Origin of the sequence: Vibrio sp. 10N.247.311.47, from assembly GCF_041467535.1 — a bacterium.
GTDB lineage: Bacteria > Pseudomonadota > Gammaproteobacteria > Enterobacterales > Vibrionaceae > Vibrio > Vibrio crassostreae_C.
Genome location: NZ_JBFSUR010000028.1, coordinates 1 through 57,339, shown reverse-complemented (window position 1 = coordinate 57,339; position 57,339 = coordinate 1). Strand labels below are relative to the sequence as shown.

At 44.7% G+C, this 57,339-nt stretch carries 55 protein-coding genes, 1 pseudogene and 1 riboswitch (1 of these 57 only partly in view); of the genes and pseudogenes, 28 read left to right on the top strand and 28 right to left on the bottom strand.

The genetic code is table 11. The annotated features are described in order from the left end of the window. The 3 genes from AB6E51_RS17775 to AB6E51_RS17765 form a co-directional block, all read right to left on the bottom strand. Window positions 1–394: the 5' portion of a PTS sugar transporter subunit IIA gene (locus AB6E51_RS17775; protein ID WP_054541497.1), read on the bottom strand. 47 nt of this gene lie to the left of the window's left edge; the window shows 394 of its 441 coding nt (coding positions 1–394); its start codon is at window positions 392–394; the stop codon falls past the left edge of the window. Between the two features lie 258 nt (window positions 395–652). Beyond that, entirely contained in the window at window positions 653–1,870 is a 1,218-nt protein-coding gene (gene manA / locus AB6E51_RS17770; protein WP_102482195.1) for a mannose-6-phosphate isomerase, class I, read from the bottom strand. Between the two features lie 148 nt (window positions 1,871–2,018). After that, window positions 2,019–3,923 (bottom strand): fructose-specific PTS transporter subunit EIIC, encoded by a 1,905-nt coding sequence (locus tag AB6E51_RS17765; protein WP_102482193.1) that lies wholly within the window; start codon window positions 3,921–3,923, stop codon window positions 2,019–2,021. 378 nt (window positions 3,924–4,301) lie between these two features. Between AB6E51_RS17765 and AB6E51_RS17760 the strand changes: the two genes are divergently transcribed. Both AB6E51_RS17760 and AB6E51_RS17755 read left to right on the top strand, forming a co-directional pair. Further along, entirely contained in the window at window positions 4,302–5,141 is an 840-nt protein-coding gene (locus AB6E51_RS17760) for a helix-turn-helix transcriptional regulator (protein ID WP_102482194.1), read from the top strand. Between the two features lie 565 nt (window positions 5,142–5,706). Beyond that, window positions 5,707–7,485: a sodium:solute symporter family protein gene (locus AB6E51_RS17755; protein ID WP_372059073.1), complete on the top strand. Its 1,779-nt coding sequence runs from the start codon at window positions 5,707–5,709 to the stop codon at window positions 7,483–7,485. A 149-nt stretch (window positions 7,486–7,634) separates the two neighbouring features. On the opposite strand, the gene AB6E51_RS17750 is transcribed toward AB6E51_RS17755, so the two are convergent. After that, a complete protein-coding gene (locus tag AB6E51_RS17750) occupies window positions 7,635–8,408 on the bottom strand; it encodes a PTS sugar transporter subunit IIA (protein WP_102332223.1) in 774 nt (257 codons plus the stop codon). Window positions 8,409–8,415: 7 nt separating this feature from the next. Next, on the bottom strand, window positions 8,416–8,718 hold the full coding sequence (locus AB6E51_RS17745) for a PTS fructose transporter subunit IIB (RefSeq protein WP_017069788.1): 303 nt from the start codon (window positions 8,716–8,718) through the stop codon (window positions 8,416–8,418). A gap of 339 nt (window positions 8,719–9,057) precedes the next feature. Here AB6E51_RS17745 and AB6E51_RS17740 point away from each other — a divergent pair, with 339 nt between their 5' ends. Beyond that, window positions 9,058–10,923 (top strand): fructose-specific PTS transporter subunit EIIC, encoded by a 1,866-nt coding sequence (locus tag AB6E51_RS17740; protein WP_372059075.1) that lies wholly within the window; start codon window positions 9,058–9,060, stop codon window positions 10,921–10,923. Window positions 10,924–11,047: 124 nt separating this feature from the next. On the opposite strand, the gene AB6E51_RS17735 is transcribed toward AB6E51_RS17740, so the two are convergent. Together AB6E51_RS17735 and AB6E51_RS17730 are read right to left on the bottom strand one after the other, a co-directional pair. After that, the gene (locus AB6E51_RS17735) at window positions 11,048–11,632 is read right to left on the bottom strand and encodes a TetR/AcrR family transcriptional regulator (protein WP_017076914.1); all 585 of its coding nucleotides are present in this window, start codon (window positions 11,630–11,632) and stop codon (window positions 11,048–11,050) included. Window positions 11,633–11,771: 139 nt separating this feature from the next. Beyond that, window positions 11,772–11,945, bottom strand: a complete 174-nt coding sequence (locus AB6E51_RS17730) for a hypothetical protein (RefSeq protein WP_017061661.1) — start codon at window positions 11,943–11,945, stop codon at window positions 11,772–11,774. A gap of 495 nt (window positions 11,946–12,440) precedes the next feature. Between AB6E51_RS17730 and AB6E51_RS17725 the strand changes: the two genes are divergently transcribed. Continuing rightward, complete coding sequence (locus tag AB6E51_RS17725) at window positions 12,441–14,420, top strand: methyl-accepting chemotaxis protein (protein ID WP_229648208.1); 1,980 nt, start codon at window positions 12,441–12,443, stop codon at window positions 14,418–14,420. A gap of 121 nt (window positions 14,421–14,541) precedes the next feature. On the opposite strand, the gene AB6E51_RS17720 is transcribed toward AB6E51_RS17725, so the two are convergent. Then, window positions 14,542–15,705: an amino acid permease gene (locus AB6E51_RS17720; protein ID WP_372059094.1), complete on the bottom strand. Its 1,164-nt coding sequence runs from the start codon at window positions 15,703–15,705 to the stop codon at window positions 14,542–14,544. A gap of 490 nt (window positions 15,706–16,195) precedes the next feature. On the opposite strand from AB6E51_RS17720, the gene AB6E51_RS17715 reads away from it, so the two are divergent. The 3 genes from AB6E51_RS17715 (at window position 16,196) to AB6E51_RS17705 (ending at window position 18,787) form a co-directional block, all read left to right on the top strand. After that, entirely contained in the window at window positions 16,196–17,431 is a 1,236-nt protein-coding gene (locus AB6E51_RS17715; RefSeq protein WP_029235781.1) for a MerR family transcriptional regulator, read from the top strand. Continuing rightward, entirely contained in the window at window positions 17,432–18,001 is a 570-nt protein-coding gene (locus tag AB6E51_RS17710) for a GNAT family N-acetyltransferase (RefSeq protein ID WP_017064937.1), read from the top strand. It abuts the gene before it with no gap. 237 nt (window positions 18,002–18,238) lie between these two features. Then, window positions 18,239–18,787, top strand: a complete 549-nt coding sequence (locus AB6E51_RS17705; protein ID WP_017061666.1) for a carboxymuconolactone decarboxylase family protein — start codon at window positions 18,239–18,241, stop codon at window positions 18,785–18,787. 114 nt (window positions 18,788–18,901) lie between these two features. Here AB6E51_RS17705 and AB6E51_RS17700 read toward each other — a convergent pair whose 3' ends face one another. Then, entirely contained in the window at window positions 18,902–20,329 is a 1,428-nt protein-coding gene (locus AB6E51_RS17700) for a PLP-dependent aminotransferase family protein (protein ID WP_372059078.1), read from the bottom strand. Window positions 20,330–20,453: 124 nt separating this feature from the next. On the opposite strand from AB6E51_RS17700, the gene AB6E51_RS17695 reads away from it, so the two are divergent. Then, window positions 20,454–21,353 carry a DMT family transporter gene (locus AB6E51_RS17695; protein ID WP_102429238.1) on the top strand — a complete coding sequence of 300 codons (900 nt, stop codon included), beginning with the start codon at window positions 20,454–20,456 and terminating at the stop codon, window positions 21,351–21,353. 103 nt (window positions 21,354–21,456) lie between these two features. On the opposite strand, the gene AB6E51_RS17690 is transcribed toward AB6E51_RS17695, so the two are convergent. Further along, window positions 21,457–21,882 (bottom strand): DUF3010 family protein, encoded by a 426-nt coding sequence (locus tag AB6E51_RS17690; RefSeq protein WP_123285367.1) that lies wholly within the window; start codon window positions 21,880–21,882, stop codon window positions 21,457–21,459. Window positions 21,883–22,141: 259 nt separating this feature from the next. On the opposite strand from AB6E51_RS17690, the gene AB6E51_RS17685 reads away from it, so the two are divergent. Next, entirely contained in the window at window positions 22,142–23,779 is a 1,638-nt protein-coding gene (locus AB6E51_RS17685; RefSeq protein WP_372059080.1) for a methyl-accepting chemotaxis protein, read from the top strand. A 155-nt stretch (window positions 23,780–23,934) separates the two neighbouring features. On the opposite strand, the gene AB6E51_RS17680 is transcribed toward AB6E51_RS17685, so the two are convergent. Beyond that, on the bottom strand, window positions 23,935–24,282 hold the full coding sequence (locus AB6E51_RS17680) for a DUF3316 domain-containing protein (RefSeq protein WP_017076504.1): 348 nt from the start codon (window positions 24,280–24,282) through the stop codon (window positions 23,935–23,937). 209 nt (window positions 24,283–24,491) lie between these two features. Here AB6E51_RS17680 and AB6E51_RS17675 point away from each other — a divergent pair, with 209 nt between their 5' ends. After that, window positions 24,492–25,361, top strand: a complete 870-nt coding sequence (locus AB6E51_RS17675) for a LysR family transcriptional regulator (protein ID WP_372059081.1) — start codon at window positions 24,492–24,494, stop codon at window positions 25,359–25,361. Between the two features lie 114 nt (window positions 25,362–25,475). On the opposite strand, the gene AB6E51_RS17670 is transcribed toward AB6E51_RS17675, so the two are convergent. Then, window positions 25,476–27,137 carry a methyl-accepting chemotaxis protein gene (locus tag AB6E51_RS17670; protein ID WP_102429235.1) on the bottom strand — a complete coding sequence of 554 codons (1,662 nt, stop codon included), beginning with the start codon at window positions 27,135–27,137 and terminating at the stop codon, window positions 25,476–25,478. A 275-nt stretch (window positions 27,138–27,412) separates the two neighbouring features. On the opposite strand from AB6E51_RS17670, the gene AB6E51_RS17665 reads away from it, so the two are divergent. From AB6E51_RS17665 to dgcA, 5 genes are all read left to right on the top strand, one after another. Beyond that, on the top strand, window positions 27,413–27,925 hold the full coding sequence (locus AB6E51_RS17665) for an RNA methyltransferase (RefSeq protein ID WP_017061674.1): 513 nt from the start codon (window positions 27,413–27,415) through the stop codon (window positions 27,923–27,925). Window positions 27,926–28,035: 110 nt separating this feature from the next. Continuing rightward, window positions 28,036–28,872 (top strand): SGNH/GDSL hydrolase family protein, encoded by an 837-nt coding sequence (locus AB6E51_RS17660; RefSeq protein WP_017061675.1) that lies wholly within the window; start codon window positions 28,036–28,038, stop codon window positions 28,870–28,872. Between the two features lie 95 nt (window positions 28,873–28,967). Beyond that, on the top strand, window positions 28,968–29,858 hold the full coding sequence (locus tag AB6E51_RS17655) for a LysR family transcriptional regulator (RefSeq protein WP_017066887.1): 891 nt from the start codon (window positions 28,968–28,970) through the stop codon (window positions 29,856–29,858). A gap of 91 nt (window positions 29,859–29,949) precedes the next feature. Then, window positions 29,950–30,957 (top strand): N-acetyltransferase DgcN, encoded by a 1,008-nt coding sequence (gene dgcN / locus AB6E51_RS17650; RefSeq protein ID WP_017061677.1) that lies wholly within the window; start codon window positions 29,950–29,952, stop codon window positions 30,955–30,957. 57 nt (window positions 30,958–31,014) lie between these two features. Continuing rightward, window positions 31,015–32,001: an N-acetyl-D-Glu racemase DgcA gene (gene dgcA / locus AB6E51_RS17645; protein WP_372059082.1), complete on the top strand. Its 987-nt coding sequence runs from the start codon at window positions 31,015–31,017 to the stop codon at window positions 31,999–32,001. A 162-nt stretch (window positions 32,002–32,163) separates the two neighbouring features. On the opposite strand, the gene AB6E51_RS17640 is transcribed toward dgcA, so the two are convergent. The 3 genes from AB6E51_RS17640 to AB6E51_RS17630 all read right to left on the bottom strand — a co-directional run bounded on the left by AB6E51_RS17640 (window position 32,164) and on the right by AB6E51_RS17630 (window position 33,511). After that, complete coding sequence (locus tag AB6E51_RS17640; RefSeq protein WP_017061679.1) at window positions 32,164–32,319, bottom strand: DUF3012 domain-containing protein; 156 nt, start codon at window positions 32,317–32,319, stop codon at window positions 32,164–32,166. A gap of 240 nt (window positions 32,320–32,559) precedes the next feature. Continuing rightward, window positions 32,560–32,916: a ribosome hibernation-promoting factor, HPF/YfiA family gene (gene hpf / locus AB6E51_RS17635; protein ID WP_017061680.1), complete on the bottom strand. Its 357-nt coding sequence runs from the start codon at window positions 32,914–32,916 to the stop codon at window positions 32,560–32,562. Window positions 32,917–33,253: 337 nt separating this feature from the next. Beyond that, on the bottom strand, window positions 33,254–33,511 hold the full coding sequence (locus AB6E51_RS17630) for a hypothetical protein (RefSeq protein ID WP_229648214.1): 258 nt from the start codon (window positions 33,509–33,511) through the stop codon (window positions 33,254–33,256). A 57-nt stretch (window positions 33,512–33,568) separates the two neighbouring features. On the opposite strand from AB6E51_RS17630, the pseudogene AB6E51_RS17625 reads away from it, so the two are divergent. Then, window positions 33,569–33,796 (top strand): annotated as a pseudogene (locus AB6E51_RS17625) (hypothetical protein); the annotation flags it as partial. Between the two features lie 409 nt (window positions 33,797–34,205). Next, on the top strand, window positions 34,206–35,636 hold the full coding sequence (locus tag AB6E51_RS17620) for a YfcC family protein (protein ID WP_372059083.1): 1,431 nt from the start codon (window positions 34,206–34,208) through the stop codon (window positions 35,634–35,636). Between the two features lie 121 nt (window positions 35,637–35,757). Here AB6E51_RS17620 and glgC read toward each other — a convergent pair whose 3' ends face one another. Then, window positions 35,758–36,978 (bottom strand): glucose-1-phosphate adenylyltransferase, encoded by a 1,221-nt coding sequence (gene glgC / locus AB6E51_RS17615; RefSeq protein ID WP_372059084.1) that lies wholly within the window; start codon window positions 36,976–36,978, stop codon window positions 35,758–35,760. Window positions 36,979–37,378: 400 nt separating this feature from the next. On the opposite strand from glgC, the gene ompW reads away from it, so the two are divergent. Together ompW and AB6E51_RS17605 are read left to right on the top strand one after the other, a co-directional pair. Then, window positions 37,379–38,008 (top strand): outer membrane protein OmpW, encoded by a 630-nt coding sequence (gene ompW / locus AB6E51_RS17610; RefSeq protein WP_372059085.1) that lies wholly within the window; start codon window positions 37,379–37,381, stop codon window positions 38,006–38,008. Between the two features lie 202 nt (window positions 38,009–38,210). Then, window positions 38,211–40,019, top strand: coding sequence for a choice-of-anchor I family protein (locus AB6E51_RS17605; protein WP_372059086.1), 1,809 nt, complete (start codon window positions 38,211–38,213; stop codon window positions 40,017–40,019). 107 nt (window positions 40,020–40,126) lie between these two features. Here AB6E51_RS17605 and AB6E51_RS17600 read toward each other — a convergent pair whose 3' ends face one another. Beyond that, window positions 40,127–40,846, bottom strand: a complete 720-nt coding sequence (locus AB6E51_RS17600; protein WP_372059087.1) for an SDR family oxidoreductase — start codon at window positions 40,844–40,846, stop codon at window positions 40,127–40,129. 209 nt (window positions 40,847–41,055) lie between these two features. Here AB6E51_RS17600 and AB6E51_RS17595 point away from each other — a divergent pair, with 209 nt between their 5' ends. Next, window positions 41,056–41,961 carry a LysR family transcriptional regulator gene (locus AB6E51_RS17595; protein ID WP_102429229.1) on the top strand — a complete coding sequence of 302 codons (906 nt, stop codon included), beginning with the start codon at window positions 41,056–41,058 and terminating at the stop codon, window positions 41,959–41,961. A 47-nt stretch (window positions 41,962–42,008) separates the two neighbouring features. Here the strand turns inward: AB6E51_RS17595 and AB6E51_RS17590 are convergent, their stop codons facing one another. After that, a complete protein-coding gene (locus tag AB6E51_RS17590; protein WP_004741127.1) occupies window positions 42,009–42,347 on the bottom strand; it encodes a helix-turn-helix domain-containing protein in 339 nt (112 codons plus the stop codon). A 105-nt stretch (window positions 42,348–42,452) separates the two neighbouring features. On the opposite strand from AB6E51_RS17590, the gene AB6E51_RS17585 reads away from it, so the two are divergent. Together AB6E51_RS17585 and AB6E51_RS17580 are read left to right on the top strand one after the other, a co-directional pair. Beyond that, a complete protein-coding gene (locus AB6E51_RS17585; protein WP_280532545.1) occupies window positions 42,453–43,220 on the top strand; it encodes an SDR family oxidoreductase in 768 nt (255 codons plus the stop codon). A gap of 134 nt (window positions 43,221–43,354) precedes the next feature. Further along, window positions 43,355–44,008 (top strand): cupin domain-containing protein, encoded by a 654-nt coding sequence (locus AB6E51_RS17580; protein WP_102449299.1) that lies wholly within the window; start codon window positions 43,355–43,357, stop codon window positions 44,006–44,008. 77 nt (window positions 44,009–44,085) lie between these two features. On the opposite strand, the gene AB6E51_RS17575 is transcribed toward AB6E51_RS17580, so the two are convergent. Further along, complete coding sequence (locus AB6E51_RS17575; protein ID WP_372059088.1) at window positions 44,086–44,724, bottom strand: NAD(P)-dependent oxidoreductase; 639 nt, start codon at window positions 44,722–44,724, stop codon at window positions 44,086–44,088. A 154-nt stretch (window positions 44,725–44,878) separates the two neighbouring features. Between AB6E51_RS17575 and AB6E51_RS17570 the strand changes: the two genes are divergently transcribed. Beyond that, a complete protein-coding gene (locus AB6E51_RS17570) occupies window positions 44,879–45,775 on the top strand; it encodes a LysR substrate-binding domain-containing protein (RefSeq protein ID WP_372059089.1) in 897 nt (298 codons plus the stop codon). 131 nt (window positions 45,776–45,906) lie between these two features. Here the strand turns inward: AB6E51_RS17570 and AB6E51_RS17565 are convergent, their stop codons facing one another. Then, window positions 45,907–46,755, bottom strand: coding sequence for a hypothetical protein (locus tag AB6E51_RS17565; protein ID WP_372059090.1), 849 nt, complete (start codon window positions 46,753–46,755; stop codon window positions 45,907–45,909). Window positions 46,756–47,136: 381 nt separating this feature from the next. Further along, window positions 47,137–47,793 (bottom strand): 3,4-dihydroxy-2-butanone-4-phosphate synthase, encoded by a 657-nt coding sequence (gene ribB / locus AB6E51_RS17560; RefSeq protein WP_004733029.1) that lies wholly within the window; start codon window positions 47,791–47,793, stop codon window positions 47,137–47,139. A 188-nt stretch (window positions 47,794–47,981) separates the two neighbouring features. Continuing rightward, window positions 47,982–48,132, bottom strand: a riboswitch (FMN riboswitch). 386 nt (window positions 48,133–48,518) lie between these two features. Here ribB and AB6E51_RS17555 point away from each other — a divergent pair. After that, a complete protein-coding gene (locus tag AB6E51_RS17555; RefSeq protein ID WP_017064917.1) occupies window positions 48,519–49,265 on the top strand; it encodes a phosphatase PAP2 family protein in 747 nt (248 codons plus the stop codon). Between the two features lie 53 nt (window positions 49,266–49,318). Here AB6E51_RS17555 and AB6E51_RS17550 read toward each other — a convergent pair whose 3' ends face one another. The 3 genes from AB6E51_RS17550 to AB6E51_RS17540 all read right to left on the bottom strand — a co-directional run bounded on the left by AB6E51_RS17550 (window position 49,319) and on the right by AB6E51_RS17540 (window position 51,918). Continuing rightward, the gene (locus tag AB6E51_RS17550; protein WP_017065872.1) at window positions 49,319–49,681 is read right to left on the bottom strand and encodes an MmcQ/YjbR family DNA-binding protein; all 363 of its coding nucleotides are present in this window, start codon (window positions 49,679–49,681) and stop codon (window positions 49,319–49,321) included. Window positions 49,682–49,759: 78 nt separating this feature from the next. Next, window positions 49,760–50,485, bottom strand: a complete 726-nt coding sequence (locus AB6E51_RS17545; RefSeq protein ID WP_170962367.1) for a sulfite exporter TauE/SafE family protein — start codon at window positions 50,483–50,485, stop codon at window positions 49,760–49,762. Window positions 50,486–50,706: 221 nt separating this feature from the next. Next, window positions 50,707–51,918: an MFS transporter gene (locus tag AB6E51_RS17540; RefSeq protein ID WP_372059091.1), complete on the bottom strand. Its 1,212-nt coding sequence runs from the start codon at window positions 51,916–51,918 to the stop codon at window positions 50,707–50,709. Window positions 51,919–51,947: 29 nt separating this feature from the next. On the opposite strand from AB6E51_RS17540, the gene AB6E51_RS17535 reads away from it, so the two are divergent. Both AB6E51_RS17535 and AB6E51_RS17530 read left to right on the top strand, forming a co-directional pair. Continuing rightward, window positions 51,948–52,097 (top strand): hypothetical protein, encoded by a 150-nt coding sequence (locus AB6E51_RS17535; RefSeq protein ID WP_017061698.1) that lies wholly within the window; start codon window positions 51,948–51,950, stop codon window positions 52,095–52,097. Window positions 52,098–52,557: 460 nt separating this feature from the next. Continuing rightward, a complete protein-coding gene (locus tag AB6E51_RS17530; RefSeq protein WP_017065874.1) occupies window positions 52,558–53,172 on the top strand; it encodes a YitT family protein in 615 nt (204 codons plus the stop codon). 136 nt (window positions 53,173–53,308) lie between these two features. Here AB6E51_RS17530 and sigZ read toward each other — a convergent pair whose 3' ends face one another. Then, on the bottom strand, window positions 53,309–53,893 hold the full coding sequence (sigZ, locus tag AB6E51_RS17525; protein WP_372059092.1) for an RNA polymerase sigma factor SigZ: 585 nt from the start codon (window positions 53,891–53,893) through the stop codon (window positions 53,309–53,311). Further along, window positions 53,877–54,173: a helix-turn-helix transcriptional regulator gene (locus AB6E51_RS17520; protein ID WP_004733042.1), complete on the bottom strand. Its 297-nt coding sequence runs from the start codon at window positions 54,171–54,173 to the stop codon at window positions 53,877–53,879. The genes sigZ and AB6E51_RS17520 overlap by 17 nt, the downstream gene beginning before the upstream one ends. Before the next feature lie 233 nt (window positions 54,174–54,406). Here AB6E51_RS17520 and AB6E51_RS17515 point away from each other — a divergent pair, with 233 nt between their 5' ends. Then, on the top strand, window positions 54,407–55,507 hold the full coding sequence (locus tag AB6E51_RS17515; protein WP_372059093.1) for a permease: 1,101 nt from the start codon (window positions 54,407–54,409) through the stop codon (window positions 55,505–55,507). Between the two features lie 102 nt (window positions 55,508–55,609). Here the strand turns inward: AB6E51_RS17515 and trmY are convergent, their stop codons facing one another. Then, a complete protein-coding gene (gene trmY / locus AB6E51_RS17510; protein ID WP_004733046.1) occupies window positions 55,610–56,209 on the bottom strand; it encodes a tRNA (pseudouridine(54)-N(1))-methyltransferase TrmY in 600 nt (199 codons plus the stop codon). Between the two features lie 256 nt (window positions 56,210–56,465). Here trmY and AB6E51_RS17505 point away from each other — a divergent pair, with 256 nt between their 5' ends. After that, complete coding sequence (locus AB6E51_RS17505) at window positions 56,466–56,990, top strand: DUF3087 family protein (protein WP_017070390.1); 525 nt, start codon at window positions 56,466–56,468, stop codon at window positions 56,988–56,990. Window positions 56,991–57,125: 135 nt separating this feature from the next. On the opposite strand, the gene AB6E51_RS17500 is transcribed toward AB6E51_RS17505, so the two are convergent. After that, a partial coding sequence (locus AB6E51_RS17500) for a hypothetical protein (protein WP_372140022.1) occupies window positions 57,126–57,339 on the bottom strand: 214 nt, incomplete at its 5' end.

The following is a 57,339-nucleotide window of genomic DNA, read 5'->3' as shown; positions in this document are numbered from 1 at the left end:
TATGGATATCTTGAATAAATTCATCGCTGAATTTTCCAAATAGTTCTTGTAGTACATAAATATGATGATCTGCACCGTTATCGGGTGAGGCAATCATAAAAAACACGGTTGGGTTAATGCCGTCTTCATCGCCATACTCAATGCCTTCACGCTTAACACCGACTGCAATCGCTGGCTCAGTTACAGCCTTGCTTTTTGAGTGTGGGTAAGCGATGCCGTCCATTGAAGTGATGCTTTGAGATTCACGAATTTCGATGTCCGCCAAGAAGGCTTCTTTATTACTGATTCGGTTGTTCTCAAATAACATGCCTGCCAATTCTTCAAACAGTTCTTTTTTATTATTCGCTTGAAGGTTGTTATTAATTAAGTTGACGTTAGTTAGTTGTGTGATCATTTATTAACTCATTCACTATTGAAGTTCTTGAATTAAAATTAATGGATTAACCTGATTCGCGAAATAGCAAATAAAAGCCCTTCACTGTACATTTGTATCCAGCAAAATTAAGTGTGATTGGCATCATTAATGCGGTGTGATTTGGGTCATGTTTGATGGTGTTTTGGGTTAGGTTTTTGACCGCTAATAGCCTTCGTCAAAAACAAAAATGCCCCGCATGAGCAGGGCATTAAGACTTTGTACTGATTTGTGAGGGAACTAGCTGTAAGCGCGCGCTACGCGTCCAACGCAATCCAGTTTGTAACTCTCAGCATAAGCCGGAATGAATACCGACTGGCCTTTCTCTATTACGCAGGTTTCACCACATTGGTGAGTGAGCACCATAGACTCGTCGAGCGGAAGCAGGATCTCTGCCCCCTCAGTGGTGATCTTTCTCTGATGTGAATTCTGCACGATAGAGAACTTAAAATCCTCGACTGGAATTTGGTATTCCATCACATCACCTGGCTCTATCGGGCTTAGCAGCAATCTATCGGCAGGCTTTTCATTGAATTGAGTACAAGAGACTAATTCATGGATATCCATGTACTTAGGCGTCAACCCTGCGCGGAGTACATTGTCTGAATTCGCCATCACTTCTAAGCCCGTGCCTTTGATGTAAGCGTGAGGGGTTTCTGCATCCAGATACATGGCTTGCCCCGGCTTTAGCGTAATCACGTTCAATAGCAGCGGAGCAAACAGGCCGACATCACCTGGATACTGTTGCTCCAACTCTGAAATCAACTGGAACACGGGTGCATCAGAAAGCTTTGCCTTCATCAGTAACATGGTCAGCGCCATGCCTTTTTGTTCTCCTTGCAAAGACAATAAGCTCGCGAAGAAGCTGGCTAACCCATTGGGAGTTTGGTCGCCTGTTAGGTCATTGACCATCGATTGCAGCTCTGGAATATCCAGGTAGTGGAAGTGCTCAAGGATCTCGTTGATCGACCTAAAACCATTCATCGCCGTGTAGTCGGTTAGGGCATACACCAGTTCTGGTTTGTGGTTGGGATCCTTGTAGTTACGGTTGCCCGCTGTCATCGGAATGCCTTGCTGCTCTTCAAGAGCATAGCCAGATTCGGCTTGCTGCTTGTTCGGGTGTACTTGAACAGACAGTGCTTTCTCGGCAGCTAACACCTTAAACAGATACGGAAGTTCACCAAAACGGCTCGCGACTTTCTCGCTTAGAAACAGGTTTAGGTTCTTGGAAATAAGGTTCGACAACGTGGTCTGCTGCCCGTTGTCGTTCACCATTGAGCAGCCATTCGGGTGAGCGCCCATCCATATCTCCGCTTGCGGCTCACCTGATTGGTTATCAATACCAAACAGTTGGCTAAACGAAGAAGGGCTACCCCATGCGTAGTTTTGAATCACGTTAGTCATAGGGTAGAAAAAGCGTTGTACGAACGAGTCGTTCGCTAAAGAAAAATCAGACATCGAAATCACCATGAAGGGAAACATGGCTTGAGCTCTATTCGACTTACTCATTAGTAAAAAACTAGCAACTAAAAGTACTCGTTGCTAAAAGTATTAGCTACTAAAAAAAATAGGGTCGAAGGGCTCAAGCCATTGGAGTTGAAATGGCTTAAGCCGCTGCTGCTGTTAGCTTGGCTTTGCGTAGATTTTTAAGCGCGATACAAGTCACCGCAGTCACGCCCGCACCTGATGCCATGCATAGTAGTGCCAGCATTGGGTAGTTCATTGCACCGAGCAGAGCTACAACTGGGCCACCATGGGCAACGCTGTTGGTGATACCAAATGAGAACGCCATAACCGCTGCAGTCATTGAGCCAAGCACGTTGGCAGGGATAACCGACATTGGATCTTGAGCCGCGAAAGGAATCGCACCTTCAGAGATACCCACCAAGCCCATCGCACCAGCGGCTTTACCCGCTTCAATTTCAGAAGATTCGAACAGGTCGAACTTACGACCAAGTCTGGTTGCGATAGCCATGCCCAGTGGAGCCACAGGAATTGCACACGCCATTGCACCCATGAACTGAGTTTGACCGCTGGCAATCATGCCGACTGAGAATAGGAACGCCACCTTGTTGAATGGGCCTCCCATATCGAAACCAGCCATACCACCCAATACGATGCCAAGCAAAACCACGTTGCCTGTACTCATGCTCGTTAGCAGTGCAGTAAGCGCATCCATCAGCCCAGCGATAGGTGCACCGATAACAAAGATGAACAGACCCGCGATGAACAAAGAGCCAGTGATCGGAGCGATCATGATAGGCACAAGTGGTTGAACGAATTTGTGGTAGTTAAACGAAGTAATCCATTTAACGAAGTAACCCACTAATAGACCTGCGATGATTGCACCAATGAAGCCTGTACCTGCGTCAGCGCCATAGAAAGAACCGTTGTTAGCAATCCAGCCACCAATCAAGCCAGGGGTTAGGGCAGGGCGGTCGGCAATCGCGTAAGCAATGTAGCCAGCCAAGATTGGGATCATCAGCGTGAACGCAACCACACCGACTTCTAGAATTTGGTTCCACATGCTGCCAGCAGGAATCGCCATGCCAGACTCGCTTGGCTCGCCGCCAATAGCCAGTGCAAGCGCAATCAAAAGGCCGCCCGTCACCACGAATGGGATCATGTGTGATACGCCATTCATCAAGTAACGGTAAAGGTCAGAACGCGCTTGTGATGCTTTTTCGGCAACGGATTGGTTGGTCGGCGCTTGTTCAGCTTGATAACTTGGCGCGTTGAGAGCTTGTTTGATCAAGCTTTGTGCGTCTTTGATTGGCGCTTTTACGTTGGTGCTGATAACGCGTTTTCCGGCAAAGCGAGCCATGTCGACCTGTTTATCACAAGCCACCACAATCGCATCTGCGCGTTCGATCTCTTCTTGAGTCGGGCTGTTTTTAACGCCGATAGAGCCGTTAGTTTCGACCTTGATGTCGTAGCCAAGAGCCGCCGCGCCTTTCTCTAGCGCTTCGGCGGCTAAATACGTGTGTGCAACGCCAGCTGGGCAGCCAGTTACACCAATGATGAAGCCTTGTTTCTCAACGTTGGTTTCAATCTCTGACGGCTCAGGCTTGGCAAGCAGTAGCTCCAAAGCTTCTTGTTCAGATTGAGCATTCATGAAGCTTTCGATAAAGCCTTCTTCAATCAGTTTTGAAGAAAGCTCTGCCAGTACTTCGATGTGGTGATTATCGCCGCCATCAGGAGAGGCAATCATGAAAAATAGTTTTGATGGCTGACCGTCATCGGCGCCGTACTCGATACCCTGTTGATGGACACCGATAACAACCGCGGGTTTGATCACCGCGCTGCTTTTCGCGTGTGGCAGAGCAATACCTTCTTCAAATCCGGTATTGCCTTGTTCTTCTCTCGCCTTAATGTCGGCAAGAAACTGTGCTTTGTCTGAAATTCGGCCTTGTGCGTAAAGCACGTCTATTAGCTCTTTAAATACGTCTTCTTTTGAATTAGCGCTAAGCGAAAGCTTAATCAAATCTTGATTGATCAATGTCGTGATCATAATGAACCCCTACTCTGTTTTTATTTTGTTAGGGGTATTCTGGAATCTACGGCTTGCCTTCTGTAGTGAAGAAAAAATGCATTTACTGGATGATTGTTGCGTTATAAGTGGAGTGTGATTTTGATCGGTCGAACGGGCGTTTTTAGCCCTGTGTTGACAAGGTTTGTCGTGCTCTTAAGCTTTTATTTATAAGGGGTTCGGCGTGATTTGTTATCTGGGAAGTAACGTGACTTATCGGTTTCTCTACTGGAGATTTATTTCTACAACTGGATTTTTGTAACCTAGATCTCAAATTGTGATTTTGCTCAATAGCGCTATGTTTCAGTTACAGGTATATCTATTCCGGTAGCCTTATTGCTGCTTATAAGAGTTCGAATAATGATATTTCATGACTTAATCTCGTCGGTGTTAAATGAGCGAGAACCGTTTCATAACATCTGGTTTGCTGGAGATTTTCATACACCTTCAGCGTGCAGTTATCAGGTGAACTTTCCGCGCTTAGAGCTGGTGCTAGACGGAGAGTATATTAATGAAATGGAGAGTCATGATCGCAAGATCACTAACGTTATTGCCAAAGCCGGAGACGCTATTTTCATCCCACCCAACTGCTGGAATAAACCTAACTGGGATACTGACTGCTCGGTGTTGAGTATGTTGTTTGGTCGTCGTCAGCTGGGTTTAAGTTTGGTGAGTAAGCGCAAAGGGGAAGAGAGCTTTTATGATATTCAAAAGCACAGTATTCAGACTCGCTCTGGGTTTGCGATTGATAACATCTTGGAGGCGCTTAGCTCGTTAGCGAGAGAGAGCAACAAGCAGCCGATGGATGAGTTATTGCTGCAAGCTCTACTGCAATACAGTAAAATCATGCTGGAAGCGCCCGTAGAAAAATCTCATAGCCGAGTACAGGATGTGTATCAGGGGATTTGTATCTACATTCAAGAGAACTTCCACCGCCAAATCACCCGAGACAGCATTGCCTCACGCTTTAGCATTTCATCCAATCACTTGTCGCGAATGTTCCGTCAGCAAGGCCACATGACGCTAGCAGAGTACATTACCCGCGTGCGGGTCGATCGCGCTAAGTTCATGCTCAAAAAGTACAACTTCAAGCTCAATGAAGTGGCAGTGCGTTGTGGCTTTAAGGATGTGAACTACTTCTGTCGAGTGTTTAAGAATCGCACCGGAAGAACGCCGACCGAATATCGTGGCTCTATCTAATATCCCTTCAAATGACCTTTTCTGACCAGAGCGTATACGACCGAAATTTGTATGACTAGATCACCACAGTGAGCTCTGTGTTGTGGTGATCAATTTGCTTTGTGTTCTCCTCTGCCGTTTATTTCTACACCTTATTTCCCAACCTTATCTTTAGGCACGATTTCTATTTATCCCGTTTCACCAAATAACCCCAATTAATAACATTACGGGTTCGCTTTGCGAGTTGCTTATTATTTTTCGTTGCCTATTTATTGCATTAAACGTGTGAGAGTTGATGTATTAATGCGATGCATTTAATGAATGCTAAGTAAATTAAAAACCACTTATCGAGACGATAAAATCTTGTTATTGTTGTCCAGATTACTGATTGAAATGTTTTTAAGTTATTGATTTTAAATGTTTACTTTTCGTTAGATTGTTCTTTATTTACTAACGTGTAATTCATGCCTCGAAATCAAATATTCAGGTTTATACGCCCCATCACAACCTTGACTTATAATACTACAAATTAAAAATTCAATAGATAATATGCTCTTCAGATATTCATCATAAAGAAGACTTATACATGGAACTCAATACTCTGATCGTAGGAATTTATTTCCTTTTCCTTATCGCAATAGGTTGGATGTTTAGAACGTTCACCAGTACAACCAGTGACTATTTCCGCGGGGGCGGTAACATGCTTTGGTGGATGGTTGGCGCAACTGCGTTTATGACTCAGTTCAGTGCTTGGACCTTCACTGGCGCAGCGGGTAAAGCGTATGCCGATGGTATGGCTGTCGCGGTTATCTTCCTAGCGAACGCATTTGGTTACCTGATGAACTACCTGTACTTCGCTCCGAAATTCCGTCAACTACGCGTGGTAACGCCAATTGACGCGATTCGTATGCGTTTTGGTAGCTTCAACGAGCAAGTGTTTACTTGGTCTGGCATGCCGAACAGCATTGTTTCTGCGGGTATTTGGCTAAATGGCTTGGCGATTATCGCATCGGGCATCTTCGGCTTCGATATGACAACCACCATCGTTCTAACCGGTCTTGTCGTACTAGTGATGTCGGTAACGGGCGGTTCATGGGCGGTTATCGCGTCTGACTTCATGCAGATGGTTATCATCATGGCAGTAACCATAACGTGTGCAGCCGTGGCTATCGTGCAAGGTGGCGGCGTTACTGAAATCATCAACGATTTCCCTGTAGCAGAAGGCGCATCATTCGTTTCTGGTAACAACCTGAACTACGTAAGTATCTTCGGAATCTGGGCATTCTTCATCTTCTTCAAACAGTTCAGTATCACCAACAATATGTTGAACTCATATCGTTACCTAGCGGCAAAAGATTCAAAGAATGCGAAAAAAGCGGCTCTGTTAGCGTGTATTCTGATGACCATCGGTCCAATCATTTGGTTCATGCCACCTTGGTTTGTAGCTGGGCAAGGCATTGACCTTGCGGCGCACTATCCAGATGCAGGTTCTAAAGCAGGCGACTTCGCTTACCTTTACTTCGTAGAGCAATACATGCCAGCGGGTATGGTGGGGCTTCTAATCGCAGCAATGTTCGCAGCAACCATGTCTTCTATGGACTCAGGCTTAAACCGTAACTCAGGTATCTTTGTAATCAACTTCTACCAACCGATTCTTCGTCCAAACGCGACAGAGAAAGAATTGATGGTTGTATCTAAGTTGATGTCTTCGGTTTTCGGTGTCGCTATCATCCTTATCGCACTGTTTATCAATTCATTGAAAGGCTTGAGCTTGTTCGACACCATGATGTACGTAGGTGCATTAATCGGTTTCCCAATGACGATTCCAGCATTCTGTGGCTTCTTCATTAAGAAGACTCCGGACTGGGCAGGTTGGGGCACGTTAGTGGTTGGCGCGATTGTGTCTTACATCGTAGGCTTCGTGATTACCGCTGAAATGCTACAAAATTGGTTCAACCTAGAGCCGCTAACAGGTCGTGAATGGTCTGATTTGAAAGTAGCGGTAGGTCTGATTGCTCACTTAACGTTTACAGGCGGCTTCTTTATTCTTTCGACTTTGTTCTATAAACCACTGGAAGCGTCTCGTCAGAAAGATGTTGATACCTTCTTCACTAACCTATCGACGCCTTTGGTTTCTGAATCAACCGCGCAGAAGAAACTGGATAACAAACAACGTCACATGCTGGGTTCATTGATCGCAGTGTCTGGTGTAGCTGTGATGGCGATGTTTGCTCTACCAAACCCATTCTGGGGAAGAATGATGTTCGTACTGTGTGGCGGTATTGTGTTTATCGTTGGTCTACTGTTAGTGAAAGCTGTAGACGACTCGGTTGAGGATGCGAAACAAGCGAAAAAAACAGCTTAAGTAACTAAACCTACAAGATAAGCCATTTAGAATAGAACGGCTGAGCGTAATTGCTCAGCCGTTTTTTATTGTGTGAGCAATTGGGATTATAACCAATGGAATGAGTAACTTAGCTGACTAATAAATTGAACTTAAAAGGGTGAAATGAATTAAATCAGACGTGAAGAAATATACATTAGAAGAGCTTGTAGGTCGACACTGCTTCGAGTCTTTTGCAGACGTTCATTGACCTGATCGTGAAGGAGGTTTCGAGTTAGGTTGGTCGCCGCCACAATATGCTCTCGTTGTGGCTTGGTTGGTAAAACAAGAGCAATGGCTACATGCACTTCGCCAATACGTGATGCCCAGTCAATCGGGTCGTCACTGACAATAACGGCAATTGAGAGATCTTGAGTCGATTCAAACATCACATGCGGCAAGGCGATACCCGGTGACACACACGTAGACGAGCGTTCTTCTCGCTTAATGAATGCCAGAATTAGTTCATCTGGGTCTTCTGGATAAACAAGGTGAGCGAGCCCTTTTAAGCACTCAAATTTGGTCAGTTGGGTTTGCGCCTTAGCGTGGTGCCATTTGATGTCACAAGGCGGGCATATTTGTGGCATTCGCTGGATTAAATCTTTAGAGAATTCATGGTTCACTTGTGACCCAACCATGTCGTAATGCTCAGCAATTACATCTTTGAGAACGAAACAGACCAGCTCCGCATCAATCCCAACCGCGGTTATCTGACACAAGTCACCACGAAGTAAACCTACTTGCAGCATCGCGACGGATTTGGATAGATCAGCGGTTCGATTTTGAGTGATGTTGATAATGCGGATGTTGCTTTTGAACTTCTTCGCTAAGCGAGTCAGCGGCTGCGCGACATGTGAGTTTGCGGCAGGATCGTTAACGAAGAAGGTAATCTGATATTCGTTCATGAAAAGTTTAAGTTCGACAATGCTTAATAAAGACTTTATCGACACTCAACAACACCTCTTCCATGGGAATGAATAAGGTTTTAGCTGGGTCGAACCGGCTTGGTTGTTCAATATCGATATCAGATACGATTAATACTTTGTCTGCGAGAGTAATATCTTGGGCGGTCAGTAAGTTTTCAATACCCATAGCGCCTTGCGTCTCAACCTTGATTGAAACGTTGAACTTAGGGGCTGTTTTATTTAGAGCATCAGCTGCCATGTAGGTGTGCGCAATGCCTGTAGGGCACGCAGTTACCGCTACAATTCTCATTATTATTCTCGGCTTAATCTCGTCCCTGTTACGTTACATAAGCTACCTTTCAGAAGTTACCTTGGAAAAGCTATCTTGCATGGGAACTCCAGTATGGAAAGCTCGCATGGCGGAGGGACGATATTGTTATGGGTTCTGTGGATTTTATGGATTGGCGTTTTTTATTCCAAGGTGAAAGTCACACTCTGAGTTCTTGGTTACAATAATCCAGTTAATGCACCTTTCGTCCTATATATTGAGTGCCTTCACACCGTTAATCTTTTCATCTTATTAACCTTATCACTTTGGTTAACAGACACTAATTACTTCAGTCTGAAATCAGGCGAGGCAGAGCAGCATATGGATATCACCAACATTATCGAGCCCGAGATCATCTGCTTAGATTTACAAGCAGACTCAAAACAGGCGGTATTTGAAGAGCTTGTTGAACTGCTCGACCGTGCCGGTAAGCTCTCCAATAAACGTGAATTCCTTGATGATATCTGGAAGCGTGAAGCCATCGGTAATACAGGTTTTGACGATGGTATTGCGATTCCACACGCGAAAAGTACTGCCGTAGCTAAACCTGCTGTGGCGGTAGGTATCAGCCGTTCTGGCATCGATTATGGCGCAGACGGCGGCGAGCTGTCGGATGTGTTCTTTATGCTCGCTTCTCCCGATAACCACGACGACCACCATATCGAGGTACTAGCTCAGATTTCGACCAGACTTATCGAAGATGGCTTTGTTACAAAATTAAAGGCGGTGGAGTCGGTCGAGGAAGCTCAAGAGCTATTTCTCGAAGCCAATTTAGAATCGTTCGATAGTTACGCCTCTAGCCATCATGAAGTGTATGTCGAGCCACTCAGCCCTTGGGCACAATCTCTTAATCGCCTTAAAGAACACTTGTTATACGGCACCTCACACATGATTCCATTCGTGGTCGCGGGTGGTGTGCTTTTGTCTTTGTCGGTAATGATGTCGGGTCATGGCGCTGTGCCTGAGAGCGGCGTTCTGGCTGACATCGCGCAAATGGGCATCGCGGGGCTAACCCTGTTTACTGCGGTACTCGGTGGTTACATCGCGTATTCGATGGCTGACAAACCGGGTTTAGCGCCCGGAATGATCGGCTCTTGGGTCGCGGTCAATCAATACAACACCGGATTCCTCGGTGCGATAGTGGTCGGTTTCTTCGCGGGCTTTGTGGTTAATCTACTTAAGAAGATCAAGCTGCCAGACAGCATGATCTCGCTGAGCTCGATCTTCATCTATCCACTAGTCGGCACCTTTGTTACCTGTGGTGCGGTGATGTGGGTGATTGGTTCTCCTATTGCCCAAGTGATGCTAGAGATGAACCAAATGCTGACTGGCATGGCAGGCTCAGGAAAAGTGGTGTTGGGTAGCATTTTGGGTGCGATGACGGCCTTTGATATGGGTGGCCCGATCAATAAGGTCGCAACGCTTTTTGCTCAAACGCAGGTGAATACCCAGCCATGGTTGATGGGCGGCGTCGGGATAGCAATTTGTACACCGCCATTAGGCATGGCTCTTGCCACTTTTATATCACCTAAGAAGTTCAAACGAGACGAACGAGAAGCCGGAAAAGCCGCAGGCATCATGGGAATGATTGGCATCAGTGAAGGCGCGATTCCTTTTGCCGCCGCCGATCCTGCGCGCGTTCTGCCTGCTGTTGTTGCTGGTGGCGTAGTTGGTAACGTGGTCGGCTTTATGTTCCATGTGGTCAACCACGCGCCATGGGGTGGCTGGATTGTGTTGCCTGTGGTGGATGGCAAGATTGGCTATATCGTCGGCACGCTCGCAGGGGCTCTTACCACGGCTTTAATTGTGATATTGCTGAAAAAGAACGTGGTCGAAGGCGAAGCGAATTCTAATCAGTTCACGGGTGGCTCGGTAACGGAAGAGGGGCAAGCGGATGTACTCGCGATCACTTCTTGTCCGTCTGGTGTTGCCCACACTTTCCTAGCGGCTAAGTCTTTGGAAAAGGCGGCGCATCATCTTGGGGTTCGGATTAAAGTCGAAACACAAGGTGCCAATGGAATAGGTAATCGCATCACACCGAAAGACATTGAAAGGGCGAGGCTGGTGATCTTTGCTCACGACGTGGCGATTAAAGAAGTAGAACGCTTTGCGAACGTGAAAACCTTAGATGTCAGTACTAAGGAAGCGATGCTTAATGCGCAAGCGTTGATCATGAGAAAGGTGTAATCCTTAAACCGCAAAGTTTATCATCTATAAAGTTAACTAGATCAAAACTAAAAAGACTCCGCTCAGACCTGTTAAGGCGAAAGTGGAGTCTTTTTGTATTGTGCCCAATCTATAAGGTCAGACGCTAAAAAGGGTGGTACTTAAATACGTCTTCGACCATTGAGTTGAGCAAATCGATATCGTCACAGGTTTTGGCGTAAGTACGCAGGCCTGCGATCTGAACCTGAACATGACGAGCAAGTTGAGTAGGCTCGCGCTCTTTGCTGATCTCACCCAGTTCTTGTGATTCTGCAATCAGCTTGGCGAACTCACCTTCCATTATCTTAAGTGACTTCTTCGCTTCTGCTAACAATTCTGCGTGTTCATCAGTCAGTTCTGCGACCGTTTTAGCCAGCATACACATGCCATTTGGCGAACTTTGTTTCGATTCGACAACGGCGCGTTTTACGAAATTTTCGAGCGCTTTGATCGGCGATTCGGTTTCACTGCGAAAGCGGTTTAGATTGAGGATGCCAAGTTCGGTATAGCGAGCCAATGTCTCTTTAAACAAGCCTTCTTTGCTGCCGAACGTCGCGTAGATGCTGCCCGGACGCATATCAATCACGTCTTGCAGGTTACGCATAGAAGTCGCATGAAAGCCCTTTTCCCAATACAGGTTCGTTGCTTTATCTACTACATCTTGTCTATCGAACTTCGCAGTCTTGGCCATAACATCTACTTCATTAATCTGAACATATGTTCAATATTTTATGCTGAACGCCCGTTCTAGTAAAGGTGTGTTTAGCTGCTTTGCGCAGGCTTAGAACATCAAAGAGTTAATAAAACATCCAGATCATCAGGAAATAATCTTAATCATCAATAACTTCTACGGTCTTGTGCTGAGCGCCGTAGTAGGTTCCTTCATCGATGGTGTACATCAATGTTGCTTCGCACTCTGGACAATCGAATTCCTCATTGGGTTCAATAGCCGCTTCTTCTACCCATTCCCAACCGATATGTTCTTCGCAAGCGGGACAGTCCATAAAATATCTCTCAGTTATTGTCGCATATTTATTGCGAATCTCTACTTTAATAATTCGGCATTATACATATTTAGTTAACGAGGAATAGACAGTTAATCAGCGCAGAATAGGGAGTTGATTAGTTGTGAATCAATCGCTGGTGAGCGTTGAATCTATAGTTAGTTCTGAATAGATTGTTTTCTCTGAGCACATAATTGGTGCAGGCCTACCCCTTTTGGGTAGTTAAAGTGTGTCAGATTTCAGTCGCTTACGTCAATAAAATGTTGTCGCATGTGTTTTGGGTATCGTTAGGTCGCTTAGCTAACAGTTTTATCGGCAAATCAATGAATTTTGTAAGGTTAAATGTTACCTTCATCGCATCGCGATCTGTGTGGCACGGTAATTGATGCACATTGATCAAGTTGAATAATTATACAGTCACAATTGAGGCGCATCTTATTAAGGGTGTGCGAGTTAGATGACTGAAAAGATATGTTAGCTGCTAGGGAAATGATAATGAAATTAACCGATATGTCTTTTAAGCAAAAAATCATCGCTTTGCTTATTTTACCGATCTTGGGATTTCTATGGCTTAGCGTTTCTGCGATTTCAAAAGGCGTAGAAACCACCAGTGAATTGTCTTCATTAAACCAACTTACCCGTTTGTCGGTTGTGTACAGTGAACTTGTGCATGAGTTACAAAAAGAGCGTGGAATGACGGCTGGGTTTATCGGCTCACAGGGCACTAAGTTTGTCAGTGAACTACGTGCACAAAGAGCCAGTGCAGATAATAGACGTAATCTGAAAACCGAATACTGGCAATCTGCTGAAATCGATTTACCGCAGATCACTCGGCTGAACACTGAAATAAGCCAAAGCCTAAATCAAATCACTTCTATTCGTAATCGAGTGGATTCTCAATCGATTCCTCTGTCTGAAGCTTTGGGTTACTACACCCAACTTAATGCAAAGCTGCTGAGCGTATCGGCGTTAATTGCTGAGCTTAGCTCTGATGCTGCCATCACCACTGAAACCATCGCTTACTACAACTTTTTACAAGGTAAAGAGCGAGCGGGTATCGAGCGTGCTGTCCTAAATAATACCTTCTCTAAAAATGAATTTGGCCCAGGCATGTTGGTTAAATTCATCTCTTTGGTGACTGAGCAAAATACCTATTTCTCAAACTTTGAGGTATTGAGTAACCCAGCTAACGTTCGTTTCTTTGAACAGCAATTGAATGATCGTTCGGTGGCAGAAGTAGAAAAGCTTCGTGGTTTGGCTGAATCTAAGATGAGCGGTTTTGATGTTGATCCTGTGTACTGGTTCTCGCAATCTACCGCTCGTATTGTTCAGCTAAAGAAAACAGAAAACCACCTAGCAGAGTCGCTTATCGCACTGACAGAGAAAAAAATGTCAGAGGCGCAGTCTGCGATGATGATGAGTATTGGTCTGTTTGCTTTGATAACCTTGTTCGCGACCTTCGTGAGCTATAAGGCGATCAGCGACCTGACGATGAGAGTAAAAGATCTTACAGTGATGTTGTCTAAGGTTCGTAATGACAACGACTTAACAGTTCGCGCTAAGTTCGTTGGCAACAGCGAGCTTGGACAGATCTCTTCGGCACTCAACGAAACGCTAGAGAAGTTTTCAAACGTTATCGACAACCTGTCTCAGTCGAGTCTGACCTTAGCTTCAGCCGCTGAAGAAACCTCACAAACCTGTCACTACAATTCGAACACGCTAGTGCAACAACAAGACCAAATTGGCTTGGTTGCGACGGCGACAGAAGAGTTATCAGCAACGGTAAATGAGGTGGCGGCTAAAACTCAGCAGACAGCAAGTTCCGCTAAACTGGTCGATGAGCAGTCTCAAGAAGGTTTGAGTACGGTTCAAAACTCTTACCACTCTATCGAAAAACTGGCATCTGAAATTAATGATCTAGCGGAAAAGATCACGCACTTACACGAGAGCAGTAATAACATCAACAGTGTGATTGATGTGATTAAGTCCGTCGCTGAACAGACTAACTTGTTAGCATTGAACGCGGCAATTGAAGCGGCAAGAGCGGGTGAGCAAGGTCGTGGATTTGCGGTAGTGGCTGATGAAGTTCGCACGTTAGCACAGCGTACTCAGCAGTCGACAGCTGAAATTGAAGGTTTCATCAGCTCGTTACAGTCTGATGTGCAAACCGCGTTTAATGTAATTGATAACAGTCAGAAGATGTCGTCTAAAGCGGTTGAGGATTCAAAAGAGGTGGAACACACCTTACAAGGTATCTCAGCATCGGTGAGCGAGATCTTTAGCATGACTGAGCAGATCGCAACCGCTACCGAAGAGCAAGCGGTAGTGACTCAAGATATTGCTCAAAACGTCATGGCAGTAGAGCAGAAGTCGACAGAATCTACGACAGGTGCAACGCAAATAGCTGCAACAGCCAAAGAACAAGCTCAGTTAGCAGCTTCATTGAAAGATATTGCGAGTACGTTTAAGAGCTAACTAGCAAGCACTCCAATAAGAAGTAAAATGCCCGTTAGTCTCTACTTTTAATAGCAGGACTAACGGGCTATTTGTATCTGCTGTCTTCTAAATGGCAACAGATAGTCCATTCAATGGGGATCTACCCCATAAACCAAGACACGAAAATCAACGCACCAAAACCAAATGTCGCCATTAATGCCGTGTCGCCACCGGCTGCTGTGTAGCTGCCTTCGGTTTGTAGGTGAGGGAAGTCAGGTCTGCGAACCTTAACTACCATTGCGAGTGGGCCCCAGATAGCTAGGAACACCAGGACCATGCCTGCATAGTCCAGCATGCTTACAAACTGGCTAGCGAACAGCTCAGCTAATACCAAAGGTAAGATGAAGGTTAGCGCATAAGCCAACGCTTTGTTGTTGGTCACCGCATCTTTGTTTTGGTCGTAAAGCGCCATCGACACGCCGAGGAAAGAAGTCACCAAGGCCAGAGCAGAGAACAGAGCGATCACCACTTTCAACCAAGCAGATTGGCCGCTGAACGCAGAGATCAACTCAGAGATATTGTGGAACTGGCTTATCGCGTCTGTGCCAAGGTTGCCGATAATCGCGAATAACCAAGTTAGGTAGCAAATTAATGGAATCACTGAGCCTAGCAGAATCATATTGCGGATCTGCTTTTGAGTTGCTTCACGGTTGTAGATAACCAGTGACGGGATCACCACCATAGAGGCAAAGCTAGTAAAGATAACTGCGCTGTATTGCACCACGTCGTTGGCCGTGTATTGGCTGGTTTGAGTTAGGTAATCAAGGCGAATGTTGCTAAATAATGACGCGATAACGATAAACAGCATCACGACCATCAAGATGAATAGCCCGCGATTCAGTTTGTCGATATAAGACTTGCCCGAGACGACGATAGCACCCATCAATAGGCTGAAAATGGTATACGCAACGGATGCTGATACATCGACACCAACGTCGAGCAGTAGCTTATGAATGATGTCACCGACACCCAAGATATAAGCGATCAATATGCATACTAGCAACAGGTAAAAGAGTGCATTGATAAAGTGTTTACCTTTGCTGCCCAGAGTGAGGTAAGCAACACTGCTCATGCCACTGTTGTCTTTAGTTTTAGTGCATGCTTCTGCCAGGAGGAGTGCAGAGTATGTGGTGCCGATAAAGATAAGTAGCATCAGCACTGAGCTGATCATGAAGCCAAATTGGGCCAACACCATGGGAATAGCGAGCATGCCAGCCCCTAATGCAGTTCCTGACAGAATCAAAGAACTGCCGAATAATTTCATATTCAAGAAAAACAACCTCAAGCGATCCAATTAAATTTTGTTTGGATTGTAAATAATTGTTTCCAAGACTAACAAAATACTCAGTAAAGTTAGGGGTTAATTTCTAATAAATTTTGAATTTTTCTAAAAAATTTAAGCAGGAATTTCTGGTGTATATGTGTGGTTGATTTAAGTATTCACTCGGTGAGTTTATTTATCGTTTAGTTAACGTTCGTCCATTATTGAATGATTTAGAAATTGGCAAAATTCAGTTAAAAAGAAGTATGTTTATGAGCTAATTGTTTTCAATTCATCAAGTTTAATACTTCTCCTTTCCTGAATCCCGTTCAGGCAATGTCGATGACTAACCGTTCTATGGGTAAAAGACACGCTCAGATCGCTTTATCAATTTGAAGGTAAATAGGTAAAGAACGAGAAAAGTGTCGAAAATTCTGTTGACCTGATTACAACTTCATAGTTTATCTTTACTACTGAAATGAGGGAGAAGTGGATGTATCGCATATCTGAATTAGCGGAGCTCGTTGGCCTGAGCCGTTCAACGCTTTTGTACTATGGAAAGTTGGGTTTGATAGAAGCTCAACGCACCAATAATGGTTATCGAAGTTATTCCGAACGCGACTTGCAGCGTGTGAAATTGTTGCAGCAGTTACAAGCGGGTGGACTGACGTTGAAAGAGTGTCAGGCGTGTTTGGATGCCAAGGTTGACCGCTCCTTGTTACAAAACCGACTCGAACAATTGGACGAAGAGATCGCTCAGAAACAGCGTTCGAGAGATCTTTTATCGGCCTTGTTAGGCGAGAGTGGTTTGCAAGATTGGCATGAATCGATGGACAAGGTGGCGCCTGATGCGCATCTCGATTGGCTCATTAAGCAAGGCTTTGATGAGAAGCAAGCACTGCGACTGAAATGGCTTTCAAAAGACATGAACGATCATGACCAGTACATGGCGGATTTTGAGGTGATCTTTGAGGGTTTACAGCGTTTAGGGCCAGGAACAGCGGAAGATACTTTAGCGGCGTTGGTACACGTTTCGGTTTCTCCTAAACGTGTGCTTGAGATCGGTTGTGGTAAAGGTATTGCCACCTCTGTGTTAGCGAAAGCCTTAGTAGAACATCAAGTGGATGTGCAAATAACGGCGGTAGATAATGATCAACCGAGTTTAGATGTTCTGACTCAGCAAGCACAGGTTCTTGGCTTAGAAAGCAACGTCAAAACCGTATGCGCGAGCATGATGGATCTGCCGTTTGAAGCTAAGTCGTTTGACCTAATTTGGTCGGAAGGCAGCGCTTACATCATGGGTGTTGAAAAGGCGCTAAAGCAGTGGCGAAATTTACTCAGTGATGACGGCATATTGGTCGTTAATGATTTGGTGTGGAATACCGAACAACCTAACGAATCGAGCAAAGCGTTCTGGCAGAAAGAGTACCCGGACATGACGACGGTTTCCGAGCGTATTAAACAGGCAAAAGCAGCGGGTTATGAAGTTTTGGATCACTTTGCAATGAGTGACGCTGGTTGGCTTGCGTATTACCAGCCCTTTCAAAAGCGAATAGAAGCGCTTAAAGCAACGATGCCGAACTCAAAAGCGCTCGTCGATTGCGACAATGAAGTTAAACAATTTTTCGATAGCAGCACATCAAAGAACGGTTGGGGTCAAGAGCCTTCGAAAGGTTCTGAACAACGTGATTTTGATTATCAGTTCTTTGTGCTCAAGAAATTAAAGTAAATGAGTAACACCATGAAATTTAGGCAATATAATTCAAATGAAATCGAAACGATCACTCAAGTTTTCACTCAAACCTTTACGGATTCAGAAGGTGAGAACGAAGGTAAAACTTTGGGTGAGCTTGCCAACGATCTTTTAACGACCACAGCTCCGACAGAGCTATTTTGCTTTGTTGTTGAAGATGATTCTAGTGAGTCGGATGCGGATAGTACGATTGTAGGCTCGATTATCTTTACGTCGCTTTCATTTGACGATGAAACCAAGGCATATTTGCTTTCGCCAGTCGCGGTGAGCACTCAGGTGCAAAAGCGTGGTATTGGTCAGCGCCTGATTAACTCCGGTTTGCAGCTCCTAAAAGAGCAGGGTATTGAGCTTGCAGTGACGTACGGTGATCCTAACTACTATTCAAAAGTGGGCTTTGAGCAAATTACCGTTGAGCAAGTCCCTGCGCCCTTTGAATTGAGTTTCTCTCACGGTTGGTTGGCTCAATCGTTGACTGGTGGTGAAATTAAAGTAACAAGTGGCAAGTCGAGCTGTGTTAAAGGCTTGGCCCACGCAGAATATTGGTAGCCGCTTGCAAAAAAATTGAGAAAAAGAGAAAGCCCATCAGGTGTTTGCCTGTTGGGCTTTCTTGTTATGAACGAAGACATTCTTCTGGCTTCAATGTATAAATTGAACAACTGTTCAAAATAACACTTGAACGATCGTTCTTGTTTGATCTATATTGTTTTTACACCAACGGAGAACATTCATTAATTGCTCCGTGATTGAATAACTTTAGAACCGAAAATTGATAGGGATAGAGCAATGAGCAACTTCAAAATTCACTCAGTAGAATCCGCGCCAGAGCAAAGCCAACCTATTCTTGAGGGCGCTAAAAAGCAGATGGGCAGAGTGCCGGGCTTGTTTGGTGTGTTGGCTGAATCTCCAAACACACTTAAGGCTTACACTCAGCTTCATCAGGCGTTTAGTGACTCATCTTTCGATGCTGAAGAGCTAACGGTTGTTTGGCAAACCATCAACGTTGAACACGAGTGTCATTACTGTGTTCCTGCTCATACTGGCATTGCACATTCAATGAAGGTTGATCCTGCAATCACCGAAGCACTGCGTAATCGCACAGCTTTACCCACTGAAAAGCTGCAAGCCCTGCATGATTTTACGCTGAGCATGGTACGTAACCGCGGCAATGTGCCTGAAAGTGAAATGGCAGCATTTTTCGAAGCGGGCTACGGTCAGCAACAAGTGCTAGAAGTGATTCTTGGCCTGTCTCAGAAAGTGATCAGTAATTACGTAAACCACGTTGCTAAAACGCCAGTCGACAAAGTTTTTGAACAGTTCGCTTGGCAAGGGTAATCGTATTTAACTAACCATCGTATTTAAGCAACTCAAGATATGATAATGATGAAAGCCCCACTCAGTTGAATGGGGCTTTGTTGTTTTGGTCTAAATGGTAATTAGAAAGGTAACCTAACGCACGTGCTTAGCGATTATTTTCGCTAGTGTCACAACCCCTTCTTTCCACTCTTTGCTCTCTTCAATGTTGGCAACAGTAAAGCGCAAGCAGTGTTTATATTGGTCGTTGGTGCCAAATACTGTTCCGGGTAAAATCCCCAACTTATGCTTTAAACAGTCTTGATAGACCGCGTAGCTATCGACCGATTCAGGCAGTGTTATCCAGTTTAAAAAAGAGCCTTCCGGTTTTGATAGGTGGTATTGCCCGACAAGGTGTGGGTGGCTATCTAGTGCTTGTATTAACAGGCTTTGGAATTGCTTTTGGTTGGTTTGGTAGAGCCGTTTCATTTTGGATAAGTGGCTGCGATATTTACCGGTAGTGAGGAATTGCCCCACCGCGGATTGCATCAGGTTTGAGCTGCCCATGTTGTCGCATAAAAGGTACTTTTCGACTAAAGGCTGGTAGCGACCCGATAGTAACCAGCCGATTCGCAAGCGTGAGTCTAAGGTTTTAGACAGTGAGTTGACGTAGATGACTCTATCTTGATCATCAAGCCCTTTGAGGCTAGCGATTGGTGTATCGAATGCCAAGCTACCGAACACATCGTCTTCGATAATTGGCAAAGATCCGGTGATCTCCAGTAATGCTTTTCGATTCGCCAATGGCATCCGTGAACCGGTTGGATTAGTAAAGTTTGGCGTTAGCAGTAAGGTTTTCACTTCCCATTTGTCCAACGCACTCTGTAGGGATGGTATATCAATACCGTGGCTAACGCTGCTTGGGATTTCAAGGGCTTGCAATCCAAGTGATTCAAGTAAAAGTAGATTACCGAAATAACAGGGCGACTCGACCGCCACGATGTCGCCGGGCTTGGTGAGCGCACGCAAAGCTAGACTGATCGCCTGTTGAGCACCATGAGTAATTGCAATCTCTTTCGAGCCCGCAGGCACACCAAGATCATGAGTGATCTTTAACAATTGCTTTACTAATTGCTCGTCGCCGGGGGGTAGTTGGTAATAACCGGGAAGCTGAGTTTGTAATCGACTGTGACGGCCAATCTCGGCATACAAGCTACGAATCGCAGGATTGTTGATGTTCGGGTGCGCGGAGCCTGCCAACAGTTTCAGGCGACCTTTTGGACGAGAGAGTACCGATTTGGTGACAGACAACAGATCGACTTTTTGAGGTTGGCTTGATGCATCCCAGCTGGTGGTGTTCGGTGCTTTCACGCGATAGCCAGATTTAGGTACTGAATAAACCCAGCCTGTGGCTTCCAGTTCTTGATAGGCGCGAATTACGGTATTTTTGCTTACGCCAAGCTGTTCGCTTAACTGGCGGATCGAGGGAAGGCGATCGTCTGGATGAAAGAGCCCCTTATCGATCTGAGCCTTAATATGTTGTTCGGTAGCAAGGTATTTATTGCCGCTGAGTTCTGCTTCCACGTGTTTCTCCCTCGTTGCACACTCTCAATCTGTAACCATTTAAAGTGTTATATCTGTATCTTTATTAGTTATCTGTACCCAACTAAGGTAACAGCATTGATGAAGAGTTGACCAGAGGTTTGTAATGCTGATTAAAATGATTCCGTTTGTGTTTGTAATATTGTGGTCGTCAGGTTTTGTCGGCGCACGTCTTGGTGTTGAATATGCCGAACCCGCAACATTACTTTCATTGAGGATGGTAGCCAACGTGGCGCTGTTCTTGGTTTTGATTGCAATCCTTAAGCGTCGTATTCCTCGTGGTCGAGCATTCTTCCACGCAAGTGTGGTTGGCATCTTGATTCATGGTTTCTACCTTGGTGGCACCTATCTGGCGATTGATATAGGTATGCCCGCCGGGTTGAGTTCTCTACTTGTTGGCTTACAACCGATTCTTACCGCATTGATTATGATCAGCTGTACTTCGCAGCGTTTTAATTTTGCACAGTGGTTGGGGTTAGCGCTTGGTTTTGCGGGTATTAGTTTGGTGTTGATGGGCAATATTGAATGGCAGTCAGACGACCAAAAAGGCTTGGCAACGTTATTGTGTTTGGTTTCTTTGGTGGGTATTACCTGCGGCACTTTGTATCAGAAGCGCTTCTGTCAGGGGACAGATATGGTCGGCGGTGCGATGGTGCAATATTTGGCTTCTGCCGCGTTGTTTCTGCCGTTCGCAATGCGTTACGAAACTATGCAAGTAAACTGGACGATAGAATTCACGTTGACTCTAATTTGGCTGGTGGTCGTTCTGTCTTGTGTTGCCATCCTATTGTTGCTTTACATGGTAGAGCACGGTGCATCTTCAAGTGTGGCTTCGGTCTTTTACTTGGTGCCACCGACGACAGCAATCCAAGCGTGGCTTATTTTCGGTGAGTCGTTCGACATGTATGGCGCGATGGGCTTTGCCTTGTCTGCTGCGGCGGTTTATTTGGTGGTGAAAAAGCCTGAGTTAATTAAGGCTCGTAGGCGAACAGTGTTAGAGCGGTAGTTTGTATACCAAACTCATCCTACTAAAAATCGATGACTAGAAACAAAAAAGAGCCTGAATATTCAGGCTCTTTCTATATAAAATATTGGCTAGCGACTTTTGATTAGCGTTTCATCAAACAAGCGTAAGCCGTTGTAAACGGTGCTTCTTGGTATTGCTTAAGGCCGGTCTCTTTGAACTTCATCATAAGAGGGTTGCGCTTAAGGCTTTCTTTGATTTCAGCTGGAGACACAACGGTTACATCTAGGCCGTCGATTAGCTGAATTGCTGCTTCAAGTTTGAAGCCGAAACCACCGCCAGCAAATTTGCCTTTAGTCTGACGTTGGCGAATTACAACTTTTTCTACTTGGTAATCTTCCATTAACTTTGCAAAAGAGAATTGAAAGTCTTTCATATTCTGTGTGTCGTTTGCGTCGCTAATTGAAACTTTAGAAACTCGGCAATCAGGAATGTTAAATACACCATCTGATAGAGAAAGAAGACAGATGACTGCATCGTTACCTTTGATTTCAACACCACAAATTTTCATGTTCTTACCTACTTATTTTAGAGCCCTACATTATGGTGTTATTTCTAACACTTCTCCAGTATTTGCGCGTATCAGCGGCAAATAAGTCTAAATCAGAGAGTATTTTAGCCGTCGAAAGTTAACCTTTGATTGAAAAAACATCACACGAATTTACGGTATCGTTTGCTATGAGATGAAGCTCACAAAAGCTTAGCGGGATTTCATATGTGTGCTGTATATTGCGCGCGCATCCCTATTTGAAGTGTGGATATTAATCCCAATGAATATCAATAATCTTTCGATTAAGAGTAAAATCGCGATCCCGCTGTTGGTGATTGTGATTGTTTTTTCTACCGTTACTGTGCTCAACGTTATCAGATCAAATGCTCAAGCTGCGATTAATAATGAGCTCAATAATGTGGTTCAGCCAGTGCTAGATAACCTAGAAGATGGCTACCGCGATATCTACCAAATCATCGCTTCGGCACAAGGTCTCTTGCTTGCAAAAGATCAGGCAGCGATCGAGTACCAAAAGTTTGAATTTAAAGACAACGCTTACAAAGCGGTTCCTCGTTTCCAAAGTGTGGAAAACTTGTATCAAGCGGGCGTGTTGGATCCATCTTCACGTGGCGAGTTATCAAAGCTTGTTAACGCGATGAGCAAGTGGGTGGCACTGCACGAGCCAATGTTCGCTGATCCAGCAAACGCAGACCAATACAATATTGATTATTCGCCAGCGCTTGACGCAGAGTTTGCGATCATTCGTACTCAACTGCGCGATATCCGAACTCTGATCGAATTAAAGCAGAAAGAGCTTCGCCAGCAAGCTGATGACTCTATTGAATCGAGTAAGTTGATCATTGAAGTAGGTATGGCCGTTGCTGTTTTCGCTGCATTTTTCGCTATGTGGTTATCAAATCGCTTTATCGTTCAGCCAATCCAGAACGTAGAGAAAGCAATGAATGAGATTGCATCGGGTGACGGTAACTTATCTCAACGTATGAAGGTCGAAGGTAATGATGAGATCGCTCGTTTGAGTTCTGCTTTCAACCAGTTTGTTGGCAAGCTCCATGTCGCCGTGGAGCAAGTTATTCTCACATCGAACGCAGTACGTGGCGAGATGGAAAACATCAAATCACTCACGCAAAGTGTTGCTGAGTTTTCATCGAACCAACAGCGAGAAAGTGAAGTGGTAGCTGCGGCAGTCCATGAAATGCAAGCAACCAGTGAAGTGGTGAGTGGTAATGCATTAGACGCTGCAACCGCGAGTAACGTTGCAAACCATGAAGTGGAATCGGCTGATACTACGCTTGGCTTAACTGTTACTTCGATTGAACGCCTTGCGCAAGATATCGAGAACGCGGGTGGTGTGGTTCAAGAACTGGACACAGACGTGAAGAACATAGCCTCAATCCTTGGCGTGATCAAAGGTATTGCAGAACAAACCAACCTACTTGCTTTGAATGCGGCTATTGAAGCGGCACGAGCGGGTGAACAAGGCCGTGGCTTTGCGGTTGTGGCTGATGAAGTTCGAGCGCTTGCGAGTAAAACTCAAGACAGCACTGGCGAAATCCAATCAATGATTGAACGCTTAGAAGTGGGTGCTAAACACGCGGTTGGTGTGATGACTGAAAGCAAAGTGAGTGGCGAGAAAACCATTGTTCAAGCAGGAACTGCAGCATCTTCATTGAGTGAGATTCGTAACTCAATTGGCAAGATGAATGACATGAACACACAAATTGCTACGGCGGCTTCGCAACAGTCTCAAGTGTCTGAAGAAGTGAATAAGAATGTTCAACGCATCGCTGAAAGCACCATGCAAATGGTTGAGATGGCAAGCAGCGCAGAAAATGCATGTATGGCATTGGCTGAACAGTGTGAAGCGCTAGATAGCCTTGTGTCTCAGTTTGAAGTGTAATTTTCAAAATTAGACAGACGAATATGAGCTGATAATGGTTGCTCGTATTGAGTCCCATTAATCAGCGGTGAACGACAAAAAAGCCCGCACTCTATGAGTGCGGGCTTTCTTTTTGACTAGGTGATCAGTTTTTAGACCTGATCAATCATTCGGTGTTAGCTGCTGCGACCGTCTTTGTATGTGTAACGGTAGTCAACTTTTACGTTCGCTTGGTAATGAATGTCACCGCTCATGTTAGTGATTTTCTTCACTTCCATATTCGCGTCATCAATCTTGAACGAATCGTATTTGGTTGTCTGTTGGAACTGTGGCAGTTCTCTTGAAAGCTCAAAAGGTGTTTTTGCGCTTAACTCATCCATAAGGTTGGTGCCTGCATCGTATGCTTCCGCTTCAGTAACAAATGTATCAGATTTTAGCGTTGTTTCTTGAATTGTTGTTTTAGTTGCTGCAAACGCAGTGGTGCTGAGTACAAGAGTTGATGCAAGTATGATTAACTTCTTCAAAGGGATACCTTACTTTGTTGTACCAGTGTTTTAGAGATTCTCACCCTAGCAATAGGGGATGAGGTTAATGTTAGGACAAAAATATGGTTCTGTAAGGGAATGACTATAGGTGCCGAAGATTAATGCACAGCGCATATCAAGCAAGGTGACACTGATATCTAACTTCAATACACTGTATGGGTAACCAAAGTTCAGCATAAGGTAAAGGCATGGCCAATTGGGAAGGGGTAAGTGAGTTTGTTGCAGTGGCAGAGCGTGAAAGCTTTACTGGTGCGGCGCAGAAGCTCGCTACGTCGGTGGCTCAAATCAGTCGTAGAGTAGCAAACCTCGAAGAACGACTCGCAGTGAAACTGCTCAATCGAACGACTCGAAAGGTGTCTCTTACAGAGGCTGGGCAACTCTATTACCAACAATGTAAGTTGTTGGTCGAAGGTTTAGAAATTGCTGAGCTTGCGGTCACGCAGATGCAATCCACACCCAAAGGCTTACTGAAAGTCACCGCGCCTGTGACTTATGGTGAGCGCCAACTCGCCCCAATACTGCATCAATTCTTAAAGCTTCACCCGCAAGTAGAGCTTGAGCTGATGCTGACCAATCAAAAGCTCGATCTTATCGATTCGGGTGTTGATGTTGCGATTCGTCTTGGCCGCTTAGAAGATTCAAGCTTGGTCGCAAAGAAGTTATCGCAGCGACAGCTTTATGTATGTGCAAGCCCTGAATACATTGAACGCTATGGTGAGCCGCATACGCTCTCTGAATTGAGTCACCATCAATGTTTGGTCGGTGGCTTTGAACATTGGCGTTTCAAAGAAAATAGACGCCCTCGCTCAGTTCGTGTTAACGGACGCATTAAGTGCAACAGTGGTTTAGCCTTGTTAGACGCAGCTAAGCAGAGCATTGGCTTGGTGCAGTTGCCTGAATACTATGTGAGTGAAGACCTTGATTCTGGTGAGTTGGTTGAGGTGCTGTCCGATTATCGAGACGACAAAGAAGGGATCTGGGCGCTTTATCCTCAGAACCGCAACTTATCTTCAAAGGTTCGCCTGCTGGTGGACTTCCTTTCTGAGCAATTGGATTAGTGTATGGCTTAAAACCTCCACCGATAAAAACGGGCTTCAGAATAGAGATTCTGAAGCCCGGCGTGTTTTAGGATTAATTATCGTTTGATTACGGCTTACTAGACCGAAAATGTATTAGACGGTGAAGCGATCCACCAAGTGATACAGCTCATTTGCACGACTGTTGAGGTTTTGGCTACCTGTACGGTTTTGATTCGCGAGTTCTGCCGATTGTGAGCTTTGGTCAGAAATCACCACGATGCGTTGAGATATTTCTTGTCCTACAATATTTTGCTGTTCAGTGGCTGTCGCAATAAGCGAGTTCATGTCCATGATGGTATCAATCGACGCTTGGATCTTCGCCAGTGCTTTGGCTGCGGCATTCGCTTCTTCCACGGTTTGCGCACTTCGGTTTTGACTTGAATCCATCGCTTTCACAGCAGCATCTGAGGCAGCTTTAAGTTGCTCAATCATCTTGTGAATGTCGCCAGTGCTTTCTTGAGTACGGCTTGCCAGTTTACGAACCTCATCGGCAACCACAGCAAACCCACGACCTTGTTCGCCTGCACGTGCAGCTTCAATCGCGGCATTCAACGCGAGTAGGTTAGTTTGCTCGGCAATGTCTTGGATGACCGCCAATGAAGAGGAGATGTTTTGTACATCGCCTTCTAAACGAGACACCACGGTGTTCGCTTCTGATACTTCGCTCGCTAGGCCTGCCACCGAATCTGCAGCTGCGTTTACGATCTGTTGCGCTTCTTTTGCATTGCCCTCTGCAAGCTTGGCGGAATCCGCCGCTTGGCTAGCGTTGCTCGAGATCTCTTGCGCCGTTGTGGTCATCTCAGTCATCGCTGTTGCAACTTGTTCTGTCTCTTCACGTTGCCCTGTAGCAATCTCGTCGACCTGCGCAGCACGAGAAGACATGTTAGATGTCTCGGCTACGACTTGCTGACCGACATCGCTTACGCTGCGAATGATGGTTTGCAGGCTTGCCACAAAGGCATTGAAGTTCTCGCTGAGTTTTGTGAACTCGGGCGCTTTGAAGGTTTCCATTCGAGCGGTTAAGTCAGCTTCGCCACTCGCGAATGCGCTGATTGAACGATCAAACTGCTCGAGTGGTTGCATGATGGTACGGTTGACGGCAACGGCAAACACAGCAACTACTAGGGCAATCAAACCACAGAATATAGCGATGGCCGTCAATGAGCTTTGTAACGCAGCATTTGAGCTCTCTTTCATCTCTGCGATGACCGCATCGATGTCGTCAGTATAGAAGCCTGTACCTAGCATCAAGTCCCACTGGGGAACGAATATCGAGTAGCTCAGTTTCGGTAGGGCTTCGGATTGACCAAGTTTTGGAAAGTAGTAGGTGGTGAATTCACCAAGCTTTGAGTTCTTGATCAAGTCACGAATCAGGTAGTTGCCTTTTTTGTCTTGCAGGTCGTAGTAGTTGTTACCAATACCATCGTTGTTTTGTCCAACAACCACTCGAACGCCTTTAGAGTCGTAGCCAAAGATGTAGCCAGATTCGCCATATTCGAGTGTTCTTAATGTTGGTAAGGCTTCTTCTAATGTTGCACCTCTATCCAAAAATGGGCTGATCGAAGAGTAGGCCATTTGTAGATACGCTTTGAGTTCCTTTTCTTTCATCGCCATCATATTGCTACGCGTCGATTCAACTTGCTGTGCGGTTAGCTCGGTGCTCTTCATATACGTCACGCTCATCATGCCAATTGCCATTAGTAGCAACGGAATGAAAGAGAGAATATAAAGGCGGTTTTTGATGGTTAGGGTCATGTCACGCTTCCTGTGTGATTATCTCATGCAATTTTCAACACATTATTAATGTGGTTTTAAAATGTAAATGGACTTGTTGTTGAATTGTTATCCAGAAATGTTTTTGTTTTATAAACATGATGGCGGTTAGGTTTTTGACGTTAGAAGCCTTGCAACTAGGGGCTTAATGATAAAAAGAGCGGTTTGTTACGATGCTTTTGAATTTGGCGCTGCTTTGGTAGAATGCGACGCTTTGTAGCACCCTGCTATGTCTATTCGTTAAGTGAGAAAGATTCATGAACAAAAGCCATGTGACTATTGGTTTAACTAACCCAAAGAGCCCGACAAACGTTGGTGCTGTTATGCGTGCGGCTGGTTGTTACCAAGTCGACGAAGTTAAATACACAGGGCAACGCTACGAAAAAGCCGCAAAATTCCACACCGATACTAAGAGTGCTGCGCGTACTATCCCGTTGACTGGTGTTGAGTCGTTTTTAGACAATCTTGATCCAGAAACTAAGATCGTTTGCGTAGAACTCGCAGAAGGTGCAACACCACTACCGCGTTTTAAACACCCAGAAAATGCCATTTATATCTTTGGCCCTGAAGACGGCTCTATTTCTCAAGATGTCGCCGACAGAGCCGATCATGTTGTGTACGTACCAACAGTTGGCTGCATGAACTTGGCAGCGACAGTGAATGTGCTGCTTTACGATCGTCTTGCTAAATCTGATGAAATGGATGAGAGCAACGAACTGATTAAGAAAAGCCGTGATAACCGTAACCATCTGCTAATCAAAGAAAAGTAACTATTTACTTCTAGTAAAAGTAACGATCTGCTTCTAGTGTTATCTATCCCGTAAGCAATCGGATATTATCTTGAGTTCATCATCAGACAATTGAAGGGTTAGATAACACCATGGAAGACAAGCAATTACTTGCCGCGCTACAGCAACACTCTGTCCTCGATCTCTATCAGTTATTCCAAGAAGTTGGTCAAAACCGCTCTTTGTATGCATTACTAGAGAGGTTATCTTCCCTTAAAGAACATCATCAACTGAGTACTCGTCTTAGCCCTTTTAAGCCTCATATCGAAGGATTGCTAGCTCAATTTGATAGCGCCACGCCAGATAGCGAGATCCTCAAGGCAGTCGCTCTTCAGTCTGAGATTCAGCAACGAGGCCACAGTATGAGTCGTTACATCATGACATCAGATAACCATCGCCATTTTTCCCCAAGTGCAGACCTAGTCATGTTTGGTGATTCGATCACCGAATGGGCCCCGTGGGCGGATATCTTTCGCGATGTTTCGATGGTCAACCGTGGCTTAGCGGGTGACACCACAACTGGCATGTTGCGCCGTATTGATACCACGTTGAATGTGAAGCCAAAGCTGGTGTGTTTTATGGCAGGGATAAACGATTTAGCTCAGGGTTATGATGTCGACCATATCTACCAGAACTACATTGATATGCTTAAGGTGTGGCAAGAAAATGAGATTCGCATATTGGTGCAATCAACGCTTTATGTTGGCTCTAAACTGCAAGGTTTAAATCCGTCGGTTGAACTGCTCAATAGCAAGCTAAGCGAGTACTGTACACAGCAAGGCATTGCGTTCTTAGATGTGAATTCAGTATTGTCGCCTAATAAGCTGTTGTCGAACAAGTACTCGTGTGATGATCTGCATTTGAATGCGAAGGCTTATCAAACTTGGGCTGAGATACTTCAACCTACGATAGCTGAGCTACTAAAATAGACTCACGCAAAACGCTAGCTAGACCGATAAACAGCTTAGCTAATACAAGAAAAGCCAAACCCTAGATTTGTTTCGCGAACCATAAGGACATCAATGTGAACCTAAGACAATTGGAAGTCTTTTACGCCATTATGCAGACCGGAACCGTATCTGGAGCCGCGCGCAGCTTGCATGTGTCGCAACCAAACGTGACCCGTATTTTGGCGCACACGGAGCAACAACTTGGGTTTGGCTTATTCGAACGAGTTAAAGGGCGGTTGGTGCCAACGGTTGAGGCAAAAACCTTACTGCCAGAAGCGGAAAAGGTGTATCAGCAATTGGGGCAATTTCGATCTCTGACCAACAAAGTGAAGCAAGGCCATCAGCATTTACGCATTGGTGCGCCGCCGATACTGGCGACTAAATTACTAACTCAGGTAATAGCCCAAATGTCTCGGGAACAAGAGCTATCTTTTGAGTTGCTGACTGCAAACCGTGATGAGCTGTGTGCTGGGTTATTAAAGCATGAGCTTGATATTGCTATCGCGTTTGGCGATGAAGCACCGCCTGCGATATTAAGTGAAACGCTATTAACCGAATCACTAAAGGTTTTGGTTCCTTCCAATACGGTTGATCATTTCCCCGCGGAATTAACGTTAGATGATCTGATCAATTATCCGCTGCCAATCATCGGGCTCGATAGCCGCGATCCATTAGGCCTCCTGTTACATCAACGCCTTATTGCACGTGAGCAGCATTATCACCACCCGATATCTGTACGTGGGTATAGCGCCGCTGCGGAACTGGTCAAGCACCAAGCGGGGTTTGCGATTGTTGATCCGTGGACGGCAGAGCAATATCAAAATGACGATGCGGTCTGTGTGTTGCCGCTTCAACCAGACATCCAATTTTCGGTATCGATGCTTTGCGCAGAGCACACCCCTCAGTCGATTTCCGTTAAGCAATTTATCGCTTCATTGAAAATCCATACTCACCCTATAACTTAAGGTTATAGGCTCGCCATAAATAGGCATTCGGCAGCTTCGAAGTTCTTAATTAAAGTAAACCCATACAAGGGCTTATTAATTAGGAATACTCATGTCGATCGCTCAACCTTACCTTCTTTTTCTTGGGGATGTTACTGACCCACTCGCTGCAAAAACAGCTCGCGGTATTCATCAATGGCGACCAGAAATCTGCCTAGGTCAACTGCGTTTAACGGGTGATACCGTTTCACTGGGCTTAACGGATATGACCCTGCAAGAGGCGCAAGCGCAGGGCGCGAAGACGCTAGTGATTGGTACCGCAAATCCGGGTGGTGTTATTCCTGATTCTTGGCAGTCAACCATTATGGCCGCTGCAGAAATGGGATATGAGATTGCATCTGGCATGCACCAACGATTGAGTGAATTTTCACCGCTTGCTGACATGCAGCAACAAGGATTGACTAAGCTTCATGATGTACGCCATTTTGACGGTGTTCTTAATGTTGGTAACGGTAAGCTTCGTCAAGGTAAGCGCCTGCTTACTGTCGGAACTGATTGCTCAGTAGGCAAAATGTTCTCGGCATTAGCGATTGAAAAGTCGCTTAAACAAGCGGGAACATCCGCTCAGTTTAAAGCGACAGGGCAGACAGGTATTTTGATTGAAGGCAGCGGTATTTCGATTGATGCGGTGGTTGCGGATTTTATTTCTGGCGCAGTTGAAGCGATTAGCCCTGATTTTACCGACCACGATTGGGACATCATTGAAGGGCAAGGCTCTTTGTTCAACCCTTCGTTTGCAGGCGTGAGTTTGGGTCTTTTACATGGCGCACAAGCTGATGCCTTAGTGCTGTGTCATGAAGTTGGGCGACCACATATTCGTAACCTTCCTCATGCTAAATTACCAAGCATAGAACAGACGATTGAAGCCAACTTGCAAGCGGCGCGACTGACTAATCCAGACGCGAAGCTGGTGGGTATCTGCTTGAACACGTCGGCGATTAGCATTGAAGAGGCTGAGACATTGTGCCAAGAATGGACCACACTCTATCAAGTGCCAGTGACGGACCCAGTGCGCTTTGGTGTACAACACATTACTGATCATTTGCGACATTCACTTTAACGACTTCATCATTTCTACGTTTCCATTTGTTAAAGTGAACATCAACCGAGTGAAATTATGAAGATTACAGCTGAACCCATTATTATCGCGATGCAAACGCCTTTTCGCATCTCTCGTGGCAGTCGAACTGAGTGTCACGTTGTTCGTGTTTACATTGAACATGGTGGCAAACGAGCTCAGGGCGAATGCACGCCTTACCCACGATACGGCGAGTCATCGGAGTCTGTGTTAGCGCAAATCCAACAAGCGTCTAGCGCACTTGAAGCTATGTTTGAACGAGGCGTTACTGATCCGGCAGAGCTAAGAGATCATCTTCAGTCTTTATTGACCGGAGGGGCAGCGCGCAATGCGGTCGATTGTGCGCTTTGGGATTATCAAGCTCAGCAGAACGACCAGACGTTTCCGAATAGCTTGTTTGAGTTGCCTGCTCAAATCGTGACTGCAATGACAGTCTCGATTGGCACGCCAGAAGCCATGGCGACTCAGGCTCGAGACTATGTCGCGAATGGTGCGAAACTTCTGAAAGTGAAGCTTGACGGCGAGCAGGTGGTAGAGCGTGTTCGCGCGGTACGAGAAGCTGCGGCAGATGTTCAAATTGTATTGGATGCGAATGAAGCGTGGACAGGATTGAATCTCGAAGAGTTGTTCAATCAACTGGTAGAATTTGATATTGCGATGATCGAGCAGCCGTTACCCCAACAGCACGATGCCTCATTGGCGCACATCAAGCACCCGATACCACTGTGTGCTGATGAAAGCTGTCATACCACTTCGCAACTTTCATCTTTGTCAGGCAAATATGAAATGGTCAACATCAAGCTCGATAAAACAGGTGGTTTGACCGAAGCATTGGTACTTGCTGAAGAAGCTCAAAGGCTAGGATTTACGCTGATGTCGGGTTGTATGCTCGGTACATCGCTGGCGATGCGTGCAGCTCTGCCTATCGCCGTTCAATCTGAAATCGTCGACCTCGATGGCCCAGTCTTACTTGGTCAAGATGTAGCACCATCACTGACTTATCGAGATGGGATGATTGTTCTTTAAGTTCCTAACAAATTAGCTAGGAATCTCTCCATACAAAAATCGCATAAGCGTTAACTTATGCGATTTTTTGTTTGTACCGTTTTACAGAGATAAGTAAACCATACTGCAACTACTCACTTGCTTCATTGAGTGGGGTGTACTGAACTGCTAAATACAACCCACCTAGAAAATGCAGTGCTTGGCAAAATCGCCCGCTTCATTAGCCGTCCAGTCACCTTTAGGCTTTTCTTTCATATCCGCACACCAAGCTTCACTGCCAACCTCGGTACAAGCCATTAATTGAGTAGCAAGGAAAAGTATCAACGCGATTTTCTTCATAATAAACATTCCGTTGTGGTCTAAATTTCTGCTTATAACTGTATCAAATCCCACAAGTGATTGTTATAGCTGCTAAGAACTTAAGGGCGTTAATAATGATGTGGGGTTGAGCTGAATTCGAGGGACGGTAAAGAAGCGAAGGTTTGCTTGGCTTTAAGATCGAAAAAGCCAGCAACGTATGCTGGCTTTGAAATTCTTAATAAGTTTCTATTCTTTATTTCGCTTTAACTACTTATCGATTTATACCAATTTCATCTCTTGGATGATGTCCGAAGCAATCTCTGGCTTCGTGCTTGTTGGTTTCTCGTGTAGGTCGGCTTTCAATTGTCCCTTACGGTTACTTAGGCCCGCTTCAAGTTTCTTAAGTGCTGCAGCGATAGCTGGGTACATAACATCGTCTGTCGATTTTGCTGTTACTCGTACACCTTCGTAGTTGGTGAATACTTCAACCTGATGTTGACCGTGTTCTTTAGTAATGATGATGTCGCAACTGATCAGTGATGGGAAATGGTTAGATATCTTCTCGAATTTACCTTCGATGTCTTTGCGTGACTCGTCGTTAATTGATACATGATGTGTTTGAACATTTATTTTCATAAATCATACCTTTCCAATGACTGTGTCATTTAAACGTAGCAAACATCGCATAGATTAACCAACTGAGAATTAGCACATGTGTGATTGACTTCAGTGTTATCAAATATTCTCTTGTTACTCCCTTGAAAGTCCGATGAACTGATCGCATATTATGTTTCGTGTTTTAAAGACATGTTCAAAAAAACTCCATCCTTGATAATTTGCGCTAACCTACAGAGAATTCCCAGTGAATCTCTCTTTATCGGTTTTATAATTCCGAACTTGTCACTCCATTGATTTTCTTTCCAGCTCACTCACTTTTTCTTCTTTGATTAAAAAATCAGCTTAAGTTACTAATTTATAGACACTCAACTGCCCACTCCATATTGAAGTGAAACTCTCCTGCTGTGAGTTGAGACTCGGGTATGGTAATGCGTGCTCGAATATCGACTTCTTTATTGGATGCCAGTTGATCGACAGGAAATTCGACGCCCTGACGCCAATAATTAATGTCACCTTCATAGCGAACCGGCGTTTCGACTTTGAATCGCACAAGTTCTGAAATGCGAGACTCATCAATTGAGCCTAGATCAATATGTTGCAGTTTGAGCAACAATCGAGAATCTTTGCGATTGGACTCAAGCTTAAGCGTTATCGCTCGGCCATCGTATTCTCGGCCACTGAATTTAAGCCGTTTAAGCGTATTAAAACCATCAAAGCCATTAAGATTGATGCTGAAATGCTTGAGCTAATGGGCAGCGAAGATGGCAAAATAGCCGTGATTAAAGTGAGTTGGGATGAAAAAGGGATGAAGGTTTATAAGGACGGTTACTTAGCGGATTATGAGTACGGTATTGCCCCTCATGAGATGCAAGAGAACTACGAGCTAGCACCTAAGTAGTTTTATTCCATTTCCGAAAAGCGCTCTGGTTTGCAGGGCGCTTTTTATACCCCCACCAAAACATGACTTAACTCACACTTTTCTGACATTTTACCGCTCGTTATGCTAGTATGCGCCGCTTGTCTTTGTAATTGATAAAAAACGCATTACCCAAACAGAGTTTTCTGTTTATCTGCTTGTAATGACCTCATTCAGTTTGGCCTAACTTGGCTGAACATCTGCATTTTGCTCGGACGCAAAGAGAGTAGTTCTCGCTACTTCACTATGTACATTTGAGAGCACCATCTATCAAAGGCCTTTTAGAAACAGCCTAGTTAGCGCGAACTACGTTCTGCGTGAAGGGTTTCGTTTTTCCAAAAATCCCTCTGGCGCCAAGTATTACTTGGTTGCTGACAAGTAAGGAGTCTATATGACGTCTACGGTATCTACATCCGTACCTACATCTCCAGCTGGTAATACAGCTTCGACAGAGAAAGAAGTAAACCATCCATTTCTTTCCTTAGTCATCATGGTTATCGTTGCAGCAATCGCAACCTACTTTATCCCTGCAGGCGAGTTTGAACGAGTGGTTATGAATGGCCGCACGGTGATCGACCCAGACAGCTATACACTATTAGCAAGCAACCCAACAACATTAACCTCTTTTTTCGAATCATTTTTTAAAGGCTTCAAATCCGCTTCTGGCGTGATGGGTGTTGTGGTATTTGTTGGTGGTGCTTTCGGTATCATCAAACACATGGGTCTGCTGGACGCATCGGTTGTTGCGCTCACCACTAAGCTTAAGAAACAAGGCTTATATGTGATCGCGCCAGTGATCATGACGGCGATCTTCTTCAACGTGACCTTCACCGGTATGCGTGAACTGGATGTTATTTTCATCTCATTGATGATTCCGATCTGTATCAAGCTTGGATACGATGCGATTACAGCGTTAGGCGTTGTTCTACTGGCAAGTTGTGCAGGTTTTGCTGCGGCGTTGGCAAACCCACTCTTCACGGGTATTGCACATACTATCGCTGAGCTGCCTTTGTATTCAGGCATGTGGTATCGCTTTATTGTCGGCATGTTTATGCTGCTGACCGGTGCTTGGTATGTGTTGAATTACGCAAGAAAAGTAAAACAAGATCCAACTAACGGCTTGTTACACGGCACGGGTTACCACTACGAATCAAACGTTGAAGCTAAGTCTCTGACGGTTCGTGAGAAGCTAGCAGGTATCGCATTCTTAGGCGTGTTCGCATACATGATCTTCGGTACTCTGACGATGGGCTTTGGCTTTACTGAGATCGCAGGTGCGTTTGTGGCAATGGCGATCATTCCTGGCTTGGTGGCAGGATTGTCTCCTAACAAGATTTGTGAATATTGGACCAAAGGTGTCAGCGATGTATTGGTTGCGGTGTTGATCATCTTCTTTGCGCGTTCGGTGTTGACCATCATGGAAGACGCGAAGATTGTCGACTCGATTATCTACTATCTTGCGCAGATCATTTCAGGCAGTTCTAAGCTTGTTGCGGCGGCAGGTATCTACTTCTCGCAGGCTGCGATCAACCTGTTTATTCCATCAGGCAGTGGCCAAGCGGTGATCACCATGCCAATCATTATTCCGTTGGCAGATATTGGTGAAGTGACTCGCCAAGTGGCAGCACTGGCTTCTCAATTGGGTGATGGTATCTCTAACTATATTTACCCAACTAATGGTGGCTTGTTAGCGGTATTGGCTATTGCAAAAGTGCCTTACACCAAGTGGGTTCGTTTCTTCTTACCACTGTTCTTGTTCTGGTCGGTAGGCGCTTTGGTTTCTGTTGTGATTGCTCAAATGATTGAGTTAGGGCCTTTCTAAGGTTTCTGTTTAATCGAATACATGGACAGTTAAGGCTTAACTGAAGCTGTGTGAGTAAATAAGAAGGCAGCGAATTCGCTGCCTTTTTTCGTTTAAAGAAAAGCTATTTCAACGTTAAAGGTTACTCTTCAAATTGGTAAGAAGAGGGCACCACAATCACGCCTTGTTTTGATATGTGGAAGCGTTTCGCATCGGCAAGGCTATCAAGACCGATCTGGGTTCCGTCAGGCACCTTAACGTTCTTGTCGATGATGCAGTTTTGTATGTGGCAATTTTTTCCAATCTCAACATCTTCAAACAGAATACTATCAATCACAATCGCGGCATTGCTGACTTTCACTTTCGGGAAGAAGATTGAGTTTTGCGCTGAGCCACCTTCAATCACTACGCCATTCGCGATCATCGAGTTGATGAAAATCCCTTGATTTCCCTCTACCGAAGCAATGGTTCGTGCGGGTGGCAGCTGCGGTTCGTAAGTACGAATTGCCCAATCAGGTTGATATAAATCGATAGGCGAAGCTGGCTTTAACAGGTCCATGTTGGATTGGTAATAAGAGTCGATAGTACCAACATCTCTCCAGTACGCATCTTGGGTCACTCGGCCTTCTTCATCCCCAAACTTGTATGCGTAAACACTGTTGTTGCCCACCAATTTAGGAATGATGTCTTTACCAAAATCGTGGCTTGAGTCTGGATCTTCTGCGTCTGCCAATAATGCCTGTGTCAGTACTTCTTTATCAAAGATGTAAATTCCCATTGAAGCCATGCTTCGAGTCGGCCTACCAGGTACACATGCAGGGTAACGTGGCTTCTCGGTAAAGTTATTGATCTCTAGAGATTCATCTATCTCCATCACACCAAACTCTTTGGCTTCGTCAATCGAAACCTCCATGCACGCCACGGTTAGGTCGGCCTCGTTCTTTTTGTGCTGCTTGAGCATTGGCGCGTAATCCATGCGATAGATATGGTCACCGGATAACACCACCACATGCTTGGCTTCACTGCGAGAAAGCAGATACAAGTTTTGATAAATTGCATCGGCAGTACCGCTGTACCAGCTATCACCGGTTCGCATTTGTGGGGGAACATTGGTGATGTATTCGCCGAGCTCGGGGTTAAGCACCGACCAACCATCTCTCAAATGTTTTTGCAAAGAGTGAGACTTGTACTGAGTCAGCACTAAAATTTGGCGTAGCCCAGAATGTAAGCAGTTCGCGAGAGTGAAATCGATGATTCGATATTTGCCACCAAAGGGTACCGCAGGTTTTGCACGGTTATCAGTGAGAGGGGAAAGCCGAGAGCCAACACCGCCGGCCAGAACGATTGTTAGAGTGTCTTGCATGATCAGAACCTCAATGTATTTATGATTATGAACATAGACTTGCAAGCACTAAGCCAAATGTAACTCATTGAATATTATACGCGGCAAGATTGATTCTTGTAGAGCTGCACCAAAATGATGCGTGCGAGATATTGGCTTGCTCTATTTTGATCCAAAGAGAGCTGAGCAAAGTGAAGGGATTGGATTAACAAAATGACGCACGGAAAAGTTGCATTACAAAACTGTCAATAAAATGAAGAGATAAAGTGATCGGGTCGATATAAATTTACATAAATAATCACAACTTTTCACAAATTGATTTCCATCAATAAAGTAGGGTTATTCTATGATACCTTGCACGCAAAATAAGAAATGATTACTCATTCACCAACAAAGATTAAGCCCCCAAAAGGAAATTATAATGAAAAAAACAGTATGTGGTATTGCGGTTATTGCGGCTCTTATGTCAACCAATGTTCTTGCTCATAAAGAAGGTGATTTCATCATCCGTGCAGGTGCAGCAACGGTATCTCCTAACGATAGTAGTGGCGCTGTGTTGAATGATCCAAATACAGAATTCTCTGTAGACTCAAACACTCAACTTGGTTTGACTTTTGGCTACATGTTTACAGATAACATCAGCTTTGAAGTATTAGCTGCAACCCCATTTTCTCACAATATTTCTGCGACTGGTCTTGGTGAAATAGCTGATACCAAACATTTACCACCAACGTTTATGGTTCAGTATTACTTTGGTACCGCAGAGAGTGACTTCCGTCCTTATGTAGGCGGCGGCATAAACTACACGGTCTTCTTTGACGAAGGTTCGAAGATCGATGGATTGAGCGATGTATCACTTGATGACTCTTGGGGCTTGGCGGCAAACATCGGTATGGATTACATGATCAACGACGATTGGTTCTTGAATGCGTCAGTTTGGTATATAGATATTGATACGACGGCTAAATATAATTTGGGCGGTACTGATTACTCTACAGACGTTGATATCGACCCATGGGTATTCATGATAGGTGGTGGTTACAACTTCTAATCAACCTTTTAAGTTTATTAAAGGCGCTCAAGCACCAGCCAGCTTGGGCGCTTTTTTTTGCTTGCTCGTTAATTAAACGCTCAATCTAACCTAGTGTTGTTATGGGTAAAGCGAACTGATTGTCGTCATTTATTGTTAATAAAAGAGAAAGATAACTGTCATAACAGCCCTCTATGATCGCGGTTCTAATTATGGAGGATATATGAATCGTAAATTTAATAAGCTGACTTTATTACTGCCTATCGCGGTAAGTTCTGCTCTGGTTGGGTGCTCTCAGTCAACTTCAATGACTGCAGGATCATCTCAAACATCACTTGATGCTTTTAGCCTTCAATGCCAATCCATTCAACAACCGAACAAGACAGATGCCACTGTTACCGGAATCAGTCTGGTTGGTCGTGCTATTGCCGACGCCCCGTTTGATACCTCAGCAGCCGAAATCGTCAGCTACGATTCATGTACCGATAAGCTTTATGTTGTGAACGCTCAAGCGCAGAAAGTCGATGTGTTATCAATGAACTCAGCTAGCGAACCAACATCTTCGGGTTCTATTGATCTTCAATCAGCGGCTGCAGCTTCGGGTGTTGATATTGGTGCAGCGAATAGTGTGTCGACTCATCAAGGATTAGTTGCTGTCGCTATTGAAAATGCCGACAAGCAACGAAACGGCATCATTGCACTTTATCGTTCAGACACATTAGAGCTGATCACCACTTACACAGCTGGTGCACTGCCAGACATGGTGAGCTTCTCGAAAGATGGTCGCTATATTGCCTCTGCAAATGAAGGTGAGCCGAATGCGGATTACAGCATTGACCCTGAAGGTTCAGTGACACTGGTGGATTTAACTTATGGTCCTCTGCAAGCAAGAGTCACGCAGATCGATTTTAAGGCATTCAATCAAGGTCAGCCTCGCCATGCAGAGCTGACCGACAAGGTTCGAATCTCTGCGCCGAATGCAACCGTTGCTCAAGATCTAGAACCTGAATATCTAACGTTTGCTGATAACGGAAAACTCTACGTTGCCCTTCAAGAGAACAACGCATTGGCAGCCATTGATGTGGCGAGTGCACAAGTCGATGCAATTCTGGGATTAGGCGGCAAGCTTTGGGATACCGCTCAGTTGGATGCGTCAAACAAAGACAAAAACATCGGTAATCTACAAAGCTACGCAATGTTAGAAGGCCTTTACATGCCAGATAGCATCACTAGCTACAGTGTTGAGGGCAACACCTATATTGTGACTGCGAACGAAGGTGATGGTCGTGAATATGGCATCAAGACCACGCAAAAAATATGTGATGAGAAAGGTTTTGAGTGGGACGGTGACGATTATCAAGGCACCGAAAACTACACCACAGAAAAAGACTTTTGTATCGCGCATGTCGATGAAGTACGCGGCAAGAAGTTAGACGTTGACGCTAACCACCCATTAGCAGGCGCGTTGAAAGACAACAAGCAACTTGCTCGTCTTAAAGTGATTAAGCCACAAGGGACACTCGCTGCTGACCAAGAGATTCAAGCATTCGGTAGCCGTTCTTTCTCTATTTGGGATGAGTCAGGCGAGTTAGTGTTTGATAGCGGTGATGATTTTGCTCGAATCGTACTTGAGCAAGATCCTGCAAACTTCAACAGCACCAATGATAACAACCAAAGCGGTGACGATCGTAGTGATGATAAAGGTGTAGAGCCTGAAGCGATCGAAGTGGCTGAGATCAACGGCAAGCACTATGCCTTTATTGGACTTGAGCGCCAAGGTGGCATCATGGTTTACGACGTAACACAGCCTAAGAACGCAAGTTTCATCAGCTACTTGAACAACCGAGACTTCACACAACCAGTGTGCACTAAGGTTGATGAAGACGGTGATTGCGACAACGATACTTACAACTTTAAAGCGGGTGACCTAGGTCCTGAATCAATTAAGTATTTTACGCGTTCAGGTAGCCACTTTATCGCTGTCGGCAATGAAGTGAGCGGTAGCACATCAGTTTACCGCGTTGAGTTCTAATCTCGCTTACTGCTAGCAATTAGATTGAATCAAAATAAAAGCGCCACAACTTGTTAAGTCGTGGCGCTTTTTTAGTTCATCGCTGATTTAGTCGCGATAGCAAAGGCCTATGGCTGTTGCTTAGTTGGTGCTAGAGCAATCTCACGGATACATACGTTCTGTGGTTGTTGGTAAGCGAATGATACAGCGCGAGCAATATCGTCAGCTGCCAATACACCGCCCATGTCTTCTTTCCAAGAATCGTAACCGTCTTTGATCTCTTGAGATGTAGTGTGAGACAGAAGCTCAGTCTCAACAGCACCCGGTGCGATAGTAGTAACACGAACATTTGAAGCTGCTACTTCTTCACGAACGTTCTCAGAGATAGCGTGTACCGCGAACTTAGTACCACAGTAAGCAGCGTGGCTTGGGAATGTTTTCTTACCCGCAATTGAGCTGATGTTGATGATAGTACCTGTGTTGCGTTCCATCATAGGAGCAAGTACAGACTGCATGCCGTTTAGAAGACCAATCACGTTTACATCGAACATTGTCTTCCACTCTTGTGCGTCTTGAGTATCAATTTGACCAAGAAGCATTGCACCAGCATTGTTGATAAGTGCATCTACAGGGCCAAACTTCTCTTCACCTTGTGCGATTGCTGCATCAAAAGACGCTTTGTCTGTTACGTCTACTTTCACAGATAGAGAGTTTGGTAGGTTCAGCGCTTCAAGGAGGTCAATACGACGAGCTAAAAGTAGTAGAGGGTGACCTTCATCGCTTAGACGACGAGCGATTGCTTCACCAATACCAGAGCTTGCACCTGTAATTACGATTAGTTTTTTCATTTTATTTCCTCTGTACTTTTATTGCGTCGGTTGGCTACGACGTATTGTTTAAGTGCATTCGAATCAAGTGCTTGTTGCCTTGCTTCGTTGCGATGGAGGTATATTAAGGAAAATAGAATTGTTGATATATAGCACTTTACTTGAAACACTGTTGCTGTGGTGCAACAATAAAGCGTCTATCTCATAACTTCACAAGTAAGCTGGCGGCCATGCTCAATCAAATTAACCTGTCTGATATTCGTTCTTTCGTGCTTATCGCTCGTTTAGGTAACTTCACCAAAGCGGCGGAGGAGCTGGATGTGTCACGCTCTCACGTATCACGCCAAGTGAGTAGCCTAGAAAAGCAAATGGGAGTGACTCTGTTTATCCGCACTACTCGAACCTTAAGGCTGACTCACGCTGGGCAAGATCTGTACGCGAGATGTGAACAAGCCTTAGATAATATAGACCAAGCTCTGATTGCTGCTGTGGATGATGTCGAAGAAGTACGTGGCGACATAAAAGTAAACTGTGTTGGCGGTTATTTGGGTGAAGTGATCATCGCGGATCTGGTCAATGAGTTTATGCAGCTCTACCCAGACATCAGCATCAGCCTTGATTTCAGTAGTAACCGAGTCGATTTGATTGAAGACGCCTTTGATATCGCTTTTCGTATGGGGAGCTTAGAAGACGCGGGCTTTATCGCAAGAAAGCTATTGGATATTGAAATGGGAACACTCGCGAGCCCTGAGTATTTCACTCGCAAAGGGAAGCCAAGCCATCCTAAAGATCTGATCCGCCATGATTGCTTAACCGGTTCGGTGCGTAAGTGGAGCTTTCAAGCACTGGACGATACTAAGAAAACAGTCGATGTGCATGTGACGGGCAGGTTGCAATGTAAGAATGGACGAGTGTTGGTACAGGGCGCGAAGTCGGGCAACGGAATTATTCGTGTTCCAACTATCTATTGCTTACAAGAACTCAACGACGGGCAACTGCTGCAAGTGTTTGATGAGTGGATAGTGCCTAAAGTGGACTTTTCAGCGATCTACCATCGAGACCGCTATCAACCAAGTCGAATTCGAACCTTCATTGATTTTGTAAAAGGTCGCTTTGAGCAAATGCCAGTCAGCTAAATAGTGCGTGCTGTCCATTATTTGGAATAGAGTGGATTTGCTTGGGCTTACATCTCGTCGATTTCGTTTTGTAGACTTTCCAGTTGATCCAGAATCAGTAAGAACTTCTCACCAAAGGGCGTCACTTGATATTCAACTCTTGGTGGGAGTTCGTTGAACATCTGCTTATCCAAAATCCCAAACTCAACATTTCGCTTCAAGCATTCATTCAATACTTTGGTCGATAACCCTTCGACCGAGCGCACCATTTCACCGGGGCGATTAATGCCATTTGCCAGTAATTGGTAAACCGTTAGCGACCATTTACAGCCGTAGATGGTTTCGACCATACGAGCGGAACGCTCTGGTGCCGATTTTCTTGAAAAAAAGTTTTCCTGATTTTTCATAAAGATGTACCAATAAGTACCTACCTAACCGATTTGTACTTACTATTCATAGTGTTAGTTCAAAGCCTAAGATTACCACGTTCACATGACTTAGGAGATAACAAAATGAACTTCACTAAAAATGGTATTGCAGTCGTAATTGGTGGCACAAGCGGCATGGGCTTTGAAACAGCGAAGCAGTTAGTCGCTCAAAACATCCATGTGCTGGTTGTCGGTAATAACCCAACTAAGTTAGATAAAGCGGTGTCAGAACTTCAATCACTAGGCCACGCTTCTGGTTGGCAAGCTAACCTTTATGATGATGCGAGTGTGTCTCGCCTTATTGCGTATTTAGAGTCGCTCGAAGAAGGTATTGGTTACCTTGTTAATGCTGCAGGTTACTTCAACCCTAAAGCGTTTATTGAGCACCAAGAATCTGATTACGAGCAATACATGCAGCTTAATAAAGCAACCTTCTTCATTACTCAAGCGATAAGCAAGTTGATGATCAAGAACGGCGGCGGCAGTGTGGTTAACGTTGGTTCTATGTGGGGTAAGCAAGCAATCAAAGCGACGCCATCTTCTGCCTATTCAATGGCTAAAGCTGGCCTGCACGCATTAACACAACACATGGCAATGGAACTGGCTGAGCATAACATTCGTGTGAATGCGGTTTCCCCGGCTGTGGTTAAAACACCGATTTACGAATCTTTCATTAAGCCGGAAGAAGTGGATCAAGCGTTAGAAGGCTTCAACGCGTTCCATCCGATTGGTCGAGTCGGTTTACCGAAAGATATCGCTAATAGCATCTCTTTCTTACTGTCAGACAGTGCTGATTGGGTCACGGGTGCAATCTGGGATGTTGATGGCGGTGTGATCGCTGGCCGTAATTAATTAGGCTTCTTTTCAGGAGGCTGTCGCGTAGGCAAATAGCAGCGAGATGGCCTCCTTGATGAGTATTCGCGTAGAATAGAAACGAGAAAGACAACAATAATAATTAAAACGATAACAAGAGTAAGGTCGCCATTATGTTCAACATGGACTTTTCAAAGAGACTGGTTATAGAAACCGAGACATTAGATTGGATCGCGAGCCCTGCCAAAGGGGTATGGCGTAAGCCGCTTGAAAGAGAAGAGAAAGAATCAGGTCACACGACCAGTGTTGTGAAGTACGAACCGGAATCTTCGTTTTCTGAGCACCCGCATCCGCAAGGCGAAGAAATCTTCGTGTTAGACGGTGTTTTCTCTGATGAAACTGGAGATTTCCCTGCCGGTACTTATATCCGTAATCCCCCGGGCAGTGCGCATTCTCCATCAAGCAAAAATGGCTGCACGATCTTGGTGAAGCTCAACCAGTTTGATGCGAGAGACTTAACTCAAGTTCGCATTAATACTCTAGAAACAGAGTGGCTTCCGGGTATTGGTGGTTTACAAGTGATGCCACTGCATGAATTCGAGCACGAGCATGTCGCTTTAGTGAAGTGGCCTGTTGGCGAACGTTTTCAGCCGCACCGTCACTTTGGTGGTGAAGAGATCTTTGTGTTGTCAGGCACTTTTAAAGATGAGCATGGCGAGTATCCAAAACACACATGGATGCGCAGCCCTCATATGAGCGAGCATTTCCCTTATGTGGAAGAAGAGACGGTTATCCTAGTGAAAACGGGTCACCTGCCATTGGATTAAAGGAATGCTCAATATAAAGATGAGAAAGCCGCATTGTTTTGAACAAGCGGCTTTTTTAGTTTTTATATATGAGCTGACTAGTAAGCGACACCAATACGTTGGCGTGGGAACTTGCCAGCTTCTAGTTCATCAATCATCGCAATAGCGTAATCGCTGACGGATATTTTGCTGTTGCCATCTTCGTCAGTGAGCAGTTGATCACCACCTGTGCGGTAGGTTGATAGCTTATCGCCCGGGAAGATTTCCGCAGCAGGGCTAACGAATGTCCAGTTAACCTTGTCATTAGATTGTTTGAACACTTCAAGCGCTTCACCCTGTGCTAGCGCTTCGTTTTTGTAGTCCGCAGGGAAGTCAGGAACGGTAACTAACGGTACGTTTGGCGCCACTTCTAATGAGCCTGCACCTCCTACCCAAAGTAGACGTTCGATGCCAATGCTTGGCAATGTATCAAGCAACTTAACTGCTGTGTTTTTTACGATGTCGTGATTGCCTAGAGCGCGTCCACCAATCGAAGCAATTACCGCATCAACGCCTGAGAAAGCGGTCGCTAGACTTGCTGCTTCATCTTGTAAATCAAATGAACGAACTTCAACATCGCTGATTTCTACGCGACTTGCATCTCTTACAACAGCAACAACTTCGTGTCCGCGAGATTGAGCTTCTTTAGCTATGTGACTACCAATCCAACCTGATGCGCCTAATACTGCAATTTTCATAATGTCTCTCCAATTATCTAATTTATTGAGTCTGTTTCTCGACAGCCATTGCAGTCTAATAGCTCACTAGATTGCGATAAATATCGTGAAATGATGTAGATTGTATCTATACAGTTATCTAATAGGCTTGGTTAAGTCGGTAAGGGAGAGTGTGATGGACAGGTTGACGGCGATGCGTAGCTTTGTTGAAGTCGCAAATTGCGCCAGTTTTACTCAAGCAGCAGAGCATTTGGACATGAGCCGTTTACAGGTTTCACGTCATGTTCAAGAGATAGAAGGGTGGCTGAAGCAGAGGCTATTACATAGGACGACTCGAAAGGTGAGCTTAACCGCGGCAGGGGAAATCGCTCTGCAGCGCTGTGAGAAGATCCTCCATGAGACCGCTGAGCTAGAAGTTACTTCACTCAATCAAACCGATGATCTTTCTGGAACCATTCGAATTGCAGCTCCGATTGGTTTAACTCAGCACATGTTGTTGGATGTGGTCGAACAGTTCACCGAGCGCCACCCTAATATCACGGTCGAACTGTTTGCCTCAGACCGCTTTACTCAGCTGGTGGATGAGAGGATCGATATTGCACTTCGTTATACCGATCAACCTGATGATAGTTTGATTGCACGAAAGCTAATGGTTATTGATTCAGTGGTGTGTGCCTCGCAAGCCTACTTAGACAAACATGGTGAACCTGAAACGGTCGAGGCGCTTCGACAACACAATTGTTTTCGTCACTTGAATGTTTCTAAGTGGGATTTTGTTAAGGACAATCAACACTATTCAGTTGAGGTGTCTGGCACTATCAAGGCTAATGATGTTGGAGTGCTAACTCGCGCCGCACAGCACGGGAAAGGGGTAATTCATTTACCTTGTGACTTAGCCAACCCACTGATTGCGAATGGCAAATTGATACGAATATTGGATGAGTTTGTTTCACCGAGTAGTGTGCTGTGGGCGGTGTATTTGTCTCGTAGTTATCAGCTGCCGGTTGTTCGTCAGTTCATTGATTTTGCCGCAGAAGCTTGGTCTAGCGATATCAAATCTGGCGATGTTTGAAACTTCATAGGCAATGATACATAGCGATAGAATTTTAAAAGCCCATAAATACAAAAATCCGATATCAAAGGTGATATCGGATTTGAACTCAATAATTCAGAGTTCCAGCACGCTCTCCTCTCACGAAGTCTTTATATGTAATGATGCACGGATAATCGGGTATTTATTACCTTATCGTTGATGCTAGGTAAAGGCTGATACAAGCTTTTGGTAATGTCTGATAATACTTGGTCGTAGACTTGCGATACCACAGTAGAGATATCACTGGTTAACTCGTACATGCTATCTGCTGGTTGGGTCGCTTCAGTGCTTGATGCGATCTCGGTAAGTGCATGCATCGCACGTGTACAAATGGGTGACCCACTGCTGATAGGGCAGATAATCGATAATTGGTTGAGTTTGCGGTGTGTCTGAGATGCGTAGAATTTGAATCTCGCATACTCCTCAGGCTTCTCCATATCAGGTATGCACATTCTCAGCTTGGTCAAGATCTCCATGCAGTCTAAGATCTGTTGCCAATTCATGTGGTATTCACTACTCATGTCTTCTCGCTCAGACTGGATCAGCCAGATGATCATCACTTCATCCATCAAGAACATGCTGTGGCGAATTGTTTTGCCATGAATCGATTGGTTACGCACCAAGCTGCGGTTTTGCCAGTCGCTGTGCATGGCAATGAGCTTAAGGTGATAGATGCGATACATAGGGCGACTATCAAACGAAACATGAGATTGAAGCAATTCAGAGGCCTCAAGTATGTTGTCGTAAATCTCGTTCACTTTACGAATCGAGTCGCTAGACAATTTATACGCCAGAGCGTAATGCGTTGCAGCGCGATGTTTACGTGATAACAGCAATAGCTCTCTAAGCAAAACTAAGGTTTCGAACCGGTGTGATAGCGCTGTTTCTCTCTTCCTTGAGAAATGATACAGGGCGGAAAGTACTAATAGGGATAAACCCACTGAAATAACTACAAACATATTCTACTCCTAATATCTGTATACCTACTTAGTGGTAGTGCAGACACCGTGCCAAAATATATAATTGTTAAATTTCAATTGCTTATGTTTTTTCTCTATTTATGGATGTTCAATAATGGTGCATGACTTCACCATTCGAGTGAATTTTTCTCATATTTTGCAGGACTTTTTGAGAGGTTACGCTTTTCTTGTGACTAGGTTGGGGAGGCTTCGATAGGTAGGGACACTTCGGCGATCAATCTCTAGCTCGTCTCAAAATACGGAAATTAAAAAGGCCTAATTCTTTAATGCTATTTACTAGAAACAGCATTAAAGAATTAGGCCTTTCAATATTTATTAGCGATCCAATTATCGCCAGCGCTGGACACTGACGATTAAGCGTTATGCAAGCTTAAGGTCGAACTCAGTGCGGTACATAACCATATCTTCAATGGTCAGTACTGGCATGTTGTGCATTTTACCGAAAGCAACGATCTCTGGCGCTTTTGCCATCGTGCCATCTGGGTTTGTTACTTCACACAGTACACCGGCAGATTGAAGACCAGCCATTTGCATAAGATCCACTGTGCCTTCTGTGTGGCCGCGACGAGCAAGTACACCACCTTTACGAGCACGCAATGGGAATACGTGGCCAGGGCGAGCAAGGTCAGTAGGCTTAGCTGTTGGATTTGCAGCTGTCTTGATCGTTGTTACACGGTCAGCGGCAGAAACACCTGTTGTTACACCAACTTTCGCTTCGATAGTTACGGTAAACGCAGTTTGGTTTGCGCTGTTGTTATCAACAACCATAGGTGGAAGTTCAAGTTGGTTCGCTTGCTCGTCAGTTAGACACAGACACACAATGCCGCTGCATTCGCGGATCATAAGCGCCATTTGAGCATTCGTCAGGTGTTCTACTGAGTAGATGATGTCGCCTTCGTTCTCACGATCTTCATCGTCAAGTAGAAGTACGCCACGACCTTCGCGTAGAGCTTGCAGTGCGTTTTCAACGCGAGTGATTGGTTCGCCAAATTCGGCAAGTAGTGAAGACTGATTCATGGTTAAACTCCTAAAATATCACCAGAATCAGGGCTGTATGAGGGATCTCAACCGAGCACAACAAAGCCTACTCATTACAAGTCAACTTTAGCTCATTATGGTTTTATCCAAAACGAAATGCACCCGCCTAAGTTGGAGGTACGAACCCAACTCACGCGGGTACGCCTTTCCAACTTAAACGAGTGTGTTTTCATTCTCTCTCATCCGGACTATAACCGTCGGCTCTGGCATCTCACCAGATCTGCTGACCTCGACGAATCGAGCGCTCGCGGGCTTATCTTTAGATTTTGCTAAGGACATACCGCCGGTGGGGAATTTCGCCCCGCCCTGAGAATAAAAATTAATAATCTGTTTTGCTTTTGAAAGCAGACCAGATGGTAATCCTTTCAATAGTGGATTTAAAGGACTGACAGCAAAGTTTTTAAGATTCTGGCCTTATAATCCGGTAAGTGTTCACTTTATCAGCAGAACGCGTCCGGTAGTCTATTAATGGGATGATGCCTTTGTCTCGTCTGGTTTCAGTGGTTTTTGCTATCTCTATGAACATAAATGGATGTTGAACATTATTGGTGCTGGCGTGGCTGTTCACCGAATCAATACTCAAGAGGTCCATTAATCGAATATTGTTACACCATGACGGCTGACTGACCGTTTTGACATAAAATTGATATTGACGATGCTAAGCTGCGATAGCATCCGACCACTTTATCTAAAAGATCTTAGCCATGACTTCTCTGTTCTCTAACAAATCCAAAGGCTTATTACTGCTCGTTCTAAGTTTGTATTCCCTCATACCCTTTTTGATCTTTGGATCTGACTTCGACCTTGGAAGTGCTGTTTTGCCTTTCTATGGCGCCTTCATAACGTTTGTGACTTACTCTGCGGGCAATCAAGGGTTCTTGGTAACACTAGCGATTTTGTCTTTAGTATTGTTCACGATGAAGTTTTCCAAAGCGAAGTTAGTCAGTCTTTGTCTGCAGCTCGGCTTGTTGTTGGTGCTTAGCTTTGCAGCGAAAACCTTCTTAAAGCATTCCACTGAGAGCCCTCGTCCTTATTCTGAGTATTTGGTGACGCAGGAAGTGGTTGATATGCCGGAAGTGTTTTACGAATTACCATTGGTTGAAAAGAATGCTGCGATTGAGTCTGTACAAGATAAGGTGAGCGAGTGGCGAACGCGTCACTGGTTGGGTGAAACTGACTACTCTTTCCCATCTGGACATATGATTTTCGTCGGTGTGTGTTTGGCGTTCTTTGGTGGTCTTCTCCTAGAGGCGAAACGCTTTTATCTAGTCGGCGGTTTACTAGTTTGGGCTGGTGGTGTCGCCTATAGCCGTGTTTGGCTTGGCATGCATCGACCAGAAGACTTAGCCGGATCTATTGCCTTTGCGGGTTTGATCTATTTATTGGTGCCGCTTATCTCAGAGCAAAAAATAGAACGCTATTTACCTGCATTTTTGAAACAGACTTCTTAGGGATCCGTCCTCACTGCAAAAGAAGGGCTCAGATTAGCAGTACGTAATAAACGCTACTGATTGAGCCCTAGCTCTGCTTGCTTCTTTTTGGTTAGACCTAAGGACACAATTCGGTGTGACTCAATGAGATAGTATCTCAGCTCCTCATCCCTTTCTGGCGTGCTTTCAAACAGCTGAATCCATTTCATACCGCGTGAAGCAAAGTAGGGTGCGGGTTTATAGCCCGGCTCTTCTTTGAGAAAGTCGAAATTCTGATCGGACGCCTTGAAGATAAACGCAGGCTCATCTTTCGGTCCCCAACCACCAATCGCAAACACCTTGCCACCGACTTTCCAAACGTGAGAGTTATTCCACTGCATCACATAACTGGTTGCAGGCAGTGACTCGCAGAATGCGTTGAATTCGTCGTAAGTCATAGAGCGTCCTTTTATCTACTGGGTGTTTGTGTTGGTTTTCTAAGATGTCTTTCTTCTTCTTGTCTTTATCGCCAATAACTAGCCAGCTAAACCCTGCCAGATTGCCGTAAAGCCACTGAGAGAACATAGCAGTAATGAACCAATGCGTATCTTCTCTTTAGGGATGCTTTGTGTCGTCATTAACGCCACTTTGTAACCCAACCAAGCAGCAGGCAGCAAAGGTATAGTGATGATCAAGTGGTGTAGCGTGAAGAAGCCAATTGGGATCTGTACAACCAACGAAATGATCGAACTAAACACGAAAAACGCAGAAAGGTTACCACGAAGCTGATTGGCATCTTGGTGTTGGAGTAGCAGTGCCATCGGTGGACCACCAATACCAGAACTGGTGCCAAAGAACCCAGAGAAGAACCCCGCAATACCCATCTTAGTTGGGGTTGGTTCGAGTCTAAAGGGCAGTAGGCTAACAATCACGGCAAATACTACCAATAAGCCCAACCATAGTGATAACACGCTCGTTGAAACCATCACCAACAAAGCACCACCTGCCAGTGACCCAGGAATACGGCCCAGCAATGCGATTTTTAATCCGCCAATAGAGATATTTGCTCTATGTTTAAAAGCGTTGAATAACGAGATAAACAGACCGATCAAACAGATAGGCGCAGGCACATAATCTGGAGAGACCAAAAACAGCAGTGGGGCTGCAACAATGGCCAAACCAAAGCCGATTGCGGTTTGCACAAACGAGCCGACAAAAATGAGTGTCATTGCGATAAGGACAGTCTGATCTATGTATTCCATAAGCCTGCGGATTAGTTTTAAAGGAGCGGGTGGATACTATAAATGAAAACTAAAATAATAGTCTTATTATTCAGTGAGCTTTATGCCAGTTTCGCTAGTTATAATTTCTACTATAACGACCAACAAAAAAGCGAGTGAGTATCTCAGGATGCTTCCTTTCAATACTCACTCGCTTTATTGGAACGACTTGTTTACGCTAGTGGGGGAGTCAGCATAAAACGTTAAGCCATTGCCAATTTCAGTCGCTCAATGGGCTTGTCATTGATTGGTAAATGGATAAGTGCTGCTGCAAATGCCAGCACCACCGTTGACCACCAGATTGGCTCGTAAGAACCGTAGTAATCGTAAATACGACCACCCACCCAAGCGCCTAAGAAGCTACCCACTTGGTGAGTAAAGAATACCAAGCCGTACAACGTTGATAGGTAACGGGCACCGAAGATCTGACGAACTAAGCCAGACGTTAGCGGAACTGTACCCAACCAACAGAATCCAATGGCCGCACCGAAGATAGCCGCGGTTGATTCAGTCACAGGCAGAGTCACAAACGCACCGATAACCACAGTACGCACTAAGTACAGTGCAGACATAACGTGGCGTTTGCTGAACTTGTCGCCCATTACACCCCAGAAGTAAGACCCAAAGATGTTGAAGATGCCAACGTAAGCCAGTGCCATCGCAGCGCTGCTCGCGGGTAGGTCTTTATCTGCTAAATAGCTCGGTAAGTGCGTTGCGATAAACATTACGTGGAAACCGCACACGAAGAAGCCCGCGTGAATCAACCAGTAACCTTTGTGAGCAAACGCTTCAGACAACGCTTCTTTGAGTGTTTGGTTCTCTTCAGCTTGCGCTTGTTTGTTTGAGGCTGCTTTAGGCGCTCGCATGGACAGCGCAAAAGAGATCATCAAACAACACAGTACGCCAAACACTTGCATCGCACTCTGCCAGTCAAATTCATTCAGCATGTATTGTGCGCCCGGAATTACCGCGAACATACCAAATGAACCTGCAGCCGTGGTTAAGCCAAACGCCTTAGCCGCGTGCTCTGCTGGTACAACTTTCGCTACTGCGCCAAGCACGATCACGTAACTTGTCGCACTCAAGCCAAGACCAACCAGTGCGCCTAACGAAACGTAAAGCATGCTCGATTCGGTAGAAATTGAGGTAAGAAGTAAACCCAAACCGTAAGCACATGCGCCAGCAATAATGATGCGTCTTGCTCCCCATTTGTCAGCGGCCATACCAACAAAAGGTTGGAACACACCGAACAATAAGTTTTGTAGAGCAATAGAGAAGCTGAAAAACTCTCGACCCGTGCCGAAATGCTCTGAAATTGGCATCATGAAAATGCCGAATGATTGTCTGATCCCTAGACTGATAATAAGTGTGCCTATCCCTAGCCATACCAGTAAAGGAAAACGGAAAATGCTCATTCTAATACTCTTAAATTAATGGTGGTGATGTGAGTGGTCTTGCGCTGACATGTGTTGGTCAGTCATCTCATGGTGATGTTCGTGCCCAGAATGATCATGCCCTGACTGCTGGTGGCAACCACTGCTTACGGCATGCTGAGCCAAGAGATCAATCAATGGCTGACTGTGATGCACAATAACCAAACTAATGACGAGGAATAACGTCATTCTGGCAAGTTGGGCAAAAAGAGATTGTGAAAACATACGGTGTTGACATGCGCTCAATGTTGTAAGAAGTCGCGCATCATAGTGATGAGTCGGGTATGTATCAAATGACCATTTGTGATGTAGTCTATGCGTTTTATGCATAGATTGTCGCTTGATTGGAATTGGTATAAAACGCGCTCAATAAATAAGAAAACTTGAAGCTCGTTAGTTAATAGAAACAAGTATCTAATTAAGAATGAAAGTCTAAATTAAGGCTTATAACTAGCTGTTTAATTTAAAGTTTCACAAAGCTGTAAAAACTAATATACAAACTAATCACTAAGCAACATTGCTCGTTCACTCGACTTATCTGTCAAACATCGTAAATTTGGGCATAAATCGTTTCAAGACTACTGAAACGCGATGTTAAAAGATTCAGGGAGAGTCATTCACATGGATAAAGATCATAATCTTCGCGAAAACTTACTGGCACTGATCTTAGGTAGCGCATTGGTTTCACTCGGCGTTATCTTTTTCAACCAAGTCGGTTTGCTCACCGGGGGCACGGCTGGTCTAGCGATCTTCATTACCAAAGTAACAGATTTGAGCTTTGGCCAAGTATTCTTCGCACTTAACTTACCTTTCTATATTTTGTCGGTTGCTCGTATGGGCTGGCGCTTCACAATCAATACGTTTATCGCGGTTTCGATTGTTTCGTTCGCCGTGGATCACTTGTATCACGTGATTCAAATTGCCGAAATTCATGCATTGTATGCAGCTTTACTTGGTGGTGGCTTGATTGGTACCGGCATGCTGGTGATTTTCCGTCACAAGATGAGCTTAGGTGGCTTCAACATTCTGGCGTTGTTCTTACAAGAACGTTTTGGAATTCGAGCAGGTAAGGTTCAGATGGCATTAGACTGCACGATTGTTGTGCTTTCTCTGTTCATTGTTGATGTGTCATTGGTTCTTCTGTCTGTGCTTGGTGCGATAGTCACCAACTTGATTCTAGCAATGAATCATAAACCGGGGCGCTATCAACCTGTGGTAAAAGCGGAAGCAGCATAGTTCGGTTCGATCAAGCACTAGGTTCGCTTAAGCACTCGATTCGCATAAACAAAGCGTGATTTGCAGATTATGAAACAACAAAGCCAGCATTAATTGCTGGCTTTGTTCTATTGAAATAACGGATTCGATGTAACGATTAACACTTGCCGCAGCTGGCGTTCGGCTTAAGCTCGCAATCAATCACATTGCCTTGTTGATCAAGGGACAAGTTACAACACTCTTCAAACAGGTTCTTAAGATCAGCACGGCTTTTTTGCACGCGGGATTTAACCGTTGAATAGCTGACGTTCTGCGCTTCTGCGATCTCTTTTTGGCTTTGGCCTTTGATGTCGACCGCAAGCAGTAGCGATGAACTTTGTTCTGGCAATGCCTTAATAAAAGGTTCAATACACAATGAAAGTTTCTGCTTAAATTCAGAGTCGTGGTCTAAATCGGTAAACCACAGATCTTCAGCATCAATTTGGCTATCACGTTGTTGGCGTGCATGCTTACGGTAGAAGTCGATAATGGTGTTGTTGGCTAACTGGAACAGCCAAGCCTTAACACTGCTAGCATCTTGTACCTTATCTAAGTTCTGATAGGTCTTAATCAAGATATCTTGGAGCAAGTCGTCTACATCCGCAGAGTTGTTGACCTTTGAATGCAGGAATGACTTTAATGCTTGCTGATACTCGGCCCAGACTTGTTCGAGCTTCAAAGGTGCATTAGTTGCACTGTTCATTTACGCAACATTCGTCTTGTAAGAAATCAATCACACCTTCTAGGCACTCATACTCCGCCACGCAGAATAGAGTTCTTCCTTCTCGTCTTTGGCTGATTAGGCCCGCAGACGCCAAGCTTGATATGTGGTGAGACAAGGTAGAACCGGGAATGCCTAGCTCTTCTTGTAGGCCGCCAACTGCAATGCCTTGGTAGCCAGCTTTAACGACACTCTTATAAATGGTTAGGCGAATAGGGTGCCCCAACTCTTTAAGTGCTTTCGCAACGACTTCTAAGTTCATATTAACTCCTCAAGATTTAATTTCGATGTTAGTCGAAATGTATGTCGAATTCAAATTTAAAAACGGTGTCTATGTAAGTTATTGAAAAACTGTGTTTTTGAAAATTATTTCGATTTTTATCGAAATAATGCTTGTTCTGGAGCTGTTTATTTCTATAATTCGAGAATATTCGAAATTAAGGATTGGTTACTTTTCTCATAGAGCCCGACCTTCAATCCAGTTTGGAGTTAATTATGAGCAATGAAATGTTAACAATGCTGAAAGACGCACTTGATATGTTCGCTTTCTTAGCAGTAGAGCTAATTATCTTTTTCTTAGCGATCAGCTACATTGTTGGGATTCTTCAAGAGTTCCTTACACCAGAACAGATTCAATCTATCCTGAGCTCACGTAATGGTAAGGGTTATGTAGTAGCAGCACTACTGGGTGCAATTACACCTTTCTGTTCATGTTCGACCATTCCTTTCTTAAAAGGATTGCTGCGTGCAAGAGCGGGTTTCGGTCCAATGATGGTGTTCCTATTTGGTAGCCCACTATTGAACCCAGTGATCATTGGTTTGTTTGTGATTACCTTCGGTTGGCAAGTTGCTGTGTTCTACTTCCTTGTAGCAATGACGGTGTCTGTAGTGGCTGGTTACGCACTTGAGAAGCTTGGCTTTGAGCGTTACGTAAAACCTGAAGCGTATGAATCAACAGGTTCAGCTTCAAGCTGTGGCACTAGCTGTGGTGATTCTGATCCTAAGAAAGCAGCACCGGTTAAAGCGGAATCTTCATGTGGTACAAGTGCATGTGGCGAACCTGCACCAGTAATGGCAAAAGAGACATCTTGCTGCGATTCTAAAAAAGAAGAGCCACAAGTAACGGTTTCATGCTGTTCAGCGGATGGAAGCGCAACAGCTGAAATCGTAGAGAAGAAAGAACCTAGTCGTTGGATGAGAATTTGGTTCTCAACTTGGAAAGACTTCAAACAAGTTTTCCCTTACCTAATGATGGGTATCGCGATTGGTTCATTCATCTACGGCTTCATTCCTACAGACCTAATTGCACAGTACGCTGGTGAAGGTATGTGGTATGCGATTCCAGTAGCTGCCGTGATTGGTATTCCACTGTACATTCGTGCTGAAGCGGTAATCCCATTAAGTGCAGCTCTAGTACAGAAAGGTATGGCGTTGGGTTCAGTAATGGCATTGATCATTGGTAGTGCAGGTGCAAGTTTGACGGAAGTTATCCTGCTTAAATCAATCTTCAATAACCAAATGATTGCAGCATTCCTATTCGTTATCCTAAGCATGGCGATGGGTGCAGGCTTCCTATACAGCTTCATCTTTGGTTAATCAGGTCTGATTTCGAGATAACACCATTGATACAAAGAGATAGATAATAAAAAAGAGCTCACATAGTTGAGCTCTTTTTTGTTTAGCTTATCAGTCCGGAGGCTAGAAACCGCGAATATCCAGCTCATTATTGATCAATACAACGCACTGAGAAGCAAACAGCATGTTCGGGCCTAAGCTGATTTTTTCTGTCCCTAAGCGCTTTAAGCTGTTGTAGCTTTTCTTCGGCATAGGGATGTGATCAGTAAGAAGGAAACATGGGTTTTCAGCAATCTCTGCATCACGGATAAAGTCACCTTTCTTATCCATCATGTATAGCTGGTGGTCTTCAGCCAGTTCTTTGACCAACTTTTCAAAGCTCATCGTACGAACAGTGATGCCCGGTTCTACCTGACGTGTTTGTTCTTTTGTCATGCCTTGAGAAGCGTCAACCGCTCTTACTACCGCAGATAACAGTGCAGATTCATGAAAGCCGCCAATGTTGGTGATTTCATTTGAATCGAATGTAATGGTACGTGAAAAGTCTTTAGTACTTTCTAGCACAAGATGCACGGTGACATTCTCACGGTGAGATTGAGCAACGAAGATCGTGTTCATCAGAGTATGAGCCAGAATCTCAGTATGAGCGTCTTGCCCAACACCTTCTAAGATAAGTTTGCTCTCTGTAGGGGCTGCGCGAGCGCGTAATACAAATGAACGCATGGAATGTACCTTGTCAGTATGTGATAAAGCGAAACGGACTTTATCAACATGAATTGATGAATAACCAAAATTGTGGCGGTATGTAACTCTTTTCTATTAATGAAGTCAAATGGAGTTGCACTTAGCACCAACCCGCGAACTTTGAGTATTAAATAGAGAATGACCACATTACAAGACGGTAAGGGTTGAAGCGAACCAATGTTTACATAGATAGTATGCGCAAAATTATAAAGTGACTTACATAAGGAAGCTGTCGGTGAAGTTACAGAAGATTAATAAAGAAGAATATAGAAAGAAGATGAACCTGTTGTTGGTGTCATTAGTTGGGTCACTTGCATTGTTTGCCATTGTATTCGGCACCATTCTGATCGAATTGTTTGGCTCGGCGACTTCAATTACTGGTGAATCGACAGGGAACTTTCATTTGAACGTACTTGGGGTGATCTTATCTGTCGCTTTGAATGCGTTTATCGCAAGCCGAGTGAAAGGGCATGAGTATTTCAAAGAAGCGCTTTATGTTTGGAACCTGAAACAAATCCACAATCAAATCTATCGTAAGCTCAAGCGCATTCAGCCAAAAGCGGAACAAGGCGACCGAGACGCGCTGACTATCCTTTACTTCTATTACACTACGCAAAAACAGGTATACGACCTAGACAATAATACGTTGACGATAAAAACGGTTCAGCAGTCGCTAGATAACATCGTAGAGCTGAGTGATAAATGGAGTATTGAACTAGATATAGAGGTATTTTCGAAAGATTTAGTCGCGAAATTTTAAGTGATATGCCTGTAATTGTATGAGCTTTGACCTGTGAAAGACGCTTTTGACGTAAAAGTAGACACTTAAGCAACTTTTTTGAATTTTTATCAAAAAAGGGGTTGCCATGTTTACGATGATCTCTATAATGCCGCCTCACTGACACGGCAGACGCCACAAGGCTTCAGCGGTAATCAGCAAGACGGAAAGTTCGAAACAAATTAATTTTAAAAAGTGTTTGACACTTAAGATTAAATCGCTAGAATTCACGTCCGCTTTCAAGGGTTTCTTTGTAAAAAGAAAGTTTCGATAAGCAAAGCTCTTTAACAATTTAAACCTATCAATCTGTGTGGGCACTCGTTGATGAATA

Coding starts and splice junctions, on each gene's coding strand:
- manA (WP_102482195.1), bottom strand. CDS start 1,870: ATGTCTGATTTTTCTTTAGCGAACGACTCGTTCGTACAACGCTTTTTC.
- AB6E51_RS17765 (WP_102482193.1), bottom strand. CDS start 3,923: ATGATCACGACATTGATCAATCAAGATTTGATTAAGCTTTCGCTTAGC.
- AB6E51_RS17760 (WP_102482194.1), top strand. CDS start 4,302: ATGATATTTCATGACTTAATCTCGTCGGTGTTAAATGAGCGAGAACCG.
- AB6E51_RS17755 (WP_372059073.1), top strand. CDS start 5,707: ATGGAACTCAATACTCTGATCGTAGGAATTTATTTCCTTTTCCTTATC.
- AB6E51_RS17750 (WP_102332223.1), bottom strand. CDS start 8,408: ATGAACGAATATCAGATTACCTTCTTCGTTAACGATCCTGCCGCAAAC.
- AB6E51_RS17745 (WP_017069788.1), bottom strand. CDS start 8,718: ATGAGAATTGTAGCGGTAACTGCGTGCCCTACAGGCATTGCGCACACC.
- AB6E51_RS17740 (WP_372059075.1), top strand. CDS start 9,058: ATGGATATCACCAACATTATCGAGCCCGAGATCATCTGCTTAGATTTA.
- AB6E51_RS17735 (WP_017076914.1), bottom strand. CDS start 11,632: ATGGCCAAGACTGCGAAGTTCGATAGACAAGATGTAGTAGATAAAGCA.
- AB6E51_RS17730 (WP_017061661.1), bottom strand. CDS start 11,945: ATGGACTGTCCCGCTTGCGAAGAACATATCGGTTGGGAATGGGTAGAA.
- AB6E51_RS17725 (WP_229648208.1), top strand. CDS start 12,441: ATGAAATTAACCGATATGTCTTTTAAGCAAAAAATCATCGCTTTGCTT.
- AB6E51_RS17720 (WP_372059094.1), bottom strand. CDS start 15,705: ATGAAATTATTCGGCAGTTCTTTGATTCTGTCAGGAACTGCATTAGGG.
- AB6E51_RS17715 (WP_029235781.1), top strand. CDS start 16,196: ATGTATCGCATATCTGAATTAGCGGAGCTCGTTGGCCTGAGCCGTTCA.
- AB6E51_RS17710 (WP_017064937.1), top strand. CDS start 17,432: ATGAGTAACACCATGAAATTTAGGCAATATAATTCAAATGAAATCGAA.
- AB6E51_RS17705 (WP_017061666.1), top strand. CDS start 18,239: ATGAGCAACTTCAAAATTCACTCAGTAGAATCCGCGCCAGAGCAAAGC.
- AB6E51_RS17695 (WP_102429238.1), top strand. CDS start 20,454: ATGCTGATTAAAATGATTCCGTTTGTGTTTGTAATATTGTGGTCGTCA.
- AB6E51_RS17690 (WP_123285367.1), bottom strand. CDS start 21,882: ATGAAAATTTGTGGTGTTGAAATCAAAGGTAACGATGCAGTCATCTGT.
- AB6E51_RS17685 (WP_372059080.1), top strand. CDS start 22,142: ATGAATATCAATAATCTTTCGATTAAGAGTAAAATCGCGATCCCGCTG.
- AB6E51_RS17675 (WP_372059081.1), top strand. CDS start 24,492: ATGGCCAATTGGGAAGGGGTAAGTGAGTTTGTTGCAGTGGCAGAGCGT.
- AB6E51_RS17670 (WP_102429235.1), bottom strand. CDS start 27,137: ATGACCCTAACCATCAAAAACCGCCTTTATATTCTCTCTTTCATTCCG.
- AB6E51_RS17665 (WP_017061674.1), top strand. CDS start 27,413: ATGAACAAAAGCCATGTGACTATTGGTTTAACTAACCCAAAGAGCCCG.
- AB6E51_RS17660 (WP_017061675.1), top strand. CDS start 28,036: ATGGAAGACAAGCAATTACTTGCCGCGCTACAGCAACACTCTGTCCTC.
- dgcN (WP_017061677.1), top strand. CDS start 29,950: ATGTCGATCGCTCAACCTTACCTTCTTTTTCTTGGGGATGTTACTGAC.
- dgcA (WP_372059082.1), top strand. CDS start 31,015: ATGAAGATTACAGCTGAACCCATTATTATCGCGATGCAAACGCCTTTT.
- AB6E51_RS17640 (WP_017061679.1), bottom strand. CDS start 32,319: ATGAAGAAAATCGCGTTGATACTTTTCCTTGCTACTCAATTAATGGCT.
- hpf (WP_017061680.1), bottom strand. CDS start 32,916: ATGAAAATAAATGTTCAAACACATCATGTATCAATTAACGACGAGTCA.
- AB6E51_RS17620 (WP_372059083.1), top strand. CDS start 34,206: ATGACGTCTACGGTATCTACATCCGTACCTACATCTCCAGCTGGTAAT.
- glgC (WP_372059084.1), bottom strand. CDS start 36,978: ATGCAAGACACTCTAACAATCGTTCTGGCCGGCGGTGTTGGCTCTCGG.
- ompW (WP_372059085.1), top strand. CDS start 37,379: ATGAAAAAAACAGTATGTGGTATTGCGGTTATTGCGGCTCTTATGTCA.
- AB6E51_RS17605 (WP_372059086.1), top strand. CDS start 38,211: ATGAATCGTAAATTTAATAAGCTGACTTTATTACTGCCTATCGCGGTA.
- AB6E51_RS17600 (WP_372059087.1), bottom strand. CDS start 40,846: ATGAAAAAACTAATCGTAATTACAGGTGCAAGCTCTGGTATTGGTGAA.
- AB6E51_RS17595 (WP_102429229.1), top strand. CDS start 41,056: ATGCTCAATCAAATTAACCTGTCTGATATTCGTTCTTTCGTGCTTATC.
- AB6E51_RS17590 (WP_004741127.1), bottom strand. CDS start 42,347: ATGAAAAATCAGGAAAACTTTTTTTCAAGAAAATCGGCACCAGAGCGT.
- AB6E51_RS17585 (WP_280532545.1), top strand. CDS start 42,453: ATGAACTTCACTAAAAATGGTATTGCAGTCGTAATTGGTGGCACAAGC.
- AB6E51_RS17580 (WP_102449299.1), top strand. CDS start 43,355: ATGTTCAACATGGACTTTTCAAAGAGACTGGTTATAGAAACCGAGACA.
- AB6E51_RS17575 (WP_372059088.1), bottom strand. CDS start 44,724: ATGAAAATTGCAGTATTAGGCGCATCAGGTTGGATTGGTAGTCACATA.
- AB6E51_RS17570 (WP_372059089.1), top strand. CDS start 44,879: ATGGACAGGTTGACGGCGATGCGTAGCTTTGTTGAAGTCGCAAATTGC.
- AB6E51_RS17565 (WP_372059090.1), bottom strand. CDS start 46,755: ATGTTTGTAGTTATTTCAGTGGGTTTATCCCTATTAGTACTTTCCGCC.
- ribB (WP_004733029.1), bottom strand. CDS start 47,793: ATGAATCAGTCTTCACTACTTGCCGAATTTGGCGAACCAATCACTCGC.
- AB6E51_RS17555 (WP_017064917.1), top strand. CDS start 48,519: ATGACTTCTCTGTTCTCTAACAAATCCAAAGGCTTATTACTGCTCGTT.
- AB6E51_RS17550 (WP_017065872.1), bottom strand. CDS start 49,681: ATGACTTACGACGAATTCAACGCATTCTGCGAGTCACTGCCTGCAACC.
- AB6E51_RS17545 (WP_170962367.1), bottom strand. CDS start 50,485: ATGGAATACATAGATCAGACTGTCCTTATCGCAATGACACTCATTTTT.
- AB6E51_RS17540 (WP_372059091.1), bottom strand. CDS start 51,918: ATGAGCATTTTCCGTTTTCCTTTACTGGTATGGCTAGGGATAGGCACA.
- AB6E51_RS17530 (WP_017065874.1), top strand. CDS start 52,558: ATGGATAAAGATCATAATCTTCGCGAAAACTTACTGGCACTGATCTTA.
- sigZ (WP_372059092.1), bottom strand. CDS start 53,893: ATGAACAGTGCAACTAATGCACCTTTGAAGCTCGAACAAGTCTGGGCC.
- AB6E51_RS17520 (WP_004733042.1), bottom strand. CDS start 54,173: ATGAACTTAGAAGTCGTTGCGAAAGCACTTAAAGAGTTGGGGCACCCT.
- AB6E51_RS17515 (WP_372059093.1), top strand. CDS start 54,407: ATGAGCAATGAAATGTTAACAATGCTGAAAGACGCACTTGATATGTTC.
- trmY (WP_004733046.1), bottom strand. CDS start 56,209: ATGCGTTCATTTGTATTACGCGCTCGCGCAGCCCCTACAGAGAGCAAA.